Annotated in this window: 49 protein-coding genes (2 of these 49 cut by a window edge); 39 read left to right on the plus strand and 10 right to left on the minus strand. The window is 64.8% G+C overall.

The window, feature by feature from the left end; translation table 11 throughout:
* The 4 genes from xsc to AC1DSJ_RS08755 form a co-directional block, all read left to right on the plus strand.
* Nucleotides 1-1811, plus strand: the 3' portion of a protein-coding gene (gene xsc / locus AC1DSJ_RS08740) for a sulfoacetaldehyde acetyltransferase (protein WP_156336815.1). Its footprint begins 1 nt before the window's first position; only the last 1811 of its 1812 coding nucleotides appear in the window; its start codon straddles the left edge of the window (only 2 of its three bases are visible, at nt 1-2); its stop codon occupies nt 1809-1811.
* A gap of 82 nt (nt 1812-1893) precedes the next feature.
* The gene (locus AC1DSJ_RS08745; protein WP_441371289.1) at nt 1894-2823 is read left to right on the plus strand and encodes a bifunctional enoyl-CoA hydratase/phosphate acetyltransferase; all 930 of its coding nucleotides are present in this window, start codon (nt 1894-1896) and stop codon (nt 2821-2823) included.
* A 142-nt stretch (nt 2824-2965) separates the two neighbouring features.
* Entirely contained in the window at nt 2966-3358 is a 393-nt protein-coding gene (locus AC1DSJ_RS08750; protein WP_441371290.1) for a nuclear transport factor 2 family protein, read from the plus strand.
* Between the two features lie 23 nt (nt 3359-3381).
* On the plus strand, nt 3382-4815 hold the full coding sequence (locus tag AC1DSJ_RS08755; RefSeq protein ID WP_441371291.1) for an NAD(P)/FAD-dependent oxidoreductase: 1434 nt from the start codon (nt 3382-3384) through the stop codon (nt 4813-4815).
* Nucleotides 4816-4900: 85 nt separating this feature from the next.
* Here the strand turns inward: AC1DSJ_RS08755 and pdxR are convergent, their stop codons facing one another.
* From pdxR to tauA, 4 genes are all read right to left on the minus strand, one after another.
* Nucleotides 4901-6433: a MocR-like pyridoxine biosynthesis transcription factor PdxR gene (pdxR, locus tag AC1DSJ_RS08760; RefSeq protein ID WP_441371292.1), complete on the minus strand. Its 1533-nt coding sequence runs from the start codon at nt 6431-6433 to the stop codon at nt 4901-4903.
* 149 nt (nt 6434-6582) lie between these two features.
* Nucleotides 6583-7410, minus strand: a complete 828-nt coding sequence (locus AC1DSJ_RS08765) for an ABC transporter permease subunit (protein ID WP_175168479.1) — start codon at nt 7408-7410, stop codon at nt 6583-6585.
* Nucleotides 7403-8233 (minus strand): taurine ABC transporter ATP-binding protein, encoded by an 831-nt coding sequence (locus tag AC1DSJ_RS08770; RefSeq protein WP_054425705.1) that lies wholly within the window; start codon nt 8231-8233, stop codon nt 7403-7405. Before AC1DSJ_RS08770 ends, AC1DSJ_RS08765 begins: the two co-directional genes overlap by 8 nt.
* Before the next feature lie 61 nt (nt 8234-8294).
* Entirely contained in the window at nt 8295-9323 is a 1029-nt protein-coding gene (gene tauA, locus AC1DSJ_RS08775; RefSeq protein WP_441371293.1) for a taurine ABC transporter substrate-binding protein, read from the minus strand.
* Nucleotides 9324-9700: 377 nt separating this feature from the next.
* On the opposite strand from tauA, the gene AC1DSJ_RS08780 reads away from it, so the two are divergent.
* Together AC1DSJ_RS08780 and AC1DSJ_RS08785 are read left to right on the plus strand one after the other, a co-directional pair.
* Nucleotides 9701-11392 carry a methyl-accepting chemotaxis protein gene (locus AC1DSJ_RS08780; RefSeq protein WP_441371294.1) on the plus strand — a complete coding sequence of 564 codons (1692 nt, stop codon included), beginning with the start codon at nt 9701-9703 and terminating at the stop codon, nt 11390-11392.
* Between the two features lies 1 nt (nt 11393).
* Entirely contained in the window at nt 11394-12740 is a 1347-nt protein-coding gene (locus AC1DSJ_RS08785; RefSeq protein WP_441371295.1) for an amidohydrolase family protein, read from the plus strand.
* 68 nt (nt 12741-12808) lie between these two features.
* Here AC1DSJ_RS08785 and AC1DSJ_RS08790 read toward each other — a convergent pair whose 3' ends face one another.
* Nucleotides 12809-13501, minus strand: coding sequence for a response regulator (locus tag AC1DSJ_RS08790; RefSeq protein ID WP_054425699.1), 693 nt, complete (start codon nt 13499-13501; stop codon nt 12809-12811).
* Between AC1DSJ_RS08790 and AC1DSJ_RS08795 the strand changes: the two genes are divergently transcribed.
* Entirely contained in the window at nt 13500-13901 is a 402-nt protein-coding gene (locus tag AC1DSJ_RS08795; protein ID WP_156336812.1) for a hypothetical protein, read from the plus strand. The genes AC1DSJ_RS08790 and AC1DSJ_RS08795 overlap by 2 nt on opposite strands.
* Before the next feature lie 423 nt (nt 13902-14324).
* Here AC1DSJ_RS08795 and folE read toward each other — a convergent pair whose 3' ends face one another.
* The 3 genes from folE to AC1DSJ_RS08810 form a co-directional block, all read right to left on the minus strand.
* Nucleotides 14325-14870, minus strand: a complete 546-nt coding sequence (folE, locus tag AC1DSJ_RS08800) for a GTP cyclohydrolase I FolE (protein ID WP_054425697.1) — start codon at nt 14868-14870, stop codon at nt 14325-14327.
* 123 nt (nt 14871-14993) lie between these two features.
* Entirely contained in the window at nt 14994-15650 is a 657-nt protein-coding gene (locus tag AC1DSJ_RS08805; protein WP_342067239.1) for a response regulator transcription factor, read from the minus strand.
* The gene (locus tag AC1DSJ_RS08810) at nt 15647-17068 is read right to left on the minus strand and encodes a cache domain-containing protein (protein ID WP_054425693.1); all 1422 of its coding nucleotides are present in this window, start codon (nt 17066-17068) and stop codon (nt 15647-15649) included. The genes AC1DSJ_RS08805 and AC1DSJ_RS08810 overlap by 4 nt, the downstream gene beginning before the upstream one ends.
* Nucleotides 17069-17381: 313 nt before the next feature.
* Between AC1DSJ_RS08810 and AC1DSJ_RS08815 the strand changes: the two genes are divergently transcribed.
* Nucleotides 17382-19463 carry a carbon starvation CstA family protein gene (locus AC1DSJ_RS08815; protein WP_054425691.1) on the plus strand — a complete coding sequence of 694 codons (2082 nt, stop codon included), beginning with the start codon at nt 17382-17384 and terminating at the stop codon, nt 19461-19463.
* A gap of 16 nt (nt 19464-19479) precedes the next feature.
* A complete protein-coding gene (locus AC1DSJ_RS08820) occupies nt 19480-19692 on the plus strand; it encodes a YbdD/YjiX family protein (RefSeq protein ID WP_156336810.1) in 213 nt (70 codons plus the stop codon).
* Between the two features lie 167 nt (nt 19693-19859).
* On the opposite strand, the gene AC1DSJ_RS08825 is transcribed toward AC1DSJ_RS08820, so the two are convergent.
* Entirely contained in the window at nt 19860-21029 is a 1170-nt protein-coding gene (locus AC1DSJ_RS08825; RefSeq protein WP_441371296.1) for an MFS transporter, read from the minus strand.
* 235 nt (nt 21030-21264) lie between these two features.
* Between AC1DSJ_RS08825 and AC1DSJ_RS08830 the strand changes: the two genes are divergently transcribed.
* From AC1DSJ_RS08830 to AC1DSJ_RS08945, 24 genes are all read left to right on the plus strand, one after another.
* Nucleotides 21265-22035 carry an IclR family transcriptional regulator gene (locus AC1DSJ_RS08830; protein WP_342067242.1) on the plus strand — a complete coding sequence of 257 codons (771 nt, stop codon included), beginning with the start codon at nt 21265-21267 and terminating at the stop codon, nt 22033-22035.
* Nucleotides 22028-23176 carry a thiolase family protein gene (locus tag AC1DSJ_RS08835; protein ID WP_342067243.1) on the plus strand — a complete coding sequence of 383 codons (1149 nt, stop codon included), beginning with the start codon at nt 22028-22030 and terminating at the stop codon, nt 23174-23176. The genes AC1DSJ_RS08830 and AC1DSJ_RS08835 overlap by 8 nt, the downstream gene beginning before the upstream one ends.
* Nucleotides 23173-23514 (plus strand): Zn-ribbon domain-containing OB-fold protein, encoded by a 342-nt coding sequence (locus AC1DSJ_RS08840; protein WP_346552009.1) that lies wholly within the window; start codon nt 23173-23175, stop codon nt 23512-23514. The genes AC1DSJ_RS08835 and AC1DSJ_RS08840 overlap by 4 nt, the downstream gene beginning before the upstream one ends.
* Nucleotides 23515-23575: 61 nt before the next feature.
* Nucleotides 23576-24547: a tripartite tricarboxylate transporter substrate binding protein gene (locus AC1DSJ_RS08845; protein ID WP_441371297.1), complete on the plus strand. Its 972-nt coding sequence runs from the start codon at nt 23576-23578 to the stop codon at nt 24545-24547.
* Nucleotides 24548-24585: 38 nt separating this feature from the next.
* Complete coding sequence (locus AC1DSJ_RS08850) at nt 24586-26727, plus strand: acetate--CoA ligase family protein (protein WP_441371298.1); 2142 nt, start codon at nt 24586-24588, stop codon at nt 26725-26727.
* A gap of 39 nt (nt 26728-26766) precedes the next feature.
* Complete coding sequence (locus AC1DSJ_RS08855; RefSeq protein ID WP_342067247.1) at nt 26767-27744, plus strand: Bug family tripartite tricarboxylate transporter substrate binding protein; 978 nt, start codon at nt 26767-26769, stop codon at nt 27742-27744.
* 31 nt (nt 27745-27775) lie between these two features.
* Nucleotides 27776-29131, plus strand: a complete 1356-nt coding sequence (locus AC1DSJ_RS08860) for an acyclic terpene utilization AtuA family protein (RefSeq protein ID WP_441371318.1) — start codon at nt 27776-27778, stop codon at nt 29129-29131.
* Nucleotides 29132-29141: 10 nt separating this feature from the next.
* On the plus strand, nt 29142-29543 hold the full coding sequence (locus AC1DSJ_RS08865; RefSeq protein WP_342067249.1) for an AtuA-related protein: 402 nt from the start codon (nt 29142-29144) through the stop codon (nt 29541-29543).
* On the plus strand, nt 29533-30294 hold the full coding sequence (locus AC1DSJ_RS08870) for an SDR family NAD(P)-dependent oxidoreductase (protein WP_342067250.1): 762 nt from the start codon (nt 29533-29535) through the stop codon (nt 30292-30294). Before AC1DSJ_RS08865 ends, AC1DSJ_RS08870 begins: the two co-directional genes overlap by 11 nt.
* Before the next feature lie 30 nt (nt 30295-30324).
* Nucleotides 30325-31551, plus strand: coding sequence for an acyl-CoA dehydrogenase family protein (locus AC1DSJ_RS08875; RefSeq protein WP_342067251.1), 1227 nt, complete (start codon nt 30325-30327; stop codon nt 31549-31551).
* Nucleotides 31548-32612 (plus strand): phosphotransferase family protein, encoded by a 1065-nt coding sequence (locus tag AC1DSJ_RS08880; RefSeq protein WP_441371299.1) that lies wholly within the window; start codon nt 31548-31550, stop codon nt 32610-32612. The genes AC1DSJ_RS08875 and AC1DSJ_RS08880 overlap by 4 nt, the downstream gene beginning before the upstream one ends.
* Nucleotides 32613-32621: 9 nt before the next feature.
* Nucleotides 32622-34268 (plus strand): acyl-CoA synthetase, encoded by a 1647-nt coding sequence (locus tag AC1DSJ_RS08885; RefSeq protein ID WP_441371300.1) that lies wholly within the window; start codon nt 32622-32624, stop codon nt 34266-34268.
* Nucleotides 34269-34407: 139 nt separating this feature from the next.
* Nucleotides 34408-35202 carry an enoyl-CoA hydratase gene (locus AC1DSJ_RS08890; protein ID WP_427947320.1) on the plus strand — a complete coding sequence of 265 codons (795 nt, stop codon included), beginning with the start codon at nt 34408-34410 and terminating at the stop codon, nt 35200-35202.
* The gene (locus AC1DSJ_RS08895; protein ID WP_441371301.1) at nt 35202-36338 is read left to right on the plus strand and encodes a CaiB/BaiF CoA transferase family protein; all 1137 of its coding nucleotides are present in this window, start codon (nt 35202-35204) and stop codon (nt 36336-36338) included. The genes AC1DSJ_RS08890 and AC1DSJ_RS08895 overlap by 1 nt, the downstream gene beginning before the upstream one ends.
* A gap of 39 nt (nt 36339-36377) precedes the next feature.
* On the plus strand, nt 36378-37289 hold the full coding sequence (locus AC1DSJ_RS08900; protein WP_441371302.1) for a LysR family transcriptional regulator: 912 nt from the start codon (nt 36378-36380) through the stop codon (nt 37287-37289).
* A 115-nt stretch (nt 37290-37404) separates the two neighbouring features.
* A complete protein-coding gene (locus AC1DSJ_RS08905) occupies nt 37405-38412 on the plus strand; it encodes a Bug family tripartite tricarboxylate transporter substrate binding protein (protein ID WP_476760300.1) in 1008 nt (335 codons plus the stop codon).
* A gap of 159 nt (nt 38413-38571) precedes the next feature.
* A complete protein-coding gene (locus tag AC1DSJ_RS08910) occupies nt 38572-40149 on the plus strand; it encodes an ABC transporter substrate-binding protein (protein WP_175168491.1) in 1578 nt (525 codons plus the stop codon).
* Between the two features lie 12 nt (nt 40150-40161).
* Entirely contained in the window at nt 40162-41130 is a 969-nt protein-coding gene (locus AC1DSJ_RS08915; RefSeq protein ID WP_054425679.1) for an ABC transporter permease, read from the plus strand.
* Nucleotides 41127-42026 carry an ABC transporter permease gene (locus AC1DSJ_RS08920; protein WP_441371304.1) on the plus strand — a complete coding sequence of 300 codons (900 nt, stop codon included), beginning with the start codon at nt 41127-41129 and terminating at the stop codon, nt 42024-42026. The genes AC1DSJ_RS08915 and AC1DSJ_RS08920 overlap by 4 nt, the downstream gene beginning before the upstream one ends.
* Nucleotides 42027-42034: 8 nt before the next feature.
* The gene (locus AC1DSJ_RS08925; protein ID WP_054426334.1) at nt 42035-43069 is read left to right on the plus strand and encodes an ABC transporter ATP-binding protein; all 1035 of its coding nucleotides are present in this window, start codon (nt 42035-42037) and stop codon (nt 43067-43069) included.
* Nucleotides 43066-44091 carry an ABC transporter ATP-binding protein gene (locus tag AC1DSJ_RS08930; protein WP_175168492.1) on the plus strand — a complete coding sequence of 342 codons (1026 nt, stop codon included), beginning with the start codon at nt 43066-43068 and terminating at the stop codon, nt 44089-44091. Before AC1DSJ_RS08925 ends, AC1DSJ_RS08930 begins: the two co-directional genes overlap by 4 nt.
* Nucleotides 44092-44134: 43 nt before the next feature.
* A complete protein-coding gene (locus AC1DSJ_RS08935) occupies nt 44135-45799 on the plus strand; it encodes an amidohydrolase (RefSeq protein ID WP_441371319.1) in 1665 nt (554 codons plus the stop codon).
* Between the two features lies 1 nt (nt 45800).
* Nucleotides 45801-46859 carry a CobW family GTP-binding protein gene (locus AC1DSJ_RS08940; protein ID WP_441371305.1) on the plus strand — a complete coding sequence of 353 codons (1059 nt, stop codon included), beginning with the start codon at nt 45801-45803 and terminating at the stop codon, nt 46857-46859.
* A gap of 42 nt (nt 46860-46901) precedes the next feature.
* Entirely contained in the window at nt 46902-47453 is a 552-nt protein-coding gene (locus tag AC1DSJ_RS08945) for a Dps family protein (RefSeq protein WP_054425669.1), read from the plus strand.
* Between the two features lie 51 nt (nt 47454-47504).
* On the opposite strand, the gene AC1DSJ_RS08950 is transcribed toward AC1DSJ_RS08945, so the two are convergent.
* A complete protein-coding gene (locus tag AC1DSJ_RS08950) occupies nt 47505-47927 on the minus strand; it encodes a hypothetical protein (RefSeq protein ID WP_156336804.1) in 423 nt (140 codons plus the stop codon).
* A 149-nt stretch (nt 47928-48076) separates the two neighbouring features.
* On the opposite strand from AC1DSJ_RS08950, the gene AC1DSJ_RS08955 reads away from it, so the two are divergent.
* From AC1DSJ_RS08955 to AC1DSJ_RS08980, 6 genes are all read left to right on the plus strand, one after another.
* Complete coding sequence (locus AC1DSJ_RS08955; RefSeq protein WP_441371306.1) at nt 48077-48952, plus strand: leucine-rich repeat domain-containing protein; 876 nt, start codon at nt 48077-48079, stop codon at nt 48950-48952.
* A 129-nt stretch (nt 48953-49081) separates the two neighbouring features.
* On the plus strand, nt 49082-49474 hold the full coding sequence (locus AC1DSJ_RS08960) for a hypothetical protein (protein WP_476760301.1): 393 nt from the start codon (nt 49082-49084) through the stop codon (nt 49472-49474).
* A gap of 46 nt (nt 49475-49520) precedes the next feature.
* Complete coding sequence (locus AC1DSJ_RS08965) at nt 49521-50222, plus strand: hypothetical protein (protein ID WP_054425664.1); 702 nt, start codon at nt 49521-49523, stop codon at nt 50220-50222.
* Between the two features lie 304 nt (nt 50223-50526).
* Nucleotides 50527-51960, plus strand: coding sequence for a TolC family outer membrane protein (locus AC1DSJ_RS08970; protein ID WP_425286173.1), 1434 nt, complete (start codon nt 50527-50529; stop codon nt 51958-51960).
* Between the two features lie 25 nt (nt 51961-51985).
* Complete coding sequence (locus AC1DSJ_RS08975; RefSeq protein WP_175168496.1) at nt 51986-52642, plus strand: response regulator transcription factor; 657 nt, start codon at nt 51986-51988, stop codon at nt 52640-52642.
* A gap of 84 nt (nt 52643-52726) precedes the next feature.
* Nucleotides 52727-57671: part of a retention module-containing protein coding region (locus tag AC1DSJ_RS08980; RefSeq protein WP_441371307.1), annotated on the plus strand (this coding region is incomplete at its 3' end). Its footprint extends 55 nt past the window's final position; the window shows 4945 of its 5000 annotated nt.

Raw genomic sequence — 57671 nt, forward strand, 5'->3', positions numbered from 1 at the left:
TGAGCAGCAAGCAACACATGACCCCCAGTGAAGCGTTCGTTGAAACGCTGGTGGCGCAAGGCGTCAAAGACGTATTCGGCATCGTTGGTTCGGCCTTCATGGATGCGCTGGACTTGTTTCCCGCTGCGGGAATTCGCTTCGTGCCCACGGTGCACGAGCAGGGCGCGGCCCACATGGCCGACGGCTACTCCCGCGTCACGGGCCGCCACGGCGTCTGCATTGCGCAGAACGGGCCGGGCATCACCAACTTCGTCACGGGGGTGGCCGCCGCCTATTGGGCGCACAGCCCGGTAGTGGCGATTACGCCCGAAACCGGCACGGCCGGCATGGGGCTGGGCGGCTTCCAAGAGACCGAACAGCTGCCGATTTTCTCCCGCATCACCAAGTACCAGGCGCACGTGAACCGGCCGGACCGCATGGCGGAATTCACAGCCAAGGCGTTTGATAACGCGCTGGCCGAACGCGGCCCCACGCAGCTGAACATTCCGCGCGACTACTTCTACGGCGAGATCGACGTGGCCATACCCGAGCCGCGCCGCGTGCGTCGCGGGCCGGGCTCGGAAGAAGACCTGGAAGCGGCGGCGCGAATGCTGGCCGAGGCGAAGTTCCCGGTCATCGTGGCGGGCGGCGGCGTGTTGTTCTCAGAGGGTCAGGCGGAATGCGTGGCGCTGGCTGAATTGCTGGGCGCGCCGGTCGTCACCAGCTATCTGCACAACGACGCGTTTCCCGCCAGCCATCCGCTGTGGTGCGGCCCGCTGGGTTATCAGGGCGCGAAAGCCGGCATGAAGCTGTTGTCGCAGGCCGATGTGGTGCTGGCGCTAGGCACGCGGCTGGGGCCATTCGGCACCTTGCCGCAGCACGGGCTGGACTACTGGCCGCAAGGCGCGCGCATCATCCAGGTGGATGCCGACCACCGCATGCTGGGCCTGGTGCGTCCGGTATCGGTGGGCATCTGCGGCGACGCCAAGCCCGCCGCCGCCGCGCTGACCGAAAAGCTGAAAGGCCGTGACGTCGCCTGCGTGCGCACCAAGTCAGCGCGCGGTGACGCGATTGCCTCGCAGAAAGCGGAATGGGAAAACGAACTGGACAGCTGGTCGCATGAGCGCGACGACTGGAGCCTGGACATCATCGAGCAGGGCGGCGGGCGCATGCATCCGCGCCGCATGCTGCGCGAGCTGGAACGCGCGATGCCCAAGCATGTGATGGTGTCGACAGACATCGGCAACATCTGCTCGGTGTCCAACAGCTACCTGCGCTTTGATGAGCCGAACTCGATGTTGGCCGCCATGAGCTTCGGCAACTGCGGCTATGCGCTGCCCGCGCTCATCGGCGCCAAGCTCGGCCGGCCCGACCGGCCCGCCGTGGCCTATGTGGGCGACGGCGCGTGGTGCATGAGCTTCCAGGAATTGCTGACCTGCGTGCGCGAAAAGATCCCGGTCACAGCCGTGGTCTTTCACAACGGCCAATGGGGCGCTGAAAAGAAAAACCAGGTCGACTTTTATGGCCGCCGCTTCGTGGGCAGCAACCTGCTGAACCCGAACTTTTCCGAGCTGGCGCGGGCCATGGGCGCAGAGGGCATTCGGGTGGAGCACGCGGACCAGGTGGGCGCGGCGTTGCAGGCGGCGTGCAAGGCGCAGTCCGAAGGCAAGACCACCGTGTTGGAAATGATGGTCAGCCAGGAACTGGGCGACCCCTTCCGGCGCGATGCCTTGAAGCAGCCGGTGCGCTTCCTGGACAAGTACAAGTCGTACGTGAACCAGCCGTTCCATGCGGGCGAGGTGCCGCTGTCGATCGAGCCCGTCAAGCGCTGATCGGCGCGCGAGCGGCACGGCAAACGCCGCGCCGCTCGCGTCACACTTTGCCCCGACATTCGCGGCAGGAGGCACGACCCCCATGGCAATCGACCGATTGTTCGCACCGCTGCGCGAGGCCGCGCTATTGGGCGGGCGCCTGCGCACCGCGGTGGCGTATCCCTTGTGCCCGGCGAGCCTGGGCGCGGCGGTCCAGGCGCGCGAGGCCGGTTATATCGAACCCGTGCTGGTTGGCCCGGCGCGCCGGATTCAGGCCCTGCTGGCGGAAATGGGCGTGCGCGCGGGCGGTATGGAAATCGTGGACACGCCAGACGATGAGAAGCTTGCCGCGCGCACCGCCGCCGCCCTGGCGCGCGACGGCGCGGCCAGCATGTTGATGAAAGGCAGTTTGCACACCGATCATTTCATGTCGGCCGTGGTGGCGCGCGAATCGGGCTTGCGTACAGAGCGCCGGATCAGCCATGTGTTCGTCATGGCGGTAGCGGCGTACCCCAAGCTATTCATCCTGACGGATGCCGCCGTCAACATCGCTCCGACCTTGCAAGAGAAGGCCGACATCGCTCAGAACGCCATCGACCTTGCGCGCGCGCTGGGCGTGGCGCGCCCAAAGCTGGCGGTGTTGTGCGCGACAGAATCGGTCAACCCGTCAATGCCCGCCACGCTGGATGCCGCCGCGCTATCCAAAATGGCCGACCGCCAGCAAATTCGGGGCGGTGACATCGATGGCCCCTTGGCGTTCGACAACGCGATATCCCGTGAAGCGGCCGATCAGAAGGGCATCGTGTCGCACGTGGCGGGCGATGCCGACATTCTGCTGGTGCCCGATATCGAAGCCGGCAACATGCTCTACAAAGAGCTGACCTGGCTGGCGGGCGCAGGCGCCGCGGGCCTGGTGCTGGGCACGCGTGTACCCGTGTTGTTGACCAGCCGTTCCGATTCGATGGAGGCGCGCGTCAACAGCTGCGCCATCGCCGTGCTGCACGCACGCGCCTTGGCGGCTGCCGTCCGCTAAAGCGGCTGCCGGAATGGGGAGCAAGCAATTCTGGTGCAAGCGATTCCCCGCGTCTGGTTCTAGACCCTGCCAGGTGGCCCACGTACCTTGAGTCCAGACGCCCGCGCGCGCTTTGCGCCGGACTTTGAGAAAGGGGTACGCAATGCACAAGACCGTCACCGTGGACATGCTGGCCGACTTTGCCGCCGCCTGGAACCGCCACGATATCGATGCCCTGATGCGCTTCATGAGCGAAGACTGCGTGTTCGAAACCGTGGGCGGGCCGGACGCTTGCGGCAGCCGCCACAGCGGAACGGAAGCGGTGCGCGCCGCCTTTGCGGCGGCCTGGAAGAACTTTCCTGATGCGCAATGGAACAACGGCCGGCATTGGGTGGCGGGCGACCGTGGCGTGTCGGAATGCACGTTCACCGGCACCGCCGTCGATGGCTCGCGGGTAGAGGCCGATATGGTCGATATCTTCACGTTCCAGGACGGCAAGATCCGCGTGAAGAACGCGTTCCGCAAGCAGCGCCCGGCCTTGCCGGCCCGTGCCTGAGCGTTGCCCCACGGAATCGAAGCATGGATACGCAAATGCCCTTCGAAACGTCCCTTCCACCCGGTGCGCACGCAGCGTCCGCAGCGCCCACCGCGCCTGTGGCTGCCTACAACCCAACTTACGACCCGCTCGTTTCGCCGCCCGGCCAAGGCCAGGACTATGCGCCCACGTACTGGGTGGCAACCGCCGGCGAACCGCCCGAAGACGACGGCCCCATCCGGGGCGATATCGATGTGGACGTCGCCATCGTGGGCTCGGGCTTTACCGGCTTATCGGCGGCGCTGACGCTGGCGCGCGACTTCGGCGTGCGGGCGGTGGTGCTGGAGGCGAACCGCGCCGTGTGGGGCTGCACCAGCCGCAATGGCGGCCAGGGGCAGAACGCGTCGGGCCGCTTGTACCGGTCGCAATGGATCAGCCGTTGGGGCCTGGATACCGCCAAGCGCCTGGATGCCGAGATCCGCGAAGGGTTTGAATACTGGAAGAGCCTGGTCGCGCAGGTGGATTGCGATGCACAGCCCGGCGGCCACTTGTACACCGCGCATCGCCAGAAGAAGATCGCGTTCCTGGCGAACGAGGCGCGTGTGATGCGCGAGGTGTTCGGCTACGACGCAAAGATGCTCAGCCAGGCCGAGCTGCGCGAACGCTATGTGCACGACCACGAGGCCGTGGGCGCCATGCACGAACCCGATGGCGTGGGCGTGCATCCGCTGAAGCTGGCCTATGGCTATCTGCGTCAGGCGCGCGCGTTGGGCGTGCGCGTGCATCCGTCCAGCCCGGTGCTGCGATGGCGCAAAGAACAAGGTGCCATCCTGCTGGAAACGCCGGGCGGGGTGGTGCGGGCGCGGCGCGTGGCGTTCGCCACGGGCGGCTATACGGCGCAGGGCGTGAACCCGCTGCTGGATAACCGCATCATGCCGGTGCTGTCGAATTCGCTGGTGACGCGGGTGTTGACCCCGGCCGAGCGCGAAGCCGCTGGCTTGAAGAGCACGGTATTCATCACCGACACCCGCACCCTGCGGTTCTATTACCGCCTGCTGCCAGATGGCCGCATGCAGATTGGCAGCCGCAGCGCCTTGCATGGCGCTGATGCGCAGCACCCCCGGCATCTGGCGTTGCTGCGCGAAGGGCTGGCCCGCAAGTTTCCGTCATTGCGCAACGTGGATGTGGCGTATTCGTGGTGGGGCTGGGTCGATGTCAGCCACGACATGATGCCGCGCGTGACGCAGCCCGATCCCGCTCAGCCGGTGTATTACGCCTTTGGCTATGGCGGTAACGGCGTCGCGTTTTCGGCGCAAGCGGGTAAGCGGTTGGCTGAGAGAATGATGGGCAAGGACGGCATTCCGTGGAACCTGCCCATCTACGATTCGCCGCTGCCGGGGCATCCGTTCGCGCCATTCCGGCGCATCGGGCAGGCGTTGTTGTACCGCTGGTATCACCTGCGCGACGAACACCTGTAGCGCCCGGCGATGCGCCGCTGCCTGCAAGCGGTAGCGCCTTGCGATGCGCCGCTGCCTGCAAGCGGTAATGCCTTGCGATGCGCCGCTACGCCGCTGCCTGCAAGCGGTAGCGGCGCACCACCTGCGCCAGCCTTTCGATGCCCGGTCCGATCAGTTCCGGCCGGATCGACGTGAACCCCACGCGCAGGAAATTGCGGGGCGCATCGGCGCCGTTCATGAAGAAGACGTCGCCCGGTTCCACCACCACGCCTTCGGCCAGGGCGGCCTCGGACAGGTCAGCGGCGTTCAGCCACGGCGGGCCTTCCAGCCAGCACGACGACGACCCGGTGATGGGCGTGGGTTTGAAATCCGGCAAGTAGCGGGCCAGCGCCTGCGTCAGTTCCGCACCGCGCCGCTGGTAAGCCTGCGACTGCTTGCGCAGCAAGGAATGGTGATGGCCCAGTGAGATGAACAGCGAGAACGCCCGCTGGATGTAGGCGGACGGATGGCGCAGCATCAGCCGGCGCAGCGCGCGCAATTCGCGCGTCAGCTCACGCGGCGCGACGATGTAGCCAATGCGCAGGCCCGGCGCGAACGACTTCGCCAGGCTGCCGACGTAGATGACGCGGCCATCGCGGTCCTGGCTTTTTAACGCGGGGATCGCCCCTTCGCCCCAACGGCTTTCGCTTTCGAAATCGTCTTCGATGATCATGCTGTCGGCCTGGCGCGCCAGCGCCAGCAGGCTTTCTCGGCGCTCCATCGACAGCGTCACGGTGGTGGGGCATTGATGGCCGGGGGTGACGAACAGATAGTCGCAGCCCAGCAAATGCGTGCCGGTGCACAGGCCGCGTTCGTCAACGGGCATGGGCAGCAGGTTGCGGGTATGGCTGGCGAAGATGTTGCGGGCGTCGGGGTAGCCGGGGTCTTCCATGCCGACGACGGTGTCTTCATTGACCAGCAGGTCGGCCAGCAGGTACAGCGCATGCTGCGCGCCGACGGTTATGACGATCTCTTCGGCGTCGGCCCACACGCCCCGGCGCGGCAGCACCTGCGTGCGGATCTGTTCGATCAGCGCGGGGTCGTCATGGGTGATCAGGTCAGGCGCCCAGCTGCGGATGTCCAGCACCGATAACGCCTTGATGCAGCATTCGCGCCATTCGGCGGTGGGGAACAGGTCAGGGTCGAACTGGCCGTACACAAAGGGGTAGGGCTGCTTCTGCCAGTCTTGGGGTTTGGTGATATTGCGTTGCCGCGACGGGCGAAAGCGCAAGCGTTCTTCCCAGCGCACGCGTTGCGGGGTGTCGGCATCGGGCAGCGCGGCGGCGGCTTCGGGCGCGGGTCCCGAATGCCCCTGCATGACGGAGTCGCACACGAAATGGCCGCTGCGCTCGCGTGACACCAGATACCCTTCGCTGACCAGCTGCTGGTAGGCGAACACGACGGTGTTGCGCGCAATGCGCAGCTGGTCGGCCAATTGCCGGCTGGACGGCACCGGCGTGCCGGGCGGCAAGTGGCCGCTAAGAATGGCCGACACCAGCATCTGGCGCACGCGGCCTTGCAGGCTGAGATTGGGCGCGCTTTCCCGTTCAAACAGGCGTTCCCACAACACAGGCTTGAGCATCGAGGCCTGGCTGGACATGACGGCTCCTTGAGTAGACGACGCAACGCCCGGCGCGCATGAGGCAAGCGCGGCCGGGGTCGGGGTGTGAGTCTGGGTCGGAGACTCAGGATAGAGGAGCGGTCTGGGTGGCGAAATGGGGGATTGCCCTTTACCTTTAGCGTTGCGCGTCAGATGCGTCCCTTCCACGGGATGGCGAATTTTTCCACGTAGCGCACCAGCAGATCGAACGCGAAGGCAAACACGCCGATCACGATGATGCCCATGATGACGATGTCGCTGGCCAGAAATTGCGCGGCGTTCAGCACCATGAAGCCCAGCCCCCGGTCAGCGGCCACCATTTCGGCCGCCACCAGGGTCGTCCATCCCACGCCGATACCGATACGCAAGCCCGTGAAGATTTCCGGCATGGCGGCTTTCAGGATGACGTGCCAGACGATCTGCATGGGTGTGCCACCCATGGCGTAGGCCGCATGGATCTGTTCGATGGATACCGACCGCACGCCCGCGCGCGCCGCAATTGCCATTGGCGCAAAGATGGCCAGGTAGATCAGCAGGATTTTCGGAAATTCACCGATGCCGAACCAGATGATGATCAGCGGCAGGTAAGCCAGCGGCGGCAGCGGGCGGTAGAACTCGATCGGCGGGTCGAAGATGCCGCGCGCATAGCGGTTCACGCCCATCAGAATGCCTACCGGCACCGCCGTGACGCAGGCCAGCAGAAACGCCGAGAACACCCGCGTCAGGCTGGCCATGGCGTGTTCGGCCAGCGTGGAATTGGCCACGCCGTCGGTCATGGCGGACACGAACTTGTCGTACACCGCAAAGGGCGAGGGCAGGAACAGCGGCTTGACCCAGCCGGCGCTGGTCACCAGAAACCACAGCGCGATCAGCGCAATGGTGGTGATCAGGCTGATGTGGCCGCTGTAGCCCGCGCCCGGGGCGCCATACACCTTGCCGGGCGCTGCGGGCTTGTGCCCGCCGCGCGGCCTAGGCATGTGCGGGCTCTTGGACGGCAAGCTCGTCGCCGTAGATGATGCCAAGGACTTGCTCGCGCATGGCGATGAAGTCGGGGCTGGATTTGATACGGCGGCCATCGCGGGTCTCCAGGTAGCGCCGGTTGAAGTCCGGCGTGAAGGTGTGCGTGATGCGCCCTGGGCGCGGCGACATGACGATCAGCCGCGACCCCAGGAACAGCGCCTCTTCCACGCTATGGGTGATGAAGAAGAACATCTTGTTGGTCTGGCGCCAGATGTCCAGCAGCAGCTCCTGGATGGTCTCGCGGGTCAACGCGTCCAGCGCCGCCATCGGCTCGTCCATCAACAGCATGGCGGGGTCGCAGGTCAGGGCGCGGGCAATGCCCACGCGCTGCTGCATGCCGCCGGACAACTGGTAGATCATGTGCCGATGAAAATCCTGCAAGCCGACCAGCTCCAGGTTGCGCCGGGCGCGGGCGCGCCGCGTTTCCTTGTCGACCCCTTGCAGCTTCAGGCCGAACTCGGTGTTCTCCAGCACGTTCAGCCAGGGCAGCAGCGCGTGCTTTTGAAACACCACGCCGCGTTCGGCGCCCGGGCCGGTAATGGGCCGCCCGCCCAGCGTGATCTCGCCGTCGGTGGGCGACAGAAAGCCGGCCAACAGGCTCAGCAAGGTCGTCTTGCCGCAGCCGGATGCGCCCAGCGCCACGACGAACTCGCCGGGTTCGATCGTCAGGTTGACGTCTTGCAGCGCAACCACCGGGCCGCTGTCGTGCAGGCCGGGATACGTGACGCTGACGTGATCCGCACGCAGGGCCTGCGCGGCGGACATGGGTGGGTGAGTCATGCGGTTTCCCCTTATGACAGGACGCCCGCGGCCAGGCGGGCGCCCTGCGCCAAGACGGCGCTTACTTGGCCGCAGCCTTCGCGTACTGGTCGGTCACGTGCGGGCTGTAGTCGCTCAGCGCCCGGTCGATCTGCTTCTGGTCTTTCAGGAACTTGGCGCTGGCGTCCAGCGCGCGCACCGCGCCCGACTCTTTGCCGCCGCCCAGCCAGGTGTTGGACGCCTGTTCCTGCGCGGTCGGGAACACCAGCAGCTTGAGCGCGCTGACGATGTCCTCGGGCTTGCCGCCAATCAGCCGGACGATGCCCTTGACCTGGGGCGAGTCGGCCGTCCACTTGGCGCCGTTGGCGTGATAGTCGGCATACGACTTGGCCAGCACGCCTGTGAAGGCGGCCATGAACTTCGGGTTTTTCGCGGCCCAGGCGCGGTCAACGACGATGCCGTCAAACGTGGGCACGCTGGCGCGGCCAATGGCTTCGGAGTCGGCAATGATCTTGCCGGTCTTTTCAATTTCGGTGAGCGCGGGCGGCCACACGTAGGCGGCGTCGATATCGCCGCGCTGCCAGGCGGCCACGATCTGCGGGGGCTGCATGTTCAGAATGCGCACGTCGCGCGGATTGATCTTCCAGACCTGGTCCATGCCGACCAGCAGATGGAAGTGCGAGGTCGACACGAACGGCGTGGCCACGCGCTTGCCCTTCAAGTCGGCTGTGCTGTTGATGCCTGAGCCGTTGCGCGCCACCAGCGCTTCGGACTTGCCGATGTTGTCCAGAATCCAGAACAGCTGCAAGTCGACCCCGCGCGTGGCGGCCGACGTCATGCCCGTGGAGCCCAGCACGCCGACCGGCACATTGCCGGAGGCCAGCGCCGTTGAGATATCGCCGCCTGATGTGAACTGGCGCCAGTCCACCTGGTAGCCAGCCTCTTTCAAGGCGGCGTCGAAACTGCCATCGGCGATGGAAGACAGGAAGGGGCCAACGATGAGCTGGTAGCCGACGACCAGTTTGGTCTGGGCGTAGGCGGGCGCGGCAAGCAGCGCGGCGGTCAGGCCGGCCAGGGTGCAGCGGCGGATGAGGCGGTAAATCGCGTTCATGGTGATCTCCGAAAGAGAGTGGGCCGCGCCCCGACGCGACCGGCTTTGTGCCGGTGCGGCCTGGTGCCAGTTTGCCCGGATAGGGGCAGAACGCTAGGTCCAGATGGGCGGATCAGTAGGAGCCACACGCTGGCGCCGCCGCCTTGCCCTCATGGTTAATCCCGGGGGCGCGCGCGAGGTATCGGCCAAATGCCCGAGGGCCATGTCGGCGGCCTTGGCTTAGCACTACTGCGCATGTCGGCCGGTGACGGAAATGTCATTCATTTGTTAACGATTTGTTAGCGGCGCCGGCATACATTCTTTTTGTCCGGCCTGCGCTTACCGCCGCCGCGCCATCTGGGCGGCCGGATTTCGCCGCAAAAAAACGCAGAGGTCGTATGTTCAACAATCTAAAAGTCCGCACCTGTCTTGGCATCTTGCTGGCGCTGTTCTTTACCGGCATGCTGGCCGCCAACGGCGCCGCCTGGATGGACACGCGCTCCAGCAACGCGAATCTGGGCCAGGTCAATGACGCGTACTCCAGCCAGGTGGTGCCTGCGTACGAGGCCTACACCTTGATGTTGCGGGCGCGGCTGGCGATGGACGCGGCCATGATCAACCGCCAAGTTGGCCGCACGCGCGAAAGCGCTGCGGACGCCGAGCGCGCGGAAGAGTTGTGGCGCCGCTCGCGCAGCCGGTTCGAGGCCTTCTCCAGCGAAGTTCGAACCCCCGAGCGCGAAGCCCGCGCAGCGCCTGTGCTGGCGGCGTTCAAACATTACGACGCGTTGGCCGCCGAACAATTCGAATCCATGCGCAGCCAGGACGCCCGCGCGTTCGCCTTGCAGATGGATGCCGTCCAGAGCGCGCATCTGGCGTTCGACGCGCAAGTGGCCGCTTACCTGGACCTTGTCGACCTCCGGACAGACGCGCTCGTGGCCGCCGCCGCCACCCGGCACCTGCGCGCCAATCTGGTGATTGTGGGGTTGCTGGCGGCCGCCGTGCTGCTCAGCATCGGCGCGGCGCTCTTTGTCAGCCGGTCGGTGCTGCGCCCCTTGTTGCGCGCGGGCAGCCATTTCCAAAGCATTGCCGACGGCAACCTGACCAATCACATCCAGATCAAATCCCACAACGAGATCGGCCAGCTCTTTCTGGGGCTGCAACGCATGCAGGCCAGTCTGGCCAAGACGGTGGCCGCCGTCCGCCAGAGCGTGCAGCAGATTGGCGTGGGCACGCGCGAGATCGCGGACGGCAATGTCGTGTTGTCCTCGCGTACCGAGCAGCAAGCGGCCACGCTGGAAGAGACGGCGCTGTCGATGGGCCGGCTGGCCGTCACCGTAAAAGAAAACGCCGACAACGCGCAGCGCGCCAACGAACTGGCTGAAGGCGCCTCGCAAGTGGCCGGGCGCGGCGCGGCCGTGGTGGCTGACGTGGTTGGCACGATGCAGGACATCAGCGCCAGCTCGGCCAAGATCACGCACATTGTGTCGGTGATTGACGCCATCGCGTTTCAGACCAACATCCTGGCGCTGAACGCCGCCGTAGAGGCCGCGCGCGCCGGCGACCAGGGCAAGGGCTTTGCGGTGGTGGCGGGTGAAGTGCGGGCGCTGGCTCAGCGTAGCGCAACGGCCGCCCGCGAGATCAAGCAGCTGATCGCCGATTCCGCAGGCCGGGTGCAGGCGGGCGCACAGCAAGTCGAGCTGGCGGGCGCGACCATGCGCGAAATCGAAACCGCGGTGCATCGCGTGACTGACATCATGGGTGAAATCGCGGCGGCCTCCAGCGAACAGGCGCAGGGCATCGACCAGGTCAATCTGGCGGTGTCGAGCATGGACGAGGCCACGCAGCAAAACGCCGCGCTGGTCGAGCAGGCGGCGGCTTCCGCGCGCGCCTTGCACGATCAGGCGGAAAAGCTGGCGCAGACCGTGGCTGTCTTTACCGTGGCGCCCCGCGTCATTATTGATATGGCGGTGCCGCGCGAGCCCGACCCGGTCATGCCCGTGCCGGCTGCGCGTGGCGGCCGCTCCGCGCTGCCGCGCGCCCGGGCGGCCAGCACCGGTCCTGATTTGACCAACGATTGGCAGGTGTTCTGATATGAGCGACTTCGACTTGGTGATACGCGGCTCGCTGGTGGGAGCCGACAGCATTCTTGAAGACGGCTGGTTGGGCGTCGTGGACGGCAAAATCGCGGCGATGGGCAGCCACAGCCCGCCTGCGGCGCGAGACTATGTCGATGCGCGCGGGCTTTGGGTGCTGCCGGGCGCGATCGACAGCCGAACTTACATTGGCGGCTGGGGCGACGGCGAAGGCATCGGCCGTGCGTCCCGCGAGGCCGCCGCGGGCGGGGTGACCACGTTGGTGGACATGCCCTATGAGCATGCCGAAGTCGTTGCCAGCCGTTCGCAACTGGACGCGATGGTGTCGCGCATCGAGCAGGGCGCGCAGGTGGACGTGGCCGTGGCCGGCACTCTCAACGCCGAGCATGGCCTGCGGGCCACCAAAGCGTTGGCGGACGGTGGCATTTGCGCGTTCTCGATTCCCACGTTCGAGGTTGAACGGTCTCGCTTTGCGCACCATGAAAGCGATCTGATCAAGGCCTTTCAGGCCATCGCGCGCTTCGGGCTCGCATGCAGCATGCACAACCACGCACGCCTGACCGCGGGCCGCAACGCCCGCCAACTGCTGGACGCAGGAAAGCCCGGCAAAGAGGTGCTGGCCCGGGCGAATCTTGCGCTGATCGAAGGCTTGACGACGCGTTTGCTGTGCCGGGTTGGCGCCGCGGCGGGCGTACGGATGCAAGCGGCCGATGTCTGGTCCGAGCAAGGCCATGCGCTCTGCGCGCATACCCGCAAGGCCGGCCATTGGGTCATGATCGAAACCTGCTTGCGCAGCCTGATGCTGTGCACCGAAGATGCCGTGGCCTTGCTGGGCGGATCGGCGCAGGACTATCCCTTGCTTCGCTCGCGCCAAGAGGTTGAAGCGCTTTGGCGGCGCTTGGCGAATGACGCCTGCACGTTCGTGTCGACCGGTTATCACGCGCGCGTGGACGATACGCTGCAAGGGCCGGGGCGCACGCCCGACTACGGGCCCAAGCTGCTGCTGCCCACACTGTGGACCGGCTGCGAAGCCCGAGGCTTGTCGCCCACGCTTGTCGTGCGCCTGCTTTGCCTGAACCCGGCGGTGCATTTCCTGCTGGATGACCGCAAAGGGTCTTTCGATATCGGAAAGGACGCCGATTTCGTTGTGCTGGCGCCGGGGCCGTCGCCGGTACAGCCGCTGGCCAGCATCGGGCGGCCGCATTCCGTGCATGTGTACGGCACATGGCGGCGCGGCGAGCTGGTGTATGACGGTAGGCGCGTACAGGCCGCGCCCGGCACGGGCCGCTTTCTGCGCGCCCGCACGCCGGTGGCCCATGAGGAGCGCAGCGCCAAGGCGGCCTAGCAGCCAATAGAGAAAGGGGCTTATTCAGCCCCTTTCTTTTTGGTCCTCTTCTTTTCAGCCTTTTATCTTTATTGCGGCGGGTCCCGCTGCTCCATGATGTAGCCCAACCCCCAAACGGTATGCAGCAGGCGCGTTTCGAAGGGGTCGTCCATCTTCATGCGCAAGCGGCGCACCGCGACGTCAATGGCGTTGGTGCCGCGGTCAAAGTTGATACCCCACACGTGCGCCGCCAGATTCATCCGGGATTGCACTTCGCCATGCTTGCGCATCAGCCGTTCAAGCAGTGCGAACTCAATCGAGGTGAGCCGGATGCGCTGGCCTTCGCGCAAAGCCTTGCGGCTGAGCAGCTGGAGTTCAAGGTCGCCTACGCGCAAGACATGCTGCGACGAATGCTCGTCCGGCGGAACGGCTCGCCGGTTGATGGCTTTCATGCGCGCGACGAGTTCGCACGTGGCGTAGGGCTTGGTGACGTAGTCGTCCGCGCCTTCGCTCAGGCCTTGCACGCGGGCCTGGAGTTCGTCGCGAGAGGACACGATCACCACCGGCACATTGCTTTCCTTGCGTAGTTCACGCAAGACGGTGAAGCCATCCATGACGGGAAGTTGGACTTCCAGCAGGATCAGATCATAGGGAAAGGTTCTTGCGATGCGCAGTCCTGTAGCGCCATCGACGGCAATGTGGACGACCTGGCCGTGTTCGGCAAGGGTGTTGCGCAGTGCCTGCGCCGAGGAATTGTCATTGTCGATTACGAGAACTTTCATGGGAGACAGCATCGAATGGACACCGTTGATTTGCCTTGTGGGCAAAGGCGCGACCAGCAGCCTGACGGCATTCTGCAAACGAACTGGCGCGACGAAAAACAGCGGTCAAAACGGGCGAGCCAGGCGACCCGTCATGCTGACTGCTAATAACGCTTTTGTGAATGAGACGACTATTAAAAATACCCCGGCCAGCCGGCAGACCGGCCGGGGAAAGCTGCTGCTGACGGTGCGCCAGATCGGGGGGAAGGCGGGCGTCACCGTTCGTGCTGCGACAACTGCAACTGCAAACAACAACCAGACATCACGACGTTTGCTTTCGGAGGCTGTGGCGGAATCCGATCGCTTGGCCGCGGTTCGCAGCGTAATGATTGTGAGGGGGCTGCGAACAACTTCAATGTAAAGCGCCTGTGCACGCGCTGTTCGGACGAGAACAGCCGCTTGCCACCGGGATTTGCGGCGTTTCAATTGAGGGTGATCTGCACCGTTTTTTCGTGATGCGGTGGCATTGCGCCACCTTGTTTTTCAAGCGCTGCGGCTTAGCGGGCAGTAAACGAAAGAGCAGGGGGCAGAGCAGGGCGCATCTCTGTGAATTGAATTGGAGGTGATACGCCGCTCAATGCAAATCTAAGACCAAAGGAAAATCTCAGACCAAGGGGAAATCTAAAACCAAGTGGAAATCTGAGACCAAGTGGAACACTAAGACAAGGTGGAAAACTAAGACCAAAGGAAGACCAAAGGAAGGCCAAATGAAGCCTAAACAACACGGGCGGCAAGACCTTTTTGGTCTTGCCGCCCGTGTTGGCGTCTTGCGGTGATCAGAAGCTCAACGGATCAAGCTCAAGAATTCGGCGCGCGTGGAAGGATTTTCGTGGAATTCACCCAGCATCACCGACGTGACCATCGACGAATTCTGTTTTTCCACCCCGCGCATCATCATGCACATGTGCTGCGCTTCGATAACGACGGCCACGCCTGCGGCGCCGGTCACCGTCTGCACGGCTTCGGCGACCTGGCGGCTCAGGTTTTCCTGGATTTGCAGACGGCGCGCGTACATCTCGACGATGCGGGCAACCTTCGACAAACCCAGCACCTTGCCCGCGGGCAGGTAAGCCACGTGCGCCTTGCCGATGAACGGCAGCATATGGTGTTCGCACAGCGAGTAGAGCTCGATGTTCTTGACCAGCACGATTTCGCGCGTGTCGGACGTAAACAGCGCGCCGTTGACGATTTCATCCAGGTTCTGCGCGTAGCCGCGGCACAGGTGGCGCATGGCCTTGGCCGCACGGGCGGGCGTGTCGGCCAGCCCTTCGCGAGACGGGTCTTCCCCCAGCGCTTTGAGAATTTCGGTGTAGTTCTTTTCCAATGACATGGGGGACTCCTGGGCAGCGCGCGTATCGTGGCGTGTTGTTGTGTCGTGTCGCGTCCGGGACGCGGGAATGGAGGCAAGTCTACCGCAGGGCGGGCGACGGGGCAGGCAGCGGGCGGTCTGGGACTACACCCCCCGGTTCTCCACGGCGTACTTGATCAGCTCGGCCTGGCCGTCGATGCCCAGTTTGCGTTTGATATTCAGGCGATGGGTTTCAACCGTGCGCACCGACAAGCCCAGCGTGTGGGCGATCTGCTTGTTGGCCTGGCCGCTGGCGATGTGGCGCAGCACATCGCGTTCACGCTGGGTCAGCAAGGTGGCCGGCGCGCTTGCCGACGACAGCCGCACCGCCGCCGCCGCGCTGAAATAACTGCGCCCCTCCATCACCGCGCTGATCGCGGTAATGATCTCTTCGGCCGGCTCGTCCTTTAACAGATAACCCCGGGCGCCGGCCTTCACGGCTTGCACCATGTATTCCGGGTTGTCGTGCATGGACAGCACCAGCACGGCAATTTGCGGATAGCGTTCATGCAGTTGCGCCGTCAGCTCCAGCCCGCCCACGCCGGGCATGTTCAAGTCCATCAGCACCAGATGGGGCAGGGTGTCGCCCTGCGGGTCTTCGGCGTGGCAGTTGGCCAGGAAGGCGAGCGCGGCGGCGGCGTTGCCCGCTTCGCCCACGACCCGCAGGCGCGGCACGGTTTCCAGGCGCAGGCGCAGACCGTCACGCACCAGGGGGTGATCGTCGATCAGCAGAAGTCGGATGGCGTCGGGGGTGTCGTTCATGCTTGGGTCGTCGCGGTAGGGGCGGCTGCGCCGGGCAGGGGCAGCCAGGCTTGCAAGGTGGTGCCTTGGGCGCTGGAATGAAAACTCAGGTTGCCCGATAGGGCGTTCATGCGTTCGCGCATGTTGCGCAGGCCGATGCCACGCCGGGGGTCCTGCTGGACCTCGGCGTAGTCAAAGCCACGGCCGTCGTCCGAAATGGTCAGGCGCAGGTCTTGCGCGCTGTAGGCCAGCGTCATCTCGGCGCGCGAGGCGCCCGCGTGGCGCATCACGTTGGTCAACGCTTCCTGGGTGACGCGGAACAGCGCCGTGGCGTAGGCGTCGGGCAGCTTCACAGGCTGGCCGGTGGTGTGCAGCCGCACGGCCAGGGGCGGCGCGCCATCGGGGCTGGGGATGGCGAACTCGCGGCCCAGGTGTTCCAGGGCAGCGGGCAGGCCCAGATCATCAAGCAGCGTCGGGCGCAGGTTGTGCGAGATGCGCCGCACTTCGCCCACGGCGGTATTCAAGCGGTCCAGCGCGCCACCCAGCGGCTTATCAATATGGGCGAGCGTCTGCGGATCGCCGGGCAACGCCTGCCGCACCCGTTCGCGCGCCGCCTCCAGCGACAGCTTGATCGACACCAGCACCTGGCTGATGCCGTCGTGCAATTCACGCGACAGCCGTGCGCGCTCCTCTTCCTGCGAGCGCACCAGCTGCTGGGCCATCAGCCGCAGCTTGGCGTCGGACTGGCGGTGGTCGCTGATGTTCAGCGCCAGGCCGCAGGCGGCCACGCCCAGGATGGACACGGCGGCAATGCCCGCCACCCAGGCGAACATGCTGCGAATGTTCGCCTGCGCGGCGGCGTCGATGCGCACCAGCGCCTGCTCCACGTCGTCCAGATAGATGCCGGTGCCCAGCATCCAGCCCCAACGGTCCAGCACCACCACGTAGCCGAGCTTTTCTACGGTCTGATGGGTAGAGGGCTTTTCCCACAGGTAATGCACCACTTCGCCTTGCTGGCCGCCGCGCCGGGCCGCCGTCAACAGGTTCTGGATGACGGCCTGGCCGCGTGTGTCGCGCAAGTCCCAGAGGTCTTGCCCGACCAGTTCGGGCTGGCGCGGGTGCATCAGGTTCTTGCCGTGCAGGTCGTAGACGAAAAAGTAGCCGTCGTGGCCGAACTCCATTTGCGCCAACAGATCCAGCGCCCGTTGCCGGGTGGCCTCGTCGTCGCCCGCCGCCTGCAAGGGGGCCACCGCGCTGTAGGCCAGGCTGACGTAGTGGCGCAGCTCGCTTTCCTTGCTGGCCAGCCAGGCGCTTTCGACAACCTGCTTTTCGCGCTGGGCCAGTTGCAGGCCCTGCACGTAGACGGCCACCGTGATGGCGGCCACGGCCACCAGCAAAGGCACCGCGGCAAGCAGCAGGATTTTCAGGCGGAGCTTCATGGCGTGGGATTCAGCCCGGATGGAGATTGGTGCGATGCACCAAGCCGCGTCCCCCAGGGGGAAACGGGATTCATGACGACGATTTTACGATTCCCACAGAAATATGCTGCGGCGCATTGCGTAGTAACACGTACGCGGTTTGCGTAGTTCCGCGCTTGTTGGCCCCGGAGCAAAACGAAATACTAACGCCCGCGTCCATTGGACGCAGCGCGGACGCTTGCGCGCCCGCCACCCCACAACAATGAGTCTGCCTTCCGCGAGACGAAAAAAGCGTTTCACGCCACAAGCATGGCGGGAGGCAAGAGGAGCACTTATGCAAACCAGCAGTAAGGGACTGGGTCAGCACCTGGTCTGGCTGGCGGTTGCGGTACTGGGCGCGTTTGCGCTGGGCACCGTGGCGCTGGCCAGAGGGGAGACCATCAACGCGCTATGGGTGGTGATTGCCGCCGTGTGCGTCTATTTGATCGCATACCGCTATTACAGCCGCTTCATCGCAAAGAACGTTTTCCAGCTGGATGCCTCGCGCATGACGCCGGCCTGGAAGCACAACGATGGTCTGGACTATGTGCCGACCAACAAGCACGTGCTGTTCGGCCACCACTTTGCGGCCATCGCCGGCGCCGGCCCGCTGGTTGGCCCGGTGCTTGCCGCGCAGATGGGTTATCTACCGGGCATGCTGTGGATTCTGGCGGGCGTGGTGTTCGCCGGCGCCGTGCAGGACTTCACGATTCTCTTCATCTCGACCCGCCGCGACGGCCGTTCGCTGGGCGATCTGGTCAAGTCCGAGTTGGGCAAGATCCCGGGTGTGATCGCGCTGTTTGGCGCCTTCATGATCATGGTGATCATTCTGGCCGTGCTGGCGCTGATCGTGGTGAAGGCGCTGACGCATTCGCCGTGGGGCACCTTCACCGTGGCCGCCACCATTCCCATCGCGCTGTTCATGGGCGTGTACCTGCGCTACATCCGTCCGGGCAAGATCGGTGAAGTGTCCATCATCGGTTTCGTGGGCCTGATGGCCGCCATCACGTTCGGCCAGGACGTGGCCGCGCACCCGGTGCTGGGCCCGATGTTCGACTTCGACGGCAAGGGCCTGACCTGGATTCTGATCGTCTACGGTTTCATCGCCGCCGTGCTGCCCGTGTGGCTGCTGCTGGCTCCGCGCGACTACCTGTCGACCTTCCTGAAGATCGGCACGATCCTGGGTCTGGCTATCGGTATCGTGGTTGTGGCGCCTGAACTGAAGATGCCCGCGCTGACGCAGTTCGTGGACGGCACCGGCCCGGTGTGGTCCGGCAACCTGTTCCCGTTCCTGTTCATCACCATCGCCTGCGGCGCGGTGTCGGGCTTCCATGCGCTGATCTCGTCGGGCACCACGCCCAAGCTCATCGAAAACGAAACCCAGGCCCGCTATATCGGTTACGGCGGCATGCTGATGGAATCGTTTGTGGCCATCATGGCGCTGGTGGCGGCTTGCGTGATCGAGCCGGGCATCTACTACGCCATGAACAGCCCGGCCGCCGTCATTGGCACCACGCCGGACCAGGTGGCGCAAGTCGTGTCCAGCTGGGGTTTTGTGGTCACGCCGCAAGACCTGATCCAGACGGCGAAGGACGTGGGCGAAAGCACCATCATTTCGCGTGCGGGCGGCGCGCCGACGCTGGCCGTCGGCATGGCGCACATCTTGCATCAGGCCATTGGCGGCCCGGGCATGATGGCGTTCTGGTACCACTTCGCCATTCTGTTCGAAGCGCTCTTCATCCTGACCGCCGTGGACGCGGGCACGCGGGCCGGCCGCTTCATGCTGCAAGACCTGCTGGGCACCTTCGCCCCGTCGCTCAAGCGCACCGATTCGCTGCCCGCCAACCTGATCGCCACCGCCTTGTGCGTGGCGGCCTGGGGCTACTTCCTGTACCAAGGCGTGGTCGACCCGCTGGGCGGCATCAACACCTTGTGGCCGCTGTTCGGTATCGCCAACCAGATGCTCGCCGCGATTGCGCTGACGCTGGGTACGGTCGTGCTGTTCAAGATGAAGCGCGACCGCTACGCCTGGGTCACGATCCTGCCGACGCTGTGGCTGCTGGCATGCACGTTGACCGCTGGCTGGCAGAAGCTGTTTGACGCCGACCCGCGCGTGAGCTTCCTGGCCCACGCCAACAAGTACAACGCGGCCATTGACCAAGGCCAGGTGCTGGCGCCAGCCAAGTCGCTGACCGAGATGGGCCGCGTCGTGATGAACGACTACATCAACGCCGGCTTGTGCGCGATCTTCATGTTCGTCGTGGTCAGCATCGTGGTGTTCGGCGTGAAATCGGTGCGGCGCGCCCGCGCCGAGAACAAGCCGACCTCGCGCGAGACGCCGTACGAGCCCCTGCCCATGCCGGCAGGCGCGGACTGACCCCGGGAGGCGCCGCATGCTGTTTACCAACATGAGTTCGGCAGCCGGCGCCGCCGGCCGTTACCTGGGGCAGACGCTCCGGCTGATGGTCGGCGTGCCGGATTACGAAACGTATGTCGAGCATATGCGGCGTACCCATCCTGATCAGGAGCCGATGACTTACGAGGCATTCTTCCGCGAGCGCCAGGACGCGCGCTACGGCGGAAAGAAACGGATCGGCTGCTGCTGATGACCATGAAAAAGCCACCGGGAACGGTGGCTTTTTTTGTGGGAATTTTTTGTCACCCCGGCACCGTCGCGCCGGTACGCTGTTTCTCCCGGGTGGATTCCGCGCCGCAATTTCCCCGACGCTGTCTGGGAAATTGCGTTTTCAAACTCCGCATCACCCCCGCCGCATCACCCCCGCCGCAATCTCTCCGCAAACAGCACCAGCGGAACTGCGCACACCGCACACACCGCCATCACCATGAAGCCGCCCGGCGCATAGCTGCGATACAGCGCGCCGCCCAGCTGAATGCTGGCGAACATGAACACGCCGCCGGACAGCAGCGCATACAGCGCGATCGCCGACGTCTTGCACGCGGCCGGCACGTGGCGCGTGATGTACCACATGATGGCGGCGTTGTTGCCCGCCAGCGTGAAGCATTGCAGCAGTTGCAGCGCGGCGATCCAGGCGGGGTCCGTGGTGGCCGACAGGCCCGCCCAGCGGATGGCCGTCATCACCGCCGACGCCATGATCAGCCACTGCGCGCCCGTGCGAGCCAGGATCTTCGGCGCCAGGAAAAAGAACAGCACTTCGCTGCTGACGCCCACCACCCACAGCAGGGAAATCAGCGCGGTGGACAGGCCGCTGGCCGTCCAGTAAAGCGTGGAATACGAATACAGAAAGCCGTTGCTGGCCTGCACCAGCGAAGCCGCCGCAATGCACAGCAGCAGCGGGCGGTCGCGCAGCACTTCCCGCATGGGCAGGCGCACGCGTTCTGCCGGCGCGTCGTCCGCGGCAGGGCGCGCGGCCTGCGGCAGCAGCCGCACGCAGGCCAGGCAGGCGATGATCAGCAGGATCGACAGCCACATGACCCAGTTGGTGTCGAACGTCTTGATCAGATAGCCGCCCGCAACGGTGACCACCGCAAAGCCCAGCGACCCGCACGCCCGCATGATGGTGTAGGAATTGCCCTGCGTACGGCCGCTGGCGATCGCCATGCGGTCCATCAGCGGCAGCACGGCGGGAAACACGGCGTTCAACAGCAGCGTGATAGCCAGCAGCCACGCCGGCGTCAGCGTGAACGGGTAGCAGACAAACAGCACCAGCGACGCCGCCAGCGCCGAAGCAATCAGCGCATGGGCGCGGCCCGTCTGGTCGGCCACATGCGCGACCACGGGCGTCGACAAAATCTTGGGCAGGAAAGACGTGGCGACGATCAGCCCGATGGTGGCGGGGTCCAGCCCACGGCTGGCGAACCAAAGGGGTAGAAAGGGAATACTGACACCCTGCAAGCCGTAATACAGGAAGTAGAACCCGTGCAACGCAATGGCGCCTTGTCTGGCGTCGGGATTGCCGCGCATAGCGATGAGTGAATCTGGCTGAGACGAAGCGCCGTAGGATACTCCTTTGCGGGGATGGCGTTCGGGTGTCCGAATGGGCTCGGTAGGACGTTTCAGGCCATTTTCAACGGATAACGGTTGGCCTAGCGCCCGCAGGCATTTTCGCTGGACGAAAATTTGTTGCGCCGCAACTTTACCCGTGTTCCCAGCGTGCCTATCTTGTGACCATGTTCAGCCAACCGGCCTTGCCGCTGCCATGCCACAACAGGATACGAGCGTTGTTTCCGCTACCAAGAAGGTCTGCCGCGTGTTGGCCAGCCTGTCCAATCGGCGCGTTCAACGGCTGACTGATATCTCGCAGGCTTCGCAATTGGATGTGTCCACGGCCTTGCGCATTCTGAAGGACCTGGAAGCTGAGGGTTTCGTCGAGCGAGACCCGGTCAGCAAGCATTACATGCTGGGTCCGCAGATTTACGCCATGCACCATGCGATGGTTGACGGGCTTGATTTGCGCGGTCTGGCGCGCGCCGCGCTGATCCGCCTGGCCCGCAAATTTGGCGACACCGTCATTCTTTCCATGCCGACTGGCTGGGAATCCGTCTGCCTGGATCTGTGCTTCGGCGACTACCCGATACGGGCGAACTATCTGGATGTGGGCAGCCGCCGTCCGCTGGGTGTGGGTGCCGGGAGCCTGGCGCTGCTGGCGGCAATGGACGAGAACGAAGCGCGTGCGGTGCTGCCGCCGATCCATCAATGGCTGCATGATCGCTACCCGCGGTATCCGGCGCGCGTGATGCAGGAAATGACGGCTCGGGCGCAGAAGGTGGGCCATTCCATGTTGTTGGATGTCGTGGTGGACAAAATGGGCGGCCTGGGTGTGGCGGTGCGCGGCCCCAGCGGACGCGCTATTGCCGCGCTGAGCGTAGCGGCGCTAAGCGAGCGCATCGCGTCGCGCGAAGAGGAGCTGGCGCACGCCTTGAATGCCGAGGCCCGTGCCATCGAACGCGCGTGGATGCCCCATGTCTGAACGCCGCCACGCCTATCTGCTTGCTGCCGCCACCACACCGTTTGGCCGTCACGAGGGGTGTTCGGCGCTGGACCTGATGGCCGACGCCGCCAATGGCGCGCTCGTGCAATCGGGTTTGCACCGCGCCGATATCGATGGCGTGCTGTGCGGCTATGCCACGACCTACCCGCATCTGATGTTGGCGACGTTGCTGAGCGAAAAGCTGGGCATTGATCCCGAATACGCGCATGGCATGCAGATGGGCGGCGCCACCGGCGCGGCCATGGTTATGTTGGCTCGCGAATTGGTCAGGTCGGGCCGTTGCCGCCGCCTGCTGGTCGTGGCGGGTGAAAACCGGTTGACGGGGCAGGCCGTTGACGCGTCGATTCAGACGCTGGCGCAGGTGGGCGAGCCCGAAACCGAAGTGCCCAACGGCGCGTCGGTGCCCGCGTACTACGCGTTGCTGGCGTCGCAGTACATGCATCGCACCGGCACCCGCCGTGTAGACCTGGCCGAATTCGCCGTGCTGATGCGGCGCCACGCCGCCCGCCATGCCCACGCGCACTTGACCGACGTGGTCAGCGTGGAACAGGTGATGGCATCACGGCCCATTGCGACACCGCTGCACCTGTTGGACTGCTGCCCGATATCAGACGGCGCAGTGGCGCTGGTGATCAGCGCCGACGACGGGCCGGTGCGCATCAGCGGCGCGGGGCAAGCGCACCGCCATCAGCATCTGTCGGCGCTGCGCGACATCCTGGACACGGGCGCCGCGCGCGCGTGGCAACGCGCCCGCACTGACGCCGGCATTGAGGCCGGACAGATTGATTACCTGGCGATCTACGATTCCTTCACCATCACGCTTGCCATGCTGCTGGAAGAGCTGGGGTTCGCCCCGCGCGGTGGCGCGGCGGATCGCGTGCGGCGTGGCGACTTCAATGCGGACGGCGCGCTACCGCTCAACACGCACGGCGGGCTGCTGTCGTTCGGCCATTCGGGCGTGGCCGGCGGGATGGCGCATATTGCCGAAGCCTGGACGCAACTGGCCGGCCGGGCAACGTCGCGCCAGGCCGGGCCGCGCCGCTGCGCACTGGTGCATGCCGATGGCGGCGTGCTGTCGGCCCATGTCAGCCTTGTGCTGCAAACGGAGGACGCCCGATGAACGCGCACGACCTGCTCGATTTGCAGCGCTGCGGAGATTGCGGCGCCTGGTGGGCCCTGCGCCCTTATGCCTGCGCAGCCTGCGGCGGTACTGCCTTGCAGTGGCAGCGCAGCGGCGGGTTGGGGGTGGTGCTGGCGCGGTCGGATGTACATCGTGCGCCTGACGCCTTTTGGCGCGCGCATGTGCCTTACACGCTAGTGCTGGTGCGCCTGGAAGAAGGCGCGGTGTTGATGGGCCATGCCGATGCCGGCGTGGAGATTGGCCAGGACGTTGTCGGCCGCGCCATCAGCATCGACGGCCGCGAGCTGCTCGGTTTCAAGGCGCGCCGGCCGCCTTGAAGCGCCGCCGGTATCCACACGTTCCGCAAAACAACATATCCGCAAGACGGAGGAGACAATCATGCGCGCAATCGCAGCATGGCGCACGGCCCTGGCCGCGCTTTCCGTGGTGGCATCCGCCGCTTCGGCCGCTCAGGACTGGCCCGCAAAATCCATCACGCTGGTCGTGCCGTACCCGCCAGGGGGGCCAACCGACATCGTGGCCCGCGTGGTGGCGCAGGGCCTGAGTGATGAATTGAAGCAAACCATCATCGTCGATAACCGTTCCGGTGCGGGGGGCAACATCGGCGCCGATATGGTCGCCAAGAGCACGCCGGATGGTTATACCTTGTTGCTGGCGACGACAGCGCATGCCATCAATATGTCGTTGTTCAAGAATCTGAACTACGACACGCGCACGAGCTTTGCGCCCCTGTCGCTGCTGACCAAAGGCCCGCTGGTGATCGTCGCCCGGCCCGATCTGCCGGCCTCGAATGTGCGCGAACTGATTGCGCTGGCCAAGTCCACGCCCGACAAACTCAGCTTCGCCTCGTCGGGCAATGGGCAGTCCACCCATCTGGCCGCCGAGCTGTTTGACGCCATGGCTGGCGTGCGCATGGTGCACGTGCCATACCGGGGCAGTGCGCCGGCACTGACGGACGTTATGGGCGGCCAGGCAGACGTCATGTTCGACACAATGCTGTCGTCGATGCCTTATGTGCAGGGCGGCAAGCTCAAGGCGCTGGCCATCACGGGCGCCACGCGCTCACCCGCCGCGCCGGATGTGCCTACCGTGGCCGAAGCGGGATTGCCGGGTTATGAAGCCACCGCCTGGAATGGGTTGTTGGCGCCCGCCGGCACGCCCGCGCCTGTCGTGCAACGCCTTAGCGCCGCCTTGCATAAGGTGCTGGAGCGCCCCGACATCAAACAGAAATTCGCGGCCCAGGGTTTCGCATCGGCATGGATGTCGCCCGCCGACACGGCCGGCTTTCTGGATGCCGAGGTGGGCAAATGGGCCAAGGTCGTCAAAACGTCAGGGGCAACGGTCAACTGACCGCCCGGGCACGCATTCATCCTAATCAGGGGAGTTTCATGACTTCTGTATCCACCATGGATACCGGCCTTGCACGGTTGCTCGACCCGGCCTCGATCGCCATTGTTGGCGCCTCCGACAACCCCGACAAGATCGGCGGCCGGCCCATTCACTACATGCGCCGCCACGGCTATGCGGGCACGCTGTACCCGATCAATCCGCAACGCACGCAAGTTCAGGGTGAAACAGCGTGGCCCGATCTGGCCGCGCTGCCCGCCGCGCCAGACCTGGCGATTGTGGCGGTGGCGGGAGAACAGGCGGTGCAAGCCGTGGACCAATGCGCGGCGCTGGGCGTGTCGGCGGCCATCGTCATTTCGGCCGGGTTCTCGGAAACCGGCCCGGCCGGGCGCGCGTTGCAGGATGCGATGACGGGGCGCGCACGCGCGGCGGGCCTGCGCATCGTCGGCCCTAATTCACAGGGTTTGGCCAATTTTGGAAATGGCGCGATCGCCAGCTTCTCCACCATGTTTCTTGAGGTTGAGCCGGCCGACGGCCCGGTGGCGGTCATCAGCCAAAGCGGCGGCATGTGCGCCATGGTGTACGGCCTGCTGCGCCAGCGCGGCATCGGCGTGCGCCATGTGCACGCCACCGGTAACGAGGCCGACGTGTCGGTGGCGGAACTGGCTTGCGCGACGCTGCGCGATCCGGAAGTGGGCATCGTGCTGCTGTACCTGGAATCGCTGCGCGAAGCGGGGCCGCTGGCCGAGGCCGCCGCGCTGGCGCGCGCGCGTGGCGTGCCGCTGATCGTGGTCAAGTCGGGCCGGTCCGAGGCCGGCGCGCGCGCCGCAGCATCGCATACCGGCGCCTTGGCTAATGAGGACCGGGCGGTGGATGCATTCCTTGAGCACCACGGCATCCTGCGGGCGCGCGATCCACAGGAGCTGGTGCGCTATGCCGAACTGGCGCTGCGCAGCCCATTGCCACGGGGCCCGCGCGTGGTGGTGGTCAGCAATTCGGGCGCCAGCTGCGTGCTGGCGTCGGACGCCGCCGCCGAGCGCGGCCTTGAGATCGCGCCGTTAAGTGAGGCCACCCAACAGGCGCTGGCCGAGCGCCTGCCGGGTTACGCCACCACCGTGAACCCCGTGGACATTACCGCCGCGCTGTTGTCCAACAATGGTCTGTTCGGGCAGGTGTTGCCAGTGATTGGCCCGGACCCCGCGGCCGACATGTTCCTGTTGGATATCCCGGTAGCGGGGCGCGGTTATGACGTGGAATCGTTCGCCGCCGACGCGGCAGCCTTTGCGCGCAAGGCCTCCAAACCGGTCGCCATTGTGGCGTGGCAGGACAACGTGGCGAAAACGTTCCGCAGCCAAGGCCTGCCGGTATACGCCGACGAGTTGCAGGCCATGGATGCAATGGCCGCGCTGCTTTGGCTGCGCCGTCTGCACGAGCGCGATGTCGCCGCAGGCATGCCCGGCAGCGAACAAGCAGCCGACCCGGCGCCCGGCGCACCCGGAGGTTTTCTGTCGGAAGCACAGAGTCTGGCGCTACTGGCGCAGAACGGGCTGGCTGTTGTCGAACACGCCATCTGCGCCAATGCCGATGAGGCCGTTGCGGCGTGGCGGCGCATCGGCGTGCCAGTGGCGCTGAAGGCGTGTTCAGCCCAGTTGCCCCACAAGTCCGAACACGGCTTGGTGGCGTTGGGTCTGAACGACGAGGCCGCGCTGCGCAAGGCCTTGGCGGAGCAGGCCGGCACCCTGGCTGAACTGGGCGTGCGCGATGGCGTGTGGCTCGTGGCCCGCATGCAGCGCGGTCTGCACGAATGCGCGCTTGGCGCACGCGTGGACCCGGTGCTGGGACCCGTCGTCATGATCGGCAGCGGCGGCAAGTACGTCGAAGCGCTGCAAGACGTAGCCGTACTGATGCCGCCGTTCGATGCGGCGCAGGTCGTCGAAAAACTGCGTGGCCTGCGCATCGGTACGTTGCTGCAAGGCGTGCGAGGCGATCCGCCTGCGGATATTCCGGCCTTGGCGGACCAAGCGGTGGCGTTGGGCCGCTATGCACTGTCGGCGGGCGCCCGCCTGGCCTCGATCGACATCAATCCGGTACTGGTGGGTGCGGCGGGGCAGGGCGCGGTAGCGCTGGACGCCCTGGTCGAACTCAACGATGGCCCGCCGATTGACGCCAGTCTGGCCGCCTGACGCTGGCGCTTTTCCGTTCCCTCGAATCCGGAGACCCTTATGCGCAGATTTGCTCTTCTGACTGCCGCGGCGCTGGCGTTGCACGCCGCGCCCGTCGTCCACGCCCAAGATGCCACCAACTGGCCCACACGCCCCATCACGTTGGTGGTGCCGTTTCCGCCGGGCGGCACCACCGATCTGCTGGCGCGGCTCGTCGCCCGCGACGCTGCCACCCGGCTGGGCCAAAGCATCGTGGTGGAAAACCGGCCCGGCGCGGGCGGCGGTATCGGCGCAGCGGCGGTGGCGCGCGCCAAGCCGGACGGCTACACGTTGCTGATGGGCACCGTGGGCACCCAAGCCAGCAACCAATTCCTGTACGCGCAGATCCCGTACGACGCCAACCGCGATTTCGCGCCCGTGACGCTGGTGGCCAATTCGCCCAACGTGCTGCTGGTGAACGCCAAAGCCGGTGCGGCCAGCGTGGCGCAACTGATCGAGCAGGCGCGCCGCCAGCCCGGCAGCCTGAACTTCGCGTCCACGAGCCTGGGCGGCTCACCTCATCTTTCGGGTGAACTCTTCAACCGATTGGCCAAGGTGGATATCCGCCATGTGCCGTACAAAGGGTCAGCCCCTGCGATGACCGACCTGATTGGTGGGCAGGTGCAGCTCATGTTCGACAACCTGCCTTCGGCCATGGGCCAGATCAAGGCGGGTGCGGTACGGGCGTTGGCCGTGACGACGGCGCAGCGGGTGCCGATGCTGCCGGACGTGCCGACGGTAGCGGAATCCGGGCTGCCCGGCTACGAAGTGAACTCCTGGTTCGGCTTGCTGGCGCCGGCTGGCACGCCCGCGCCCGTCATCGCGCGCATCCGGCAGGCGGTCGCGGACGGCATGCAAGACGCGGCATTGCGCGGGCAGGTCGAAGCGCTGGGCGCGATTCCCGAGGGCAATACGCCGCAGGAGTATGCCGCCATCATCCGTGCGGACACGGACAAATGGCGCCAGGTGATCCGCGATGCCGGTATTCAGCCGCAATGAGCGGCACGAACCAGAGCAAGAGGAAGACATGATGAATAGAAAACAAACGCTGCGCATCGGCTCGGGCGCGGGCTGGTGGGGCGACCGCATTGATCCGGCGCGCTGGAACGCCGAACGGGGCGAGCTGGATTTCCTGTGTTTCGAGACGATGGCGGAAGCCACGGTATCCGCCGCCCAGGTGCGCAAGCGGCGCGACCCGGCCTTTCCGGGCTATGACACCTGGCTTGACGATCGCATGCGCGCCGTTCTTCCGCACTGCATGAAGCGCGGTACGCGGATCGTGTCCAACCAAGGCTGGATCAATCCGGTTGGCGCTGCGCAACGCATCGCCGAGCTGTGTGCCGAGTTGGGCTGGAAGGGCGCGCGCGTGGCGGCGGTCAGCGCCACGGACCTGAGCCCCACCATCGCGGCAAGTGGCGTCACCCTGATGGAAAGCGGGGCGCCCGTGGCGTCGGTTGCCGACAGCCTGATTTCAGCCGAGCCATACGCGGGCGCCAGCGCCATCGTCCAGGCGCTGGACCAGGGCGCCGATATCGTCGTGACGGGCCGGGTGGCGGACCCGTCGTTATTTCTGGCGCCAATGATGCATCACTTTGGCTGGCGCGACGATGACTGGACGCGGCTGGGGCAGGGCAGCGGCATCGGCCACTTGCTGGAATGCGGCGCACAAGTCACCGGTGGCTATTTCAGCGACCCCGGCTACAAAGATGTGGCCGAGCCCTGGAACCTGGCGTTTCCCTATGCCGACGTGCAAGCCGACGGGACGGCCTACATCGGCAAGGTGGCAGGCACCGGCGGGTGCATCGACCTGCGCACGGTCAAAGAGCAGATGTTCTATGAAGTTCATGACCCGGCTCGCTACATCACGCCGGACGTGGTGGTGGACTTCACGGGCGCGCGGCTGGAGCAGATCGGCCCCGACCGCGTGCGCGTCAGCGGCATCGCCGGGCACCCGCGCACGCCAACGCTGAAGGTATCGCTGGGCTGCACAGAGGGCTACATTGGCGAAGACATGTTCTTTTTCGCCGGCCCCGGCTGCGTGGACAAGGCGCGGCTGGCAGAGACCATCCTGCGAGAACGCCTTCGCATCGTGGGCCTGCGCGCCGATGCCTTGCGCATTGACTTCATTGGTGTGAATGCCGTGCATGGCGCCGCGTCGTCACCCGCCGCGTGCGAGCCGGCCGAAGTGGCGGTGCGCATCGCCGCCCGCAGCGCATCGCGGGCCGAGGCCGAGAAGATCGGCCGCGAAGTCGATGGCATGGCGGTCTGCGGGCTGGCGTCCACCGGCAAGCGGGTGCCACATCAAGACCGCGTGCGCGAGGTCATCGGCCTGTGGTCTGCGCTGACGCCGCGTGAATCCGTGCAATGCCGTATCGATTTCGTTTGAAGGAGCCGACATGCAAGTCACGTTACGCCAAATCGCACACACGCGTTCCGGCGACAAAGGCAACACCTCGAACATCGCGGTGATCGCCTACGAACCCGAGTTCTATCCCTACATCAAGCAGGCGCTCAGCACCGACGCGCTGCGTGGCATCTACAACGAACAGGCGGTCCACGGCCCCATCACCCGCTATGAGGTCGACGGCCTGGGCGTGCTGAACTTTGTGCTGGAAGGGGCGTTGGGGGGCGGTGTTTCACGCAGCCTGGCCCTGGATAACTACGGCAAGTCGCTCGCTAGCGCCGTGTTGCGATTTGAACTGGATGTGCCGGATGCCTTGTCGTCCCTGCTGCGCGGACCGGGCGGGGGTGGGGATGCCGTGGCAAAAGACCCGGGAGGCCAGACCCATGTTCGATGATCTGAAATCCAAGACGGCGCTGGTGACCGGCGCCTACAGCGGCTTGGGGCGGCACTTTGCGCTGCGCCTGGCCGAAGCCGGTGCGCGGGTCGCGCTGTGCGGCCGGCGCACCGAACTGGGCGAAGAGCTGGCACGGGACATTCGCGCACTCGGCGGCGCAGCCTGCGTCGCCGGGATGGACGTCACGCAACCCGACAGCGTGCAGGCCGCTTTCGATCAGGTGGAGCGCGCGCTGGGGCCGGTGGACATTGTTGTCAACAATGCCGGCGTTGCCATGACACGCGCCGCGCTCGACCTGTCTGATGACGAGTGGACAGGATTGATCGACGTCAATCTCAACGGCGCATGGCGCGTCGCGCAGTGTGCAGCGCGGCATTGGCAGCGCCAGGGCAGGCCGGGCGCCATCATCAATATCGCGTCCATTCTGGGGCAGCGCGTGGCCTCGCACGTGGCGGCCTACACCGCAGCCAAGGCAGGCCTGCTGCACCTGACCCGCGCGTTGGCGCTGGAGTGGGCGCGCTACGGCATCCGCGTGAACGCGCTGGCGCCCGGCTACATCGGCACCGATCTGAACCGTGAGTTCTTCGCTACGCCCGCTGGCGAGGCGCTGATCAAACGCATCCCTCAGCGCCGCCTGGGCCGCTTGCAGGACCTGGACGGACCCTTGCTGCTCTTGGCGTCGGACGCCTCTGCCTACATGACGGGCGCGGTCATCGATGTTGATGGCGGCCACCTGACCAGTTCGCTGTGAACCGAATCCCCTTTATCTGGAGATGCTTCGATGGACTTTTCCCTGCCCCCTGAATGGGATGATTACCGTACGCGGGTACGCGCCTTTGTCGACCGAGAGTTGATCCCGCTGGAAGCCGACCGCCAACATTACGATGCCCACGAGAACATCGACGAGGCGGTGCTTGACCGTGTGCGCGCCAAGGCGCGCGAAGCCGGCTTGTGGGCATTGCAGATGCCACGGGCGCGCGGTGGCCAAGGCCTGCCGATGGTCGGTCTTGCCGCCTGCTACGAAGAAATGAACCGCTCCATTTTCGGGCCGGCAGCGTTCAATGCCGCGGCGCCCGATGACGGCAACATGCGCGTGCTGGCGCAGGTGGCGCGGCCCGATCAGCAAGACCGTTGGCTCCAGCCCATCATCGACGGCAAGGTGCGTTCGTCCTTCGTCATGACCGAACCCAGCCCGGGAAGCGGCTCAGACCCGTCCATGATGCGCACCACCGCCACCCGCCACGGCGACAAATGGGTCATCAACGGCCGCAAGTGGTTCATCACCGGTGCAGGCGCGGCCAAGCACTTCATCCTGATCGCGCGCACCTCGGACGATACGCGCAAGGGCCTGTCCGCCTTCCTGTTTCACGCTGACCAACCCGGCTGGCGTATCGAGCGGCGCATTCCCATCATGGGGCCCGAGGAACACGGCGGCCATTGCGAGCTGGAATTCGACGGGCTGGAAATTCCCGACGAGAACCGCCTGATGAACGTGGGAGACGGCCTGAAGCTGACGCAGATCCGGCTGGGCCCGGCGCGCCTTACCCATTGCATGCGGTGGTTGGGCCTGGCGCGCCGCGCCATGGCGGTGGCCGTCGACTACGTGGAAGCACGCAGCAGCTTCGGGCAGAAGCTGGCTGACCGCGAGGGCGTCCAATGGTTGTTGGGCGATGCCGCCATGCAGATTGAAATCGGCCGCCTGCTGACCATGCGCGCGGCCGCCCGGCTGGACCAGGGCGACTACGCGCGCAAGGAAATCTCAATGGCCAAGATCGTCGTCTCCGAAACGCTGCACAAGGTGGTCGACACTGCCTTGCAGCTGAACGGCGCGCGCGGCTACTCCAAGGACACGCCGCTGGAATGGATTTACCGCTACGCGCGTCAGGCCCGGCTGGTGGACGGCGCGTCAGAGGTCCACAAGATGGTGCTGGCCCGCTACCTGATGGACGAGGGCGATGCGTTCTGGCGTTGGGACGAGGCGGGCGCCCCGCGTAAGGCCTTGGTATGAGCGCCCACACAGCGGTGCCGGAGGATGCGCCAGAGTGGCTGCCAGCGTTGAGCCGCTATCTGTCTGCCCACGGCCTGGGCGCGGCGCACGGCCTGCGCGTCCGGCCGCTGACGGGCGGCCAGTCCAACCCCACCTATCTGCTGGAAGACGACACGGGCATTCGCGTCTTGCGCAAACAGCCGCCGGGCACGCTATTGCCGTCGGCCCACGCCATCGACCGGGAATACCGGGTCATGGGAGCGCTGGCCGGCACCGGGGTGCCCGTGCCGCGCATGCTGCATTACTGCGCCGACTCCAGCGTGTTGGGCACGCCGTTCTACCTGATGAGCTACGCGCAAGGCCGTGTATTCATGGACCCGGCGCTGCCGGGCGTAGCGCCCGCGGAACGCACCGCGCTGTACGCCGAAGCCGGCCGCGTGCTGGCGGCGCTGCACGCGGTGGACCCCGCCACGGTGGGCCTGGCGGACTACGGGCGGGCCGGGGACTACTTCGCGCGGCAGGTCACCCGCTGGACGCGGCAGTATCGCGACACGGAGACCACCGCAATTCCCGCCATGGATGCGCTGATCGATTGGTTGCCGCAGCATTTGCCCGCGGGCGATCAAACGCGTCTTGTGCACGGCGATTACCGGATCGACAACCTGGTGTTTGATCCTGTCGCGCCGCGCGCCATCGCCTTGCTGGACTGGGAATTGTCGACGCTGGGCCATCCCTTGGCCGATCTGGCCTACCACTGCATGTGCTGGCGTATTCCACCGGCGTTATGGCGCGGCGTCGCCGGCCTGGACCTGGCAGCGCTAGGTATCCCCAGCGAGGCGGAGTTCGTCCGGGCTTACTGCGGCGCGCGAAACCTTGAGCCGCCCGCGAACTGGGATTTCTACCTGGCCTACAGCTTCTTCCGCATCGCCGCCATCTTGCAAGGCGTGTATGCCCGTGCGCTTGCGGGCAACGCCGCCGCGTCCGATGGGCAGGAGATGGGCGCGCGCGTGGCCCCCTTGGCCGCATTGGGATGGGAGGCCGCGCAGCGCGAGTCCGCACGATTGGCGGCCGCAGCCCGCTAGGAGAGCGCAATGACCGCAATGACATCCGATATGCCGCCCAACCCCGCCAACCACCAGGCGCTGACGCCGCTGGGGTTTCTGCAATGGGCGGCCAGCGTATACCCTGAGCGCGCGGCGCTGTTGCACGGTGAACACCGCCAAAGCTGGGGCCAGACGTATGAGCGCTGTCGCAGGTTCGCGTCGGCCCTGCGTGCCTGGGGCGTGGGGCAGGGCGGCGTCGTCGCGGTTCTGGCGCCCAACATACCCGCGCTGTACGAAGCCCACTTTGGTGTGCCGATGGCTGGCGCCGTGCTCAACGCGCTGAACACGCGGCTGGATGCCAGCACGCTGGCCTTCATCCTGGATCATGGCGGCGCATCCGTGCTGCTGTACGACAGCGAATACGCCGGCCTGGTACGCGACGTGCTCGAGCGCCTGCCCGCGCCGCCCCGCACGGTGCGTATCGAAGACGCCGAATACGCGGGCAGCCACGGTGACCTGGGCGATGCCGAATACGAAGCCTGGCTGGCTGCGCAACCCGCTGATGCGCCGTGGGACTGGCCGCAGGATGAATGGCATAGCCTGAGCCTGAATTACACCTCGGGCACGACCGGCAATCCCAAAGGCGTGGTGTATCACCACCGCGGCGCGTACCTGAACGCCACAGGCAACGTTCTGGCCTGCGGCATGCCTCCGCACGCGGTCTACCTGTGGACGTTGCCGATGTTCCATTGCAACGGGTGGTGCTTTCCATGGACGATGGCCGCGCTGGCCGGCACCAACGTCTGCCTGCGGCGGGTTGAACCCGGGGCGATCTTCGACGCCATCGAGCGCCACCGCGTGGGCTACTTCTGCGCGGCGCCCGTCGTGCTGAATATGTTGGTCAACGCCCCGCCTGCCGTCCGCCGGCGCATGGCGCATCGCGTTCAGGCTATGACTGGCGGGGCGGCTCCGCCCGCCGCCATCATCGAAGCCATGGAACAGCTGGGCATGGACGTCACCCATTTGTACGGCCTGACGGAAACCTACGGCCCGTCCATCAGTTGTGCGTGGCATGACGACTGGGACGCGTTGCCTTTGCAGGAGCGCGCAGCGCGCAAGGCGCGCATCGGCGTGCGCAAACTCAACCTTGAGGCGGTGCAAGTGGTGGACGACACCATGCAGCCAGTGCCTGCGGACGGCGAGACGCTGGGCGAGATCGTGCTGCGGGGCAACACGGTCATGAAGGGTTATCTGCACAATCCCGAGGCCACCGCTGAAGCCTTCGCGGGAGGATGGTTTCACTCGGGCGACCTGGGCGTGGTGCACCCCGACGGCTATATCGAAATCAAGGATCGGGCAAAGGACATCATCATCTCTGGCGGCGAAAATATTTCCACGGTCGAGATTGAAAACGTGCTGTATCGGCACCCGGACATTCTTGAAGCGGCGGTCGTTGCGCGCCCTGACCCCGTCTGGGGCGAAACCCCGTGCGCCTTCGTCACTTTGAAGGCCGGCGCCGTTTGCCAGGCGGAAGACATCATTGCTTGGTGCCGTGAACATCTGGCGCGTTTCAAGACGCCGCGCACCGTGGTGTTCGGCGCCTTGCCGAAAACCGCGACCGGAAAAATCCAGAAGTTCGTCTTGCGCACCGCCGCTCGTGAGCTTGAGCCGGGTGCCCCGCCGTCGCAGGAGTGAGCGTCGGCCTTATCGGAATCACGTGGCAGCTCAAAGCCCCCATTTATTCCATTCCAGACTTATTCCATGAAAATTACTTGTTTGTTGTGATCAAACCTCGCCATTAGCATCGGTAGTCACACCTCAAGCTGGAGCTTCCATGACTGCGCCCATTCCTTCTTTTTCTCACGCCCGCGTCACGCGCGATGAGCGTGGCGTCTATACCTTGCAGATTCACGACGCCAAGAGCCTGAACATTCTGGCGTCGGCGGTCACACTCAGTTTGATCGACGCGGCGCGCTGGATCGCAGCGCAAGAGGACGCCCGCGCCGTGGTCATCCGGGGGACGGGCGACAGGGCTTTCGTAGGCGGCGCCAATATCTATGAGATGGCCGAGCTTGATCCCCAGGGGGCGCGCGCCTTCATCACGCGGTTGCGCGATCTTTGCGAGGCCGTGGCCGCCATTCCGGTGCCCACTATTGCGCGTCTGCCGGGCTTTTGTCTGGGCGCGGGCATGGAGCTGGCGGCGGCTTGCGATATCCGGCTGGCGTCGGCGGACGCCGTGTTTGGCATGCCGGAAGTGCGTGTCGGCATTCCGTCGGTGATTCACGCCGTGCTGCTGCCGGCGCTGATCGGACCTGGCCCGACCAACTGGCTGCTGCTCACCGGCGAGACGGTGGATGCCGCCCAGGCAAAGCAATGGGGCTTCCTGGAATTCGTTTGCGAGACGGGCGAACTGGATGCGCTGGTGGAACGCACGGTGGCACCGATCGCGGCCAGCGGGCCGCGCGCGGTGCGTTCGCAAAAGGCGCTGCTGCGCTACTGGAGCGAATCAACCATCGAAGCCGGGCTGGACCGCAGCGTGGACGCCTTCGGTGACGCCTTCACCACCGACGAGCCGCGCCGCTACATGGAGCCTTTCCTGACGCGCAAGCAGCACGGGGAGCCCAAGTAATGGCAGGTCCGCTCCAGGGCGTGCGCATCATCGACATGACCTCTGTGGCGATGGGCCCGTACGCCACGCAGATTTTGGCCGACATGGGCGCCGAGGTCATCAAGGTCGAGGCGCCCGAGGGCGACGTGTTTCGCACGTCGGCCCCGGCCGCGCATGCTGGGATGGGGCCTGCCTATCTCAACCTGAATCGCAACAAATACAGCGTGACGCTGGACGCCAAGACGCCGGCCGATCGCGAAACCCTGCTGCGCCTGATCGACGGGGCCGATGTCTTCGTATCGAACGTGCGTCCGGCAGCGCTGGCGCGGTTGGGGCTGGACGCGGACTCGCTGTGCGCACGCAACGCCCGGCTGATCCATTGTTCAGCGGTAGGCTTTGGCCAAAACGGCCCATACGCCGCGCGCCCCGCGTTCGACGACATCATCCAGGCCATGAGCGGGCTGGCGGATCTGCAAGGCCGCAACAGCGGCGCGCCCGCGTATGTGAACACCATTCTTGCCGACAAGGTGGCGGGGCTGACGCTGGCCTACGCCATCCCGATGGCGTTGTACGAGCGAGAGCGTTCGGGGCAGGGGCAGGCCATCGAGGTCCCCATGTTTGAAACGCTGGTGTCGTTCACGCTGGTGGAGCACCTGAGCGGCCACAGCTTTGTTCCGCCGCTTGGCCCCATGGGCTACAGCCGCGTGCTGTCGCCACAGCGCCGGCCCTACCGCACGCAGGATGGCTACCTGGCGCTGCTGCCGTATACCGACGCCCAATGGCGGCGTTTTTTTGCGCTGGCCCAGCGCCCCGATCTGGCGGCGGATGCGCGCTATGCCGACGCCGCGTCGCGCGCGCGCCATTTCGACGCGCTCTATCAGGATTTGGCTGACATCGTCGCCTTGCAAGGCACTGAGCAGTGGCTGGCGCTGCTGGCGGATGCCGACATTCCGCATTCGCGCGTCAATACGCCCGAAGCCCTGTTTGACGACCCGCACTTGCAGGCGACCGGATTTTTCCAGCGCGTGGACCATCCCACCGAAGGGCCGTTGATGGCTTGCGGTATCCCCGTGCGCTTCTCGCGTACGCCAGGTGAAATCAGCCGGCAAGCCCCGCGCCAGGACGCCGATCGCGATATGCTCGTGCCTGCGCGCTAAGGCCGGCATGGCCGGCGGCGCCATGCGGCGACTTCGACCATGAACATCACTCTTAAGCAATTGCGCGTCTTCTGCGCGCTGTACGAACTGCGCAGCTTCACGGCGGCCGCGCGCGCGGCCTTCGTGACGCAGTCGGCGGTCAGCAAACTGTGCGCCGAACTGGAAGCCGAAGTTGGCCAGCCGTTGTTCGAGCGTTCGACACGCAGCGTCACGCCGTGCGACGGCGCGGCAGATTTCTACGCCTATGCGCAAGAGATCCTTGGCACCGTGCGCGCCGCCGAGCGCAGCATGGCGGGCCTGCGCACACTGGAACGCGGCACCGTGGGCGTGGCCACGTCCCCGCTCATGATGGCCGGTCTGCTGGGGGAGGTGGTTGCGGACTACCACCGCGCCCATCCCAGCGTGAAACTGGACCTCTTTGAGCTCTCTACCGACGACACCATCGAACACGTGCGCAACGGGCGCGCCGACTTTGGCATCGTGTCGCTGGAGACGCCTTCGGAAGAGCTGACCACGCGGGTGATCTATCGCGACACCATGTACGCCGTGTGCGCGCCACGCCACGCGCTGACCCGCAAGCGTGCGGTGACGTGGGCGGATGTGGCCGCGCACGACCACATCATGCTGCGCAACGTCTACAGTGTGCGGCGCAGCCTGGACCGGGTGGCGGCTGACCTGAACCTGGAATTCCGGTATCGCATCGAGGCCGGCATGCTGATCTCGGTGCTGAAGCTGGTGGGCGCGGGGTTGGGCATCACGGTGGTGCCGGGCTATGCCTGCGATCTTGCGCGGCAACTGGGTTTGCGCATTCTGGCCATTGATGGCGCTCGCAAGCATGGGCATGAACTTTGGCTTATCCAGCGCCGCAACGCGCGTTTGTCGTTGGCCGCGTCGGCCTTTCTAGCGCGCACGGAAGACTATCTGCGCCAACGGCAGAGCGACGAGCATTAATCCTTGATTGGAATAAGTCTATGAAAATTAGTCCCTTGTTGGGATAAGCGCAGCGCGAGCATCATACGGGCATGCATTCAAGAGGGCCGACCCGCGGCCCCAACAGGAGACAAGCATGACTCGACCGTTCGGTGCACCGCGCCGCCGCCTGCYGGCTGCCAGCACCTTCACTGTTCTTGGCGCGTTGGGTGCACTGGGCGGCGTGCTGCCCTGGGCCGCCGCGCAAGCGCAATCGTCGTATCCCGACAAGCCCATCACCATCGTTGTGCCGTTCTCGCCGGGCAGCGCCACCGACACCAGCGCGCGCATCATTGCGGAAAAGCTGGGCCCGCGCCTGAACGTGCCGGTGGTGATCGAGAACAAGCCGGGCGCCTCCGGCACGATCGGCTCGTCGTTCACCGCACGCGCGCAGCCCGACGGCTACACGCTGATTCTTACCAGCAGCTCGACGCACTCGGCCACGCCCGCCTTGTTTCGCAAGCTGCCGTTCGACCCCACGGGCGACTTCATCCATATCGTGCGCATCGCCACCATTCCGATGATGCTGGTGGTGCGCGATGATGCGCCCTACAAGACGCTGCCGGAACTGGTCAAGGCCACGCAGGCCAAGCCCTTGAACTACGCCTACGGCTCGCCCACCAGCCAGATTGCCGGCGCCACGTTCAACACGGTTGCCGGCGCCGCCGCCAACGGCGTGCCCTACAAGAGCCAGCCGCCGGCCGTGACGGATCTGCTGGGCGGCCACGTCGATTATCTTTTCGCCGACCTGTCTGTCGTGACCTCGTTCATGCAAAGCGGCAAGTTGCGCGGGCTGGCGTACACCGGTCATGAGCGCGCCAAGGCATTCCCAAGCGTGCCGACCCTTGCCGAGCTGGGCTACAAGAATTTTGACCTGGTGGTGTGGGTGGGCGTTGCCGCGCCGGCCAAGACGCCGGACGCCATCGTGCAGAAGCTCAACACGGAAGTTGCGGCGATTCTGCGCGAACCTGACGTGTTGCAGCGCTTCGAATCGCTGGGCATGCAGGTGTCGCCCAACACGGTGGCCGAACATCAGTCGTTCGCCCAGGCGCAGCGCCAGATCTGGACGCAGCGTGCCGTCGACGCAAAGATTGAACCGCAGTAAGCGCCGCGTTTCTTGTTGCGCTGCGCAGTGAAGCAATGATGAGCAGCCTGGTACCAGTGATTCCGGTGGTCTGGTACTAAGGCTTGCTTCATCGGGTCGCTACCCTTCGACCTAAGCCATCCAATGAATGGCTGATCGCAACACATCAAGGGGCAAATCATGCGCAGCGCTCGACAAGGCTTGGCCACGATTCTGATGGTGTTGGCGACGGCGGCAGGCGCCGCCGCTGCGCAAACACCCAAACCCGGCGGCACATTGGTGGTGGGGTCGACACAAGTGCCCCGGCACCTGAACGGCGCGGTGCAGTCGGGCACCGCCACCGCGTTGCCTAGCGCGCAATTGTTCGCCAGCCCCTTGCGCTACGACGCGGACTGGAAGCCGCAACCCTATCTGGCGGAATCGTGGGAGTTGGCGCCCGACGGCAAATCCCTGACGCTGCACCTGCGCAAAGACGCCGTGTTTCACGACGGCAAGCCGGTCACGTCCGCCGACGTGGCGTTCTCGGTGATGGCGGTAAAGAAGAACCACCCGTTTCAGACCATGCTTGCGCCGGTGCAAGCGGTAGATACGCCTGACGCCTATACCGCCGTGCTGCGCATGAGCCAGCCGCACCCGGCGATTCTGCTGGCTTTGTCGCCCGCATTGATGCCGGTGCTGCCCAAACACATCTACGACGATGGGCAGGACTTGAAGACGCATCCTCGAAACTCGGCGGATGTGGTGGGCTCAGGCCCGTTCAAGTTCAAGGAATTCAAGCCCGGCCAGGAGATCGTGCTGGAGCGCTTTGATAAATTCTTCTTGCCCGGCAAGCCCTACCTGGACCGGGTTGTCGTGAAGATCAATCCTGATGCAACAAACCTGCTGATCGGGCTGGAACGCGGTGACATTGCGGCCTTGCCGTTCATGACCGAGCCCACCATTTTGCGGCGCGCAAAAGACAACCCCGCCATCGTGATGACTAGCCGCGGCTACGAAGGAATTGGCGCGCTAAGCTGGCTGGCCTTCAATACGGCGCGCAAACCCCTGAACGATGTGCGCGTGCGGCAGGCCATTGCGCATGCCACCGACAAGGGCTTCATCACCAAGGCGCTTAACGCGGGCTTTGCCAAGCCCGCCGACGGCCCGATTGTTGGCACCAGCCCCTTCGCCACGCCCGACGTCACGCGTTATCCGCTGGATTTGAAGAAATCCGAACAACTGCTGGAAGAGGCCGGCTTCAAAAAGGACGCCAAGGGCGAGCGCCTGACGCTGACGGTGGACTACATGCCGGGTTCTGACGTGCAGGGCAAGAACGTGGCGGAATACTTGCGCAGCCAGTTAAAGAAGGTGGGCATCGCGGTGCAGGTTCGCGCCTCGCCCGACTTTCCCACCTGGGCCAAACGCATCGCCAGCCACGATTTCGACATGACGACGGACATTGTTTTCAACTGGGGCGACCCCGTCATTGGCGTGCACCGCACGTACTTGTCGAGCAACATCCGCGACATCATCTGGACCAACACCCAGTCCTACGCCAACCCGAAAGTCGACGCGCTGCTGGAGCAGGCGGGCACGGAGACCGATGTGGAAAAGCGCCGCGCGCTGTACGCGGAGTTCCAGCGCCTGGTAACGGAAGACGTGCCGATCGATTTTCTGACGGTCATTCCGTATCACACGCTGATGTCGAAGAAGGTGCACGGCATGCCCGAGGGGATCTGGGGCATGTTGTCGCCCCTGGACGACGTCTACCTTCAGTAGGACGGGGCCGCCATGTTGCGATTTATTTTTCGCCGGTTTGCCTATGCGGCCATCTTGCTGCTGGCCGTGGTAACGCTGAATTTTCTGCTGATCCATATTTCACCGGGCGATCCTGTTGAGACCATTGCAGGTTCGATGGGCGGCATCAGCGAAGACCTGCGCGCGCAACTGCGCACGCAGTACGGGCTGGACAAGCCGTTTCTGGTGCAGCTGGGCCTGTATCTGTCGCAGGTGTTGCGCGGCGATCTGGGCTATTCGTACTTCTTCAACGTGCCGGTGGCGCAGCTGATCTGGGAACGCGTGCCGGCCACGCTGCTATTGGTCGTGACCTCTGTGCTCAGCGCATTCATCGTCGGCACGTTGCTGGGCACGCTGGCCGCCAGGAAGCCGAACGGGCCGCTGTCGCAAGGCATCACGCTGCTGTCGGTGGTGGGCTATTCGGCGCCGGTGTTCTGGACGGGCATCATCCTGATCATCCTGTTTGCGTCCGTGCTGCCGGTCTTTCCGGTGTCCGACATGCGGTCGGCCGGCGGGCCGCAAGACGGATGGGCGGGCGTGGTGGACGTGTTGCACCATCTGGCGCTGCCGGCGTTCACGCTGGCGTTTGTGTACCTGGCGCAATACAGCCGGCTGGCGCGCGCCAGCGTCATGGAAGCCCTGTCCGCTGACTACATCCGCACGGCCCGCGCCAAGGGGCTGCCCGAGCGCATCGTGCTGTACAAGCACGCCTTGCGCAACGGGGTGTTGCCGGTCGTGACGATGCTAGGCCTGCAATTTGGCAACGTGCTGGCTGGCGCGATCCTGGTGGAGACGGTTTTCAACTGGCCGGGGTTGGGCCGGCTGGCGTTTGATTCCGTGCTCAGGCGCGACTACCCGACGTTGCTGGGCATCCTGCTGTTCGCCTCGCTGCTGGTCGTGGTGATGAATCAGCTAACGGATCTGGCCTACCGGCTGATCGACCCGAGGATCAAGACATCATGAGCCAAGCGCCTTCCGCGATTCCCCTTGCTGTTGTCCCCGCGCCATCCCGCGCGCCGGCCCGGCAGTCCTATGAGGCCCTGCGCGTGTTTGCGCGCAATCCGTCGGCGATCATTGGCGTGCTGCTGCTGACGGTCATTCTGGCGGTGACGATCTTTGGCCCGATGCTGATGCAGGCAGACCCGTTTGAAATCGCCAGCGCACCGATGGAGCCGCCCGGTGGTGAAATGCTGCTAGGCACCGACTACCTGGGCCGCGATGTGTTGACCGGCATGGTCTACGGCGGCCGCGCAACGTTGCTGGTGGGCGTGGTGGCCGCGGTGCTGTCGATGGCCATTGGCCTGACGGTGGGTGCGTTGGCCGGCTACTACGGCGGCTGGGTGGACGAGACCCTGATGCGCATCACCGAGTTCTTTCAGGTCCTGCCCACCTTGCTCTTCGCGATGGTCTTGGTCACGCTGTTCTCGCCGTCGCTGGCGACCATTGCGGTGGCGATTGGCGTGGTCAGTTGGACGGGCACCGCGCGGCTGGCGCGCGGAGAATTTCTGCGCTTGAAGCGCCGCGAATACGTTCTGGCCGAACGCGTCATTGGGGCGGGCGATCCGCGCATCATCTGGCGCGTGATTTTGCCCAATGCGCTGGCGCCGCTGATCGTCTCGGCCACGCTCGCCATCGGCACCGCCATCCTCTTCGAAGCGGGCTTGTCGTTTTTGGGGCTGGGCGACCCGAACATCATGAGCTGGGGCCTGATGATTGGCAGCAACCGCCCGTACATCCTGACTGCGTGGTGGGCGGTGACATTGCCTGGCGCGGCCATCTTTCTGACGGTGCTGGCCGTGAGCCTGATTGGCGATGGCTTGAATGACGCATTGAATCCCAAGTCGCGAGGCCGGTCATGAACGCGCGCATGGAGGCAATACCGGAAGCGGACAGGGGGGAGCAAAGGGGCGTGCACAAGGGCGGCCCCGTGCTGGAGGTGGAGTCGCTAAGCCTGGAGTTCCGTTCGCGTGGACGCGTGGCAGAGGTCTTGAGCCAGGTCAGCTTCGAATTGCGCGCCGGCGAAACCCTGTGCCTGGTAGGCGAGTCTGGCTGCGGAAAAAGCATGACCGCCTTGGCCATCATGCGCTTGATCCCGGAGCTGGGCCGCATCGGCGCCGGCCGCGTGCGCTTATCGGGTGCGGATCTGGCCTTGCACGATGACGAAGCCATGCGCCGGGTGCGGGGCAACAAGATCTCGATGATCTTCCAGGAACCCATGACCGCGCTGAACCCGGTCTATACGGTGGGCGACCAGATTGCCGAGCCGCTGCGGCTGCATCAGGGGCTGAGCAAGGCCGAGGCCCGCACACGCGCTATTGGCATGCTGAAGTCGGTGGGCATTCCCGTGCCGGAGCGGCGGGTGGATGACTACCCGCATCAGATGTCTGGCGGCATGCGGCAGCGGGTAATGATCGCCATCGCGCTGGCCTGCGACCCCGACGTGCTGATTGCCGATGAACCCACCACCGCGCTGGATGTCACCGTGCAGGCGCAGATTTTCGATCTGCTTCGCGACCAGCAGGCGCGGCGTGGCACCGCCATGCTGTTGATCACTCACGATATGGGCGCGGTGTCGGAAATGGCCGACCGTGTTGTCGTGATGTACGGCGGGCGCGTGGTGGAGCAGGGCGGTGTGCGGCAGATTCTGACGCAACCCAGCCACCCGTATACGCAAGGCTTGATCGCCTGTCTGCCCGAGCTGGACCGCGAACCCGACGACGTGCGCCCGGACTTGCCCGAGATTCCCGGCGTGGTGCCATCCGTGTGGGATCGCGGCGTGGGTTGCCCTTTTCTGGATCGTTGCGGGCAGTCGCTTGCACGCTGCCGCAGCGAGTTTCCGCCCTTGACGTCTGTGGCGCAAGGCCAAGACGTGGCCTGTTGGCTTTACCAGGAGGCTTCATGATGGCGCAGCCGAATGTTCCCGCATTGCTGTCCGTGCGCAACCTGGCCGTGCATTTTCCAGTAGGCGGCCGGGGCCGCGACGGCAAGCCCGTTGTGGTCAAGGCGGTTGATGGCGTGTCGTTCGATCTGGCCCGCGGACGCACGCTGGCCATCGTGGGCGAGTCCGGCTCAGGCAAGACCACCACGGCGCTGTCCGTGCTGCGTCTGGCAGACCCCACATCAGGCTCCATCCATTTCGACGGCACCGACCTGACCGCGTTGGGCGCATCGTCGATGCGGCAGATGCGCCGCCGTTTGCAATTGGTGTTCCAGGACCCGTATTCGTCGTTGAACCCGCGCCAGCGTGCCGAGGATATCGTGCGGGCGCCGCTGGACCTGATGCATATCGACCCGCCTGGCGGACGCGCAGCGCGCGTGGCCAGCTTGTTTGAATTGGTGGGCTTGCGGCCCGAACAGCGCCAGTTGTTTCCGCATCAGTTTTCGGGCGGCCAGCGGCAGCGGCTGAACGTGGCGCGGGCGCTTGCCAGTGCGCCCGACCTGATCGTGTGCGACGAACCCGTGTCCGCACTCGACATCGCCATTCGCGCGCAGATCCTGAACCTGCTGCGCCGTATCCAGCGTGAGCAGAACCAGTCATTCCTGTTCATTTCGCACGACATGGCGGTGGTGGAACACATCTGCGACGACATCGCCGTGATGTACCTGGGCAAGATCATCGAGCAAGCCTCGCGCCAGGCCTTCTTCACGCGCCCGCTGCATCCCTACAGCGTGGCGCTGATGTCAGCGGTGCCCACCGTCAAGGGCGGGCGCGAATCGGCCGCCCGCCGCGTGCGGCTGATGGGCGATCCCCCCAGCCCGGTCAACCCGCCGCCCGGCTGCCGCTTTGCCGGACGATGCCCCGCCGCGCAAGCCGTCTGTTCCACGCACGAACCGGCATTGCGCGAAGTCGTATCGGGCCACCGTGTGGCCTGCCATTTTGTCGAAGTCCGCGACGGCGCCCTGGTGGCGCCGCTTGCCGGCTGAATCCAACCGTCAGAAGGAAGCATCGATGACCCGGCACGAAGGCATGAACGTAAGCCATCCCAGCAATGCCAAGGTGACGATCTACGCCGCCCGCAGCATCCTGACCATGAACCCGGCGCAGCCGCGCGCAACGCATGTGGCGGTGAAAGAAGGCCGCATCCTGGGCGTGGGCAGTAAAGAAGACTTAGCCGGATGGGGGCCGTCGCAGGTTGACGACCGGTACGCGGACAAGGTTCTGATGCCCGGCCTGGTCGAAGGGCATTGCCACCTGCCGGAAGGCGGGATGTGGAAGTTCGTCTACGTGGGCTTCTACGACCGCCGTGGGCCCGATGGCCGGTTATGGAGCGGCCTGAAAAGCTTTGACGCGGTAGCGGGCCGCTTGCGCGAAGCCGAACGCAGTCTGCCTGCGGGCGAAACGTTGATCGGCTGGGGCTTTGACCCCATCTTCTTCGATGGCCAGCGCATGCGCGTCCAGGACTTGGATGCGGTATCGAACACGCGGCCGATTGTCGTCATGCATGCCAGCATGCATTTGATGAACGTGAATTCGCCGATGTTGGCCCGCGCGGGTATCGACCGCGACACTGACATCGAAGGCGTGACCCGCATGGAAGATGGCCGCCCCAGTGGCGAGCTCTGTGAATTTGCGGCCATGTTCCCGGTGATGCGGCTGATCGGCAGCCCGTTCCGTACCGTAGGGCTGTCGGAAGACGGGCTGCGCATGTTCGGCAAGGTGGCGCAGTGGGCGGGCGTGACCACCGCGACGGATCTGGTCAATGAGCTGGGCGATGACGGGCTGGCGACGCTGGCGCGCATCACTGCCGAGGCCGACTACCCGGTGCGCATCGTGCCCGCCGCGTCGGCGTTGACGTATGCCGGCGACCCCGCGAAGTGCCTGAAAAAGCTGTCGGCCGCCAAGCGCTTGAACCACGACAAGCTGCACCTGGGCATGGTCAAACTGGTGGTGGATGGGTCCATCCAGGGGTTCACCGCGCGGGTGCGTTGGCCCGGTTACTACAACGGCGCGCCCAATGGCATCTGGGTGATTGCGCCCGCCGAGCTGGATGCCACCGTGCAGGCCTATCACGATGCAGGCGTGCAATTGCACATCCACACCAACGGCGACGAAGCCACGCAGCGCGCCATCGAAGCGGTAGACCTGGCCCTGCGCCGCACCCCGCGCCGTGACCACCGCCACACCTTGCAGCATTGCCAGATGGCCGACGCCGCCCAGTTCCGGCGCATGGCCAGCTTGGGTATGTGCGTCAACCTGTTCGCCAACCATCTGTACTACTGGGGCGACGCGCACTATGCGCTGACGATGGGTCCTGACCGCGCAAACCGCATGGACGCGTGTGCGTCGGCGGCGCGGGCCGGCGTGCCGTTTTCCATCCATTCAGACGCGCCGATCACGCCGCTTGGGCCCTTGTTCACCGCGTGGTGCGCCGTCAATCGTCAAACTGCCTCGGGCCGAATTCTTGGCGAGTCTGAGCGCATCAGCGTGGATGCGGCGCTGCACGCCGTCACCTTGGGCGCGGCCTACACCTTGCATTTGGACCATCTGGTCGGTTCCATTGAAGTGGGCAAGTATGCGGATTTCTGCGTGTTGGGAGACGACCCCGCCACGGTGCCTGCCGAACGCCTGAAAGACGTCGCCGTGCTGGGTACGGTGGTGGGCGGCCGCCCGCTGTCGTTGGAAGGAGCCTGACATGGCGGCTTCCCATGCAGCGCGCATTCCGCTGACGGTGGTGGGCGGCTTTCTGGGGGCGGGCAAGACGACGTTGCTGAATCACGTCCTGCGTAATAGCCGCCGCCGTGCCGCGGTGTTGGTCAACGACTTCGGCCCTATCGACATCGACGCCGGGCTGCTCGCCGGGCGCGCGGATGAAGTGATCCGGCTGGCCAACGGCTGCGTCTGCTGCTCGATGGCGGGCGGTCTGGACGACGCCCTGGCGCGCGTGCTGGCGCTGGACCCCTTGCCAGAATGGATCGTGATCGAGGCTAGCGGCGTGTCGGACCCGTCCCGCATCGCGCAGGTCGGCATGTGCGACCCGCTGCTGCAACTGGAAGGCGTGGTGGTGCTGGTGGATGCGGCGAACGTGCGCGCATTGGCTTCTGACCCCTTGCTAAGCGACACCGTCGCGCGGCAGTTGCAGGCGGCGGATCTGCTGGTGCTGAACAAGACTGACCTGGTGAAGCCCGACGCGCTGGGGCAGGTGAGGCAGTGGCTGAAAGACGAAACGCGTGGCGCGGCCATGGTCGAAACGCGGGAAGGGCGCGTGGACTTGCGGGGCTTGTCGGGTGAGGCAATACCCGCGGGGCATGCGTCCCGTGATTGTGCGAAGGCGAACTGCGGCCACGGCGGGGGGCATTGTGGGGGGCATGGCGCAGGTCACGACGCAGGCCATGGCGGGGTCCATGGCGACCTCCATCAGGCCGCGCCCGACCATCCCTTCCAAAGCTGGTTCTGGGAGGCCCCGGCGGTGCTGAATGCCGATCAACTGGCGGGCCGGCTTCGGGCCATGCCCAGGCAGTTGTTGCGGGCAAAGGGCTGGGTCAGGACGGATCGCCACGGGTGGGTGCTGGTGCAATGGGCGGGCCGCCGCGTGCGCTTCGACACGCAATCGACGCCGCCCGATGACCTTCCATCGCCGGGCATCGTGTTTATCGGCCTGCGTGATGGACCACAGGCGCACCCGGCATGGGCGTCACATTGGCAAAGTTCGCTTTCAAATCAAGCGTCTAGTACCACTCATGGCGGCCGGTAGTTTGCAGTAGCATCAGATTTCCTGGAACTCATCTGGACTGCCATGGCCAAGAAACTGAATGAGAAAACCACCAAGACGCTGAAAGAGCGGCGCAAGCTGCCGCTGGCGACGCCCACCGATCTGGCGGCGGCCGCTACCCGCGATATCTCAGCCGCGCTGAACCAACTGTTGGCCGACGTGTTCGCGCTGTATCTGAAAACCAAGAACTTCCATTGGCACGTCAGCGGGCCGCATTTCCGTGACTACCACTTGCTGCTGGATGAGCAAGGCGACCAGCTGTTCGCCATGACCGACCCCCTTGCCGAACGCATCCGCAAGATTGGTGGCACCACGCTACGGTCGATCGGGCATATCTCGCGCATGCAGCGGGTGTCTGACAACGACGCCGATTACGTCCAGCCGTTGGATATGCTGGCCGAGCTGCGGGAAGACAACAAAATGCTGGCGGCCGCGCTACGCGAGGCCCACAACATTACCGACGAGCACCGCGACATCGCCAGTTCCAGCCTGATCGAAAACTGGATCGACGAAACCGAACGGCGCACGTGGTTCCTGTTTGAAGCCAGCCGTCAGGGCGATTCAACGGGTCATTGATACCGGGCTAGGCTATTGACGGGGCCACGTGGTGGCCCCGCTTCATGCTGATTACCGCGCCTTGTCCTGCGATTGGCCGGTCATCATGTAGTACTTGGCGCGCGCCACACCTTCATCGGCATGCGGCTTGCATTGCCAATCCTTCAAACCGCACCAGGCTTGGGTCGAGATGCGATACCGGCCATTGCCCATCGGCTCGCGGGTGATGCGATACGCCAGCCCGTAATACCCTTTGTCCGGATACTCGGTCTCGATCAGGTTCGAGGTTTCGGCCATGACGCGCCACCGGGAATTATTCGCCACGTAGTAAATGCCGCGTTCCCAAACCAGTTTGCACTCGGATGCCTCGTTGCAATACAGAGGCGTGTCCAACGCTTTTTGCAGTTCCGGGGAAAGGGTGGCGGGACGAGGGCCGGCCACGCAACCCGACAGCAGGGCGGCGGCAGCAAGTATTGCAAGACGGGGATGTGTCATGAAGATCTCCTGGTGGCGGCACCGGCAGCATTCTATAGAAAGTCGGTTAAATCGGGGACTGCTCGGTAACTAAATGACATACATCGGGCGCCTAAGAATGTGTCGAACTTGAACGTAAACTGGTGCTCCAACATTCACCGGAAAGCCGCATGTCATTCGTCCCGTTTTCGACGCCGCAGCCCGGCCGCGATCAAACCTGGGGGTTGATGCATAGCCGTCAGGGTGCGCAATTGCAGGTGCCGAACAAACCCGTGGTGTTTTACGACGCGCCGCCGGATGCGGCCACGCTGGCTCAGATTGAATCCGTGCATGTCTGGGCGCCGCACGGCGATCCGTTGACCGAAATGCCCGCACTCATCGCGCGGCTGCCATCCTTGGTGGATTTATCCATGGGGCCGGGCGCCATCGACCCCAGTGTCATGACGGGCTTGCGCGCGGACATGTTTCCCGACAGCCTGCGCCACCTTTCCCTGCATCCCAGTCAAAACACTTACACGTGGAAGGGCGGCGCGATGCCCAGGCTGGAGTCCCTGACCGTGGGGGCGGCGTTGCGATTTGAACCGGAAGATTTTCCGGCGTTGATGTCGCTAACGGCGGTTCCGGATCGGCGCGGCGTCATGTTGGATCGGGCATTGCAACTGCCGCTTAAGGAACTGAACCTGTGGAACGTGCCGGTCGATGCGTCAGTGTTCGATCGTCTTGCGCGATTGCAGCTGGTGGCGCTTGGCTTGGTTAACGGCCGTACCTTGGAAACCCTGGCAGGTATAGAACAGCTTGGCGGATTGCGGTCGCTGCAGGTGAAGAACCAAGGAATATTGCACACGATTCGTCCCATTGCCGCGCTATCGAATTTGGAGAAGCTGAACATTCAGTACTGCAAGCGAATTGCCGACATTGATGTGTTGGGGGATCTGTCTCAACTACAAGAGCTCACGCTGGTGGGTTGCGGCGATGTCGGTCTAGGTAAGTTGGAAGAGACGTTGCGTGCGCGCTTGCGGCGCTCGAATATTGCGGCAACGACGTGATCGCGGTGGGTGATACACACTGTTGCATCGGCTCATAAACCCATTACACGACTTAAGGCATATTGCTCCCGCTTTGATCGTCACATGCCGTGGCGCAAACCCCATCCCCTTTTTGTGTTGGAGCTTAAATTGCAAATTCTCAAGCAAGCTTGCGCCATTGTTTTGCATCGCCGTCAGGCCATTCTGCTTGCCGCCGCGCTGACCTTGAGTGGCGGCGCTGCCGTGGCCCAGCAGGCGACGCCGGGTYAGATGCCGGGTCAAATGCCGAACATGGCGGCGCTAAGCGGCCAGATGCACGCCGCCGCCGAGTACTGCAACGCTTATACGGCCGCGCAGCTTGAGCAGATGAAGCAGCAGCAGAGGGCGGCGACAAGCGCTCAAGGTATGGCCGCCGCCGATTTCGATTCCACTTTCTCGCAGTCCTACACCGCGGCCAAGGGTCAACTGGCTTCGCTCAGTGCCGCCGATAAGGAAAAGACCTGCGCGCAATTGAAGGCCATGTCGGCGGCGCGTCCGCAATAAGCGCGGCGCGAGCGCCCATCCAGCCCACTACGTCAATCGGAGAGTTATGGATTGCATTAATGGCGCGACGTTCGAGATGGCGTTCGACAAAGGCAGATCCCATTTTCACGATCTGAATTTGCATGACTGCACGTTCGACAATTGTGGATTGTCGATGGTGAAGATTCCCGAAAATATGTCGCGCGTGCAGGGCGTGCGGATCTCGAAATGCCGTGCTGTTAATTCGGAGATCATGCCGTGCATCTTCGAGGATGTGGTGGTGGAAGAACTATCCACCAACCCGATCCTGCTGGTGTGGGCCGGGTTCTTTCGCCGCGTCAAACTCGTCGGCAAAATCGGCAAGCTCAATCTGAATCTGGCGCCCACCGCGTTCTGCAAGGACGTGGGCCTGCTTGAACGTTTCGAGACGGCGCGCGCGGCGTTTTACGCGCAGACGGATTGGGCGCTGGATATCAGCGAAGCCAAGCTGCTTGGGTTGCGCTGCGAAGGCGTGCCATTGCATTTGATCAAGCGCGACCCGCAGACGCAGGTGATCGTTGATAAGGGGGGGCGCTACGCGGGTCATCACGCGCTGGAACCTGGCTTTGCGCAAGCTTTTCCCCTGGCTCACAGCGTCTTGCAGAGCTTCGATGCGTCCAGCGATTCCACGCGGTTGCTGACCGTGTCGCTGGCGGCGCCCAAAGCCCGGCGCGAAGAAGAGCGCGGCGCCATCGCCGAGTTGCGTACGTTGGGGTTTCTAGAAGACTGATATTAAAGCGAAGAATAGATAATCAATTAATAATATTCGCAAGCATGTTCGGCAATAATGGGAAATAAAACGAATTATTAGTATTAGCAATTAATGCCACGTACAATCCCGTCCTGATCAGCGATGTTAAGCATTATTGCGCGACAAAGTCAGCGTTCTGAAGGCGGGTAGGGCCGGGCATTTTTGGGTTCTGTTTGCATGGGCTGGGTGCGCGTAATTTCCACCATTTCATTTGGTTTACTTGCGCATACTTAATATGAATTCGCCTTTGCTCAGACGTTCGGTTTCGGTGTTTGCCTTGGTCATGGCTCCCACCGCATTTGCACAAGCCCCTGTGCCCCCTGCGGCCCCCGGCGCCCAGCCGGCGATCACCCTGAACCAGATCGTTGAGCAGACGCTGCTTAGCAATCCCGAAATCCAAGCCAAGTACCACGACTTTCAAGCGTCGCTGGAAGGGCAGGCTGTGGCGCGCGCCGCCTTCTTTCCGCAGATCAATGCCCAGGGTTACGTCGGCCGCGAATACCGCAGCAACGTGCCGGGTGTGGGCTCGCAGAACTGGAGCCGCCCGGGCTACAACGTCGAACTGCGCCAGCTGATTTTTGACGGCTTCCGCACCAATAACGACGTCAAGCAAGCCGGTTTCGACAAGCTTGCGCGTTTCTATGACGTGCTGGCCACCAGCGACAGCACCGCGTTTGCCGCTGTGCAGGCCTATATCGACCTGCAACGCTATCGCGACATGGAACTGCTGGCCCGCCAGAACTATTCCCTGCACGAAGAAACGCTCAAGCAGATTGGCGAACGCACCGAATCGGGCGTTGGCCGCCGGGTTGATCTGGAACAGGCGGGCGGCCGTTTGTCGCTGGCGCAGACCAACCTGATGACGGAAACCGCCAACCTGCTGGACGTGCAGCAGCGCTTCCAGCGCGTCACCGGCGCCTTCCCGCCAGACGCCATGCAGCCGCCGCCCGACGTCGGCGACAAGCTTCCGGTTAAACCGGGCAGCTTCAACGAATCGCTGCGCCGCAACCCCAGCTTCCTGTCCAAGCAAGCGGGCCTGCAAGCGGCCGAAGCAGGCGTGGCGTCGTCCAAGGGTGCGTACTCGCCGAAGTTTGAATTCGTGGCTTCTACTGGCCGCGATCAGAACGACCCCACGCCGCAAAACCGCGACATCCAGAGCACCAGCGTGCAGGTGGTGGCGAACTACAACCTGTACCGCGGGGGCGCCGATGCCGCGCGCATTCGCCAAACGACCGCGCAGTCTTACGCCGCGCGCGACATTCGCGACTACACCTGCCGCAACGTGCAGCAAGACCTGGCCGTGGCCTGGAACAACATCCAGAGCCTGAGCCAGAAGCTGCCGTTCCTGCGTGACCACGAACTGGCCACCACCAAAGTGCGCGACGCCTATCGCCAGCAATTCCAGATCGGCCAGCGTTCGCTGCTGGACTTGCTGGACACCGAAAACGAATTGTTCGAATCGCGCCGCGCGCTGACCAATGGGCTGTACGACCTGAAGCTTGCGCAGTACCGCTGGCTGGCGCTGTCGCATGCGCTGTTGCCCGCGTTGTCGCTGCAACCGGCGCGCAATGAAATGCCTGAAGAAAACGGCCAAATGGTTGTGGCTGACGAAGTGATCAAGCAGTGCAACTCGACGGTGCCCGACGAGGCGCGTCTGGCTCCGGTGCGTATGCAAACCAGCGAAGCCTCGCCGGCCGCGTTGTCGCGTGCCCGATGAACACGCAACCGAGCAGGACGCACTGATGAAGCCCACTCCCGTCTTGTTGATCACGCATGACGATCTGCTCTGGCGCCACTGGAGCGCGCTTGACGCTGCGCGCTGGCTGCCGGTGCGCGGGGCTGCGCTGTCGGATTTGCAAGGCTGGCGCGAACAGGGCCGCTCACTTGTCGTGTTGGACACGGGTGTGCCGGGGCTCCCGTCCTGGAATGCGCCCGCGTGGAGCGCCACGATGACGGGGCTGCGGCTGGTGGTCGCCAGCCCGCATCCCAGCGATGAAGAGGGCACACGCGTGTTGGCGGCCGGGGCGCATGGTTACCGGCACAGCCATGCGCCGGTGACGTCTCTGGCGCAAACGCTTGAGGTGGTGGCGTCCGACGGCATCTGGATGGGCCGCTCGTTAGTGACCCGTCTGCTCAAGATGGTGTCCGAGCATGGCGAAGAGTCCGAAGCGTGGGACGGCGGCCTCTTGACCGACCGCGAAGTCACCGTTGCTGAATGCGCCGCGAGCGGGCAAGCGAACGCGCAAATCGCCGATCAACTCGGCATCACCGAGCGCACGGTGAAGGCGCATCTTTCGTCGGCCTTCGACAAGCTCAAGGTCTCGGACCGCTTGCAGCTTGCGCTGTTGGTGCATGGAATTTCTGCACGTCCGACGCCCCGCGCAAGGGCAATCAGCTGACATTGTCCTTACGGACAATATCGCAATCCTGCGAGCCTAGGTAGTATCCGGTCATCTTCGATAACCTCCTGAAATGGAATCGTTATGGCCAATACTTCTCCCGCTGTCGTCAACGAAATCACCGGTCGTGCCTGGATTCGCAATAGCGACGGCTCTCTGACTGAACTTCACCAAGGCAGCAAGGTTCCGGCCGGCAGCGACGTCGTCACCGCGTCGGGCGCAACGGTTTCGCTTCAAGTTGAAAACGGCATGCCGATCGTGATCGGCGAAGGCCGTGAAGTCGCTATCAGCCCCGACATGGGCGGCCCGCTTGCCGACCCGTCCGAAGCCGCCGTGACGCCGCCTTCGGGCACGGATTCGGATCGCCTGCTGGCCGCGCTGCAAGCTGGCCGCGACCCGTTCGATGACCTGGACCCCACCGCTGCCATCGTGGCGGGCGGCGGCGATGCCGGCGGCAGCAGCTTCGTGCGCCTGGCCCGCATCCTGGAAACCACCACGCCGCTGGATCTGGCGTATCCCAACCCGGCGCGCGGCGACGATACGCTGAATCGTGTGTCGGGCGCAGGCGCGACCGGTGACGGCGACGCCGCCGCGACGCCGACGCTGAACAATGCGCCGGTTGCGTTGGACGACGCTGGCCGCGGTGAACAAAGCGCCGGTGTTCGCGGCAATTTGCTGTCCAACGACACGGACCCCGATGGCGACCCGCTGGCGATCGTGTCGGTCAGCGGCCGCGCGATGACGCCGGCCGGTGTCACCGTGACTGGCTCCAACGGCGGCACGTTTACCGTGCTGCCCGACGGCAGCTATGTGTTCACGCCGGGCAACCAGTACGTGTCGCTTGCCGCCGGTGAAACCGCCACCAGCACGATCTCCTACACGATCACCGACCCCAGTGGCGCGACGTCCACGGCCACGCTGGTCGTGACCATTACCGGCACCAACGATGGTCCGGTTTCTACCGCCATCTCCGACGTGTCGGGCGTGGACGCGCAGACGGGCATCAGCGTTGATGTGTCGAGCAACTTCTCTGACATCGACACCAGCGACAAGCTGACCTATTCCGCCACCGGCCTGCCGCCGGGCCTGAGCATCGATCCCAACACCGGCATCATTACCGGCACGATCGACCATTCCGCTTCGCAAGGCGGCGCCAATGGCGTCTACACGGTGACCGTCACCGCCACGGACCCCGCTGGCGCAAGCACCTCGCAGGCGTTCGAGTGGGACGTGACCAACCCCGCACCCACGGCCGTGAATGACACGGGCAGCACGGACGAAGACGTCACGCTGAACGTCAATGCACAAAATGGCGTGCTGGCCAACGACACGGACCCGGACGGCGACACGCTGACGGTCTCGCAAGTGAACGGCAACGCCGCCAACGTCGGCACGGCCGTGGCCGGTTCCGGCGGCGGCACCTTCACGCTGAACGCCGATGGTTCGTACACGTTCAACCCGGGCTCGGCCTTTAATTCGCTCGCGGCTGGCCAAAGCGCGACCTCGTCGCTGACCTACACCGTTTCGGACGGTGAGGGCGGCACGTCGACCGCCACGCTGACGGTCACGATCACCGGCACCAACGACGCGCCGACGCTGATTCCCGACGTCATCCTTGCCAACCAGAACAGCAACGACGGCCAGGCGATTACCCCGGTCGACATCTCCGGCCAGTTCACCGACGTGGACAATGGCGACGTGCTGACGTATTCGGCCTCGGGCCTGCCGCCCGGGCTGACCATTGATCCGGCCACCGGCATCATCACCGGCACGCTGGACCGCTCGGCGTCGCAAGGCGGTACGGATGGCCTGTACATCGTGACCATCACCGCCACCGACAAGAGCGGCGCCTCGGTCACGCAAGACTTCGCGTGGGACGTCAATAACCCGGCGCCGACCGCCGTCAACGACGAAGGCGGCACCGACCAAGGCGTCACGCTGACGGTTGATGCGGCGAATGGCGTGCTGACGAACGACACCGACCCCGACGGCGACACCCTGACGGTGTCGCAAGTCAACGGCAACGCCGCCAACGTCGGCGCCGCCATCGCGGGCTCCAACGGCGGCACGTTCACGCTGAACGCCGACGGTTCCTACACCTTCAATCCGGGTTCCGCGTTCAACTCGCTGGCCGCCGGCCAAACGACCACGTCCTCGATCACGTACACGGTCTCGGACGGCGAGGGCGGCTTCAGCTCGGCAACGCTGACGGTTGAAATCACCGGCACCAACGACGCGCCCACGGCCATCGCGCTGGACAACCGCGACAACATGGACGGCGACACCGTGACGGTCAGCGTCGCGGGCGCATTCAGCGATATCGACACGGGCGACGTCCTGACGTATTCGGTCGACCACATCCCCGGCGGCCTGACGTTCGACACGGCAACCGGCACGTTCACCGGCACGTTCGCGAACTGGGCGTCGGACCACACCAACACCGGCGTGAAGGGCGAGTACCTGATCACCGTCACGGCCACCGACAAGTCGGGCGCATCGGTGACGCAGACCTTCCTGTGGAAGGTGGGCAACCCCGAGCCGATCGCCACCGATGACAACGGCGCGACGTCGCAAGACAACGTGCTGGTTGTCGACCACCGCACCGAAGGCGTGCTGGGCAATGACGTTGACCCCGACGGCGACGCGCTGAGCGTGTCGCACGTCAACGGCAACGCGGCGGGCGTAGGCGCGGCCGTGGCAGGTTCCAACGGCGGCACCTTCACGCTGAATGCGGACGGAACGTACACCTTCAATCCGGGCGGCGCATTCAATTCGCTGGGCGTCGGCCAGACGACCACCACGTCGATCACCTACACGGTGTCCGACGCACAAGGCGCGACGGACACGGCGACGCTGACGATCACCATCACTGGCACGAACGACACGCCGACGTTGACGCCGGGCGTCACGCTCGACGATCAAAACAGCGACGACGGCCAGGCGATTGCGCCGGTTGATATCTCTGGTCAATTCACGGATGTGGATTCTGGTGATGTGCTGACGTACTCGGCAACGGGCCTGCCGCCTGGACTGACCATTGATCCGGCTACCGGCATCATCACCGGCACGCTGGATCGTTCGGCTTCGCAAGGTGGTACGGATGGCGTTTACTCCGTCACGATCACGGCGACGGACAAGAGCGGCGCGTCGGTCACGCAGGACTTCTCGTGGGACGTCAAGAACCCGGCTCCGACGGCGCTGGATGACGACGGCAGCACGAACCAGGGCGCAACCCTGTCGGTTGACGCCGCCAACGGCGTGTTGACGAATGACACCGACCCGGATGGCGACACCTTGACGGTTTCGCAGGTCAACGGCAACGCGGCCAATGTTGGCACGGCAATCGCCGGCTCGACGGGCGGCACGTTCACGCTGAACGCCGACGGTTCGTACTCGTTCAATCCGGGTTCGACCTACAACTCGCTGGGCGTTGGTCAAACGGCCGTTTCGTCGATCACGTACACCGTCTCCGACGGCGAAGGTGGCACCTCGACGGCAACGTTGACGGTCACCATCACCGGCACCAACGACACCCCGACGCTGACCCCGGGCGTCGCCCTCGACGATCAAAACAGCAACGACGGCCAGGCCATCACCCCGGTCGACATCTCCGGCCAGTTCACGGACGTGGACACCGGCGACGTGCTGACGTACTCCGCTACTGGCCTGCCGCCTGGCCTGTCGATTGATCCGGCTACCGGCATCATCACCGGCACGCTGGACCGTTCCGCCTCGCAAGGTGGTACCGACGGCGTCTACACCGTCACCATCACCGCCACCGACAAGGCTGGCGCCTCGGTCACGCAAGACTTCTCGTGGGACGTCAAGAACCCGGCACCGACCGCTGTCAACGACGAAGGCGATACGGAGCAGGGCGCATCGTTGTCGGTTGACGCCGCGAACGGCGTACTGACCAACGACACCGATCCCGACGGCGACACGCTGACGGTCTCGCAAGTCAACGGCAACGCCGCCAACGTCGGCACCGCCATCACGGGTTCCAACGGCGGCACGTTCACGCTTAACGCCGACGGCTCCTACACGTTCAACCCGGGTTCGACATTTAACTCGCTGGGCGTTGATCAAACCGCGACGTCGTCGATCACCTACACCGTCTCCGACGGCGAAGGTGGCACGTCGACCGCGACCCTGACGGTCACGATCACCGGCACCAACGACACCCCGACGCTGACCCCGGGCGTGACGCTCGACGATCAAAACAGCAACGACGGCCAAGCCATCACCCCGGTCGACATCTCCGGCCAGTTCACGGATGTCGACACCGGCGATGTGCTGACGTACTCGGCAACGGGCCTGCCGCCCGGCCTGACCATCGACCCGGCTACCGGCATCATCACCGGCACGCTGGACCGTTCCGCCTCGCAAGGTGGTACCGACGGCGTGTACACCGTCACCATCACCGCCACCGACAAGGCTGGCGCATCCGTCACGCAAGACTTCTCGTGGGACGTCAAGAACCCGGCTCCGACCGCCGTCAACGACGAAGGCGATACGGGGCAGGGCGCATCGTTGTCGGTTGACGCTGCAAATGGCGTACTGACCAACGATACCGATCCTGACGGCGATACCCTGACGGTCTCGCAAGTCAACGGCAACGCTGCCAACGTCGGCACGGCTATCGTCGGTTCCAACGGCGGCACGTTCACGCTTAACGCCGACGGCTCCTACACGTTCAACCCGGGTTCGACATTTAACTCGCTGGGCGTTGATCAAACCGCGACGTCGTCGATCACCTACACCGTCTCCGACGGCGAAGGTGGCACCTCGACGGCAACGTTGACGGTCACGATTACGGGCACGAACGACACCCCGACGCTGACCCCGGGCGTGACGCTCGACGATCAAAACAGCAACGACGGCCAAGCCATCACCCCGGTCGATATCTCCGGCCAGTTCACGGATGTCGACACCGGTGACGTGCTGACGTACTCCGCTACTGGCCTGCCGCCCGGCCTGACGATTGATCCGGCTACCGGCATCATCACCGGCACGCTGGACCGTTCGGCCT

The sequence above is a fragment of the Achromobacter sp. 01N37 genome, assembly GCF_056399725.1.

Bases quoted from the DNA above. Each gene is read 5' to 3' on its own strand.
- AC1DSJ_RS08745 (WP_441371289.1), top strand. From the start codon at position 1,894: ATGGCAATCGACCGATTGTTCGCACCGCTGCGCGAGGCCGCGCTATTG.
- AC1DSJ_RS08750 (WP_441371290.1), top strand. From the start codon at position 2,966: ATGCACAAGACCGTCACCGTGGACATGCTGGCCGACTTTGCCGCCGCC.
- AC1DSJ_RS08755 (WP_441371291.1), top strand. From the start codon at position 3,382: ATGGATACGCAAATGCCCTTCGAAACGTCCCTTCCACCCGGTGCGCAC.
- pdxR (WP_441371292.1), bottom strand. From the start codon at position 6,433: ATGTCCAGCCAGGCCTCGATGCTCAAGCCTGTGTTGTGGGAACGCCTG.
- AC1DSJ_RS08765 (WP_175168479.1), bottom strand. From the start codon at position 7,410: ATGCCTAGGCCGCGCGGCGGGCACAAGCCCGCAGCGCCCGGCAAGGTG.
- AC1DSJ_RS08770 (WP_054425705.1), bottom strand. From the start codon at position 8,233: ATGACTCACCCACCCATGTCCGCCGCGCAGGCCCTGCGTGCGGATCAC.
- tauA (WP_441371293.1), bottom strand. From the start codon at position 9,323: ATGAACGCGATTTACCGCCTCATCCGCCGCTGCACCCTGGCCGGCCTG.
- AC1DSJ_RS08780 (WP_441371294.1), top strand. From the start codon at position 9,701: ATGTTCAACAATCTAAAAGTCCGCACCTGTCTTGGCATCTTGCTGGCG.
- AC1DSJ_RS08785 (WP_441371295.1), top strand. From the start codon at position 11,394: ATGAGCGACTTCGACTTGGTGATACGCGGCTCGCTGGTGGGAGCCGAC.
- AC1DSJ_RS08795 (WP_156336812.1), top strand. From the start codon at position 13,500: ATGGGAGACAGCATCGAATGGACACCGTTGATTTGCCTTGTGGGCAAA.
- AC1DSJ_RS08790 (WP_054425699.1), bottom strand. From the start codon at position 13,501: ATGAAAGTTCTCGTAATCGACAATGACAATTCCTCGGCGCAGGCACTG.
- folE (WP_054425697.1), bottom strand. From the start codon at position 14,870: ATGTCATTGGAAAAGAACTACACCGAAATTCTCAAAGCGCTGGGGGAA.
- AC1DSJ_RS08805 (WP_342067239.1), bottom strand. From the start codon at position 15,650: ATGAACGACACCCCCGACGCCATCCGACTTCTGCTGATCGACGATCAC.
- AC1DSJ_RS08810 (WP_054425693.1), bottom strand. From the start codon at position 17,068: ATGAAGCTCCGCCTGAAAATCCTGCTGCTTGCCGCGGTGCCTTTGCTG.
- AC1DSJ_RS08815 (WP_054425691.1), top strand. From the start codon at position 17,382: ATGCAAACCAGCAGTAAGGGACTGGGTCAGCACCTGGTCTGGCTGGCG.
- AC1DSJ_RS08820 (WP_156336810.1), top strand. From the start codon at position 19,480: ATGCTGTTTACCAACATGAGTTCGGCAGCCGGCGCCGCCGGCCGTTAC.
- AC1DSJ_RS08825 (WP_441371296.1), bottom strand. From the start codon at position 21,029: ATGCGCGGCAATCCCGACGCCAGACAAGGCGCCATTGCGTTGCACGGG.
- AC1DSJ_RS08830 (WP_342067242.1), top strand. From the start codon at position 21,265: ATGCCACAACAGGATACGAGCGTTGTTTCCGCTACCAAGAAGGTCTGC.
- AC1DSJ_RS08835 (WP_342067243.1), top strand. From the start codon at position 22,028: ATGTCTGAACGCCGCCACGCCTATCTGCTTGCTGCCGCCACCACACCG.
- AC1DSJ_RS08840 (WP_346552009.1), top strand. From the start codon at position 23,173: ATGAACGCGCACGACCTGCTCGATTTGCAGCGCTGCGGAGATTGCGGC.
- AC1DSJ_RS08845 (WP_441371297.1), top strand. From the start codon at position 23,576: ATGCGCGCAATCGCAGCATGGCGCACGGCCCTGGCCGCGCTTTCCGTG.
- AC1DSJ_RS08850 (WP_441371298.1), top strand. From the start codon at position 24,586: ATGACTTCTGTATCCACCATGGATACCGGCCTTGCACGGTTGCTCGAC.
- AC1DSJ_RS08855 (WP_342067247.1), top strand. From the start codon at position 26,767: ATGCGCAGATTTGCTCTTCTGACTGCCGCGGCGCTGGCGTTGCACGCC.
- AC1DSJ_RS08860 (WP_441371318.1), top strand. From the start codon at position 27,776: ATGAATAGAAAACAAACGCTGCGCATCGGCTCGGGCGCGGGCTGGTGG.
- AC1DSJ_RS08865 (WP_342067249.1), top strand. From the start codon at position 29,142: ATGCAAGTCACGTTACGCCAAATCGCACACACGCGTTCCGGCGACAAA.
- AC1DSJ_RS08870 (WP_342067250.1), top strand. From the start codon at position 29,533: ATGTTCGATGATCTGAAATCCAAGACGGCGCTGGTGACCGGCGCCTAC.
- AC1DSJ_RS08875 (WP_342067251.1), top strand. From the start codon at position 30,325: ATGGACTTTTCCCTGCCCCCTGAATGGGATGATTACCGTACGCGGGTA.
- AC1DSJ_RS08880 (WP_441371299.1), top strand. From the start codon at position 31,548: ATGAGCGCCCACACAGCGGTGCCGGAGGATGCGCCAGAGTGGCTGCCA.
- AC1DSJ_RS08885 (WP_441371300.1), top strand. From the start codon at position 32,622: ATGACCGCAATGACATCCGATATGCCGCCCAACCCCGCCAACCACCAG.
- AC1DSJ_RS08890 (WP_427947320.1), top strand. From the start codon at position 34,408: ATGACTGCGCCCATTCCTTCTTTTTCTCACGCCCGCGTCACGCGCGAT.
- AC1DSJ_RS08895 (WP_441371301.1), top strand. From the start codon at position 35,202: ATGGCAGGTCCGCTCCAGGGCGTGCGCATCATCGACATGACCTCTGTG.
- AC1DSJ_RS08900 (WP_441371302.1), top strand. From the start codon at position 36,378: ATGAACATCACTCTTAAGCAATTGCGCGTCTTCTGCGCGCTGTACGAA.
- AC1DSJ_RS08910 (WP_175168491.1), top strand. From the start codon at position 38,572: ATGCGCAGCGCTCGACAAGGCTTGGCCACGATTCTGATGGTGTTGGCG.
- AC1DSJ_RS08915 (WP_054425679.1), top strand. From the start codon at position 40,162: ATGTTGCGATTTATTTTTCGCCGGTTTGCCTATGCGGCCATCTTGCTG.
- AC1DSJ_RS08920 (WP_441371304.1), top strand. From the start codon at position 41,127: ATGAGCCAAGCGCCTTCCGCGATTCCCCTTGCTGTTGTCCCCGCGCCA.
- AC1DSJ_RS08925 (WP_054426334.1), top strand. From the start codon at position 42,035: ATGGAGGCAATACCGGAAGCGGACAGGGGGGAGCAAAGGGGCGTGCAC.
- AC1DSJ_RS08930 (WP_175168492.1), top strand. From the start codon at position 43,066: ATGATGGCGCAGCCGAATGTTCCCGCATTGCTGTCCGTGCGCAACCTG.
- AC1DSJ_RS08935 (WP_441371319.1), top strand. From the start codon at position 44,135: ATGAACGTAAGCCATCCCAGCAATGCCAAGGTGACGATCTACGCCGCC.
- AC1DSJ_RS08940 (WP_441371305.1), top strand. From the start codon at position 45,801: ATGGCGGCTTCCCATGCAGCGCGCATTCCGCTGACGGTGGTGGGCGGC.
- AC1DSJ_RS08945 (WP_054425669.1), top strand. From the start codon at position 46,902: ATGGCCAAGAAACTGAATGAGAAAACCACCAAGACGCTGAAAGAGCGG.
- AC1DSJ_RS08950 (WP_156336804.1), bottom strand. From the start codon at position 47,927: ATGACACATCCCCGTCTTGCAATACTTGCTGCCGCCGCCCTGCTGTCG.
- AC1DSJ_RS08955 (WP_441371306.1), top strand. From the start codon at position 48,077: ATGTCATTCGTCCCGTTTTCGACGCCGCAGCCCGGCCGCGATCAAACC.
- AC1DSJ_RS08965 (WP_054425664.1), top strand. From the start codon at position 49,521: ATGGATTGCATTAATGGCGCGACGTTCGAGATGGCGTTCGACAAAGGC.
- AC1DSJ_RS08970 (WP_425286173.1), top strand. From the start codon at position 50,527: ATGGCTCCCACCGCATTTGCACAAGCCCCTGTGCCCCCTGCGGCCCCC.
- AC1DSJ_RS08975 (WP_175168496.1), top strand. From the start codon at position 51,986: ATGAAGCCCACTCCCGTCTTGTTGATCACGCATGACGATCTGCTCTGG.